At 67.0% G+C, this 56657-nt stretch carries 52 protein-coding genes (2 of these 52 cut by a window edge); 26 read left to right on the forward strand and 26 right to left on the reverse strand.

All coding sequences use genetic code 11. The features are described from left to right. The 4 genes in view from AC5RTS_RS08655 to AC5RTS_RS08670 are tightly spaced (each overlapping or abutting the next) and all read left to right on the forward strand, a layout consistent with a single transcriptional unit that may run on beyond the window. Positions 1-166: the end of a class I SAM-dependent methyltransferase gene (locus AC5RTS_RS08655; protein WP_493991665.1), read on the forward strand. 455 nt of this gene lie to the left of the window's left edge; 166 of the gene's 621 nt are visible here — the last part of the coding sequence; its start codon lies off the left edge, out of view; it ends in the stop codon at positions 164-166. Beyond that, positions 163-1206 (forward strand): acyl-CoA dehydrogenase, encoded by a 1044-nt coding sequence (locus AC5RTS_RS08660; RefSeq protein ID WP_493991666.1) that lies wholly within the window; start codon positions 163-165, stop codon positions 1204-1206. Before AC5RTS_RS08655 ends, AC5RTS_RS08660 begins: the two co-directional genes overlap by 4 nt. Further along, positions 1203-2549: a PIG-L family deacetylase gene (locus AC5RTS_RS08665; protein WP_493991667.1), complete on the forward strand. Its 1347-nt coding sequence runs from the start codon at positions 1203-1205 to the stop codon at positions 2547-2549. The genes AC5RTS_RS08660 and AC5RTS_RS08665 overlap by 4 nt, the downstream gene beginning before the upstream one ends. Further along, positions 2546-3238, forward strand: coding sequence for a glycosyltransferase family 2 protein (locus AC5RTS_RS08670; RefSeq protein ID WP_493991668.1), 693 nt, complete (start codon positions 2546-2548; stop codon positions 3236-3238). Before AC5RTS_RS08665 ends, AC5RTS_RS08670 begins: the two co-directional genes overlap by 4 nt. Positions 3239-3338: 100 nt before the next feature. Here AC5RTS_RS08670 and AC5RTS_RS08675 read toward each other — a convergent pair whose 3' ends face one another. Further along, a complete protein-coding gene (locus AC5RTS_RS08675; protein WP_493991669.1) occupies positions 3339-4370 on the reverse strand; it encodes an isopenicillin N synthase family dioxygenase in 1032 nt (343 codons plus the stop codon). Positions 4371-4519: 149 nt separating this feature from the next. Between AC5RTS_RS08675 and AC5RTS_RS08680 the strand changes: the two genes are divergently transcribed. Then, on the forward strand, positions 4520-5032 hold the full coding sequence (locus AC5RTS_RS08680) for a glutathione peroxidase (RefSeq protein WP_493991670.1): 513 nt from the start codon (positions 4520-4522) through the stop codon (positions 5030-5032). 6 nt (positions 5033-5038) lie between these two features. On the opposite strand, the gene AC5RTS_RS08685 is transcribed toward AC5RTS_RS08680, so the two are convergent. Next, positions 5039-5938 (reverse strand): hypothetical protein, encoded by a 900-nt coding sequence (locus AC5RTS_RS08685; protein WP_493991671.1) that lies wholly within the window; start codon positions 5936-5938, stop codon positions 5039-5041. Positions 5939-6084: 146 nt separating this feature from the next. Here AC5RTS_RS08685 and AC5RTS_RS08690 point away from each other — a divergent pair, with 146 nt between their 5' ends. Both AC5RTS_RS08690 and AC5RTS_RS08695 read left to right on the forward strand, forming a co-directional pair. Further along, a complete protein-coding gene (locus tag AC5RTS_RS08690; RefSeq protein WP_227904874.1) occupies positions 6085-6384 on the forward strand; it encodes a type II toxin-antitoxin system VapB family antitoxin in 300 nt (99 codons plus the stop codon). Continuing rightward, positions 6377-7045 carry a LytR C-terminal domain-containing protein gene (locus AC5RTS_RS08695; protein ID WP_493991672.1) on the forward strand — a complete coding sequence of 223 codons (669 nt, stop codon included), beginning with the start codon at positions 6377-6379 and terminating at the stop codon, positions 7043-7045. Before AC5RTS_RS08690 ends, AC5RTS_RS08695 begins: the two co-directional genes overlap by 8 nt. A 26-nt stretch (positions 7046-7071) precedes the next feature. On the opposite strand, the gene AC5RTS_RS08700 is transcribed toward AC5RTS_RS08695, so the two are convergent. The 3 genes from AC5RTS_RS08700 to aceA form a co-directional block, all read right to left on the reverse strand. Continuing rightward, on the reverse strand, positions 7072-7788 hold the full coding sequence (locus tag AC5RTS_RS08700; protein WP_493991673.1) for a DsbA family oxidoreductase: 717 nt from the start codon (positions 7786-7788) through the stop codon (positions 7072-7074). Between the two features lie 120 nt (positions 7789-7908). Beyond that, entirely contained in the window at positions 7909-9540 is a 1632-nt protein-coding gene (gene aceB, locus AC5RTS_RS08705) for a malate synthase A (RefSeq protein WP_493991674.1), read from the reverse strand. 99 nt (positions 9541-9639) lie between these two features. Next, a complete protein-coding gene (aceA, locus tag AC5RTS_RS08710; protein WP_493991675.1) occupies positions 9640-10938 on the reverse strand; it encodes an isocitrate lyase in 1299 nt (432 codons plus the stop codon). 147 nt (positions 10939-11085) lie between these two features. On the opposite strand from aceA, the gene AC5RTS_RS08715 reads away from it, so the two are divergent. Further along, positions 11086-12597: a helix-turn-helix domain-containing protein gene (locus tag AC5RTS_RS08715; protein ID WP_493991676.1), complete on the forward strand. Its 1512-nt coding sequence runs from the start codon at positions 11086-11088 to the stop codon at positions 12595-12597. A gap of 32 nt (positions 12598-12629) precedes the next feature. Continuing rightward, positions 12630-13514 (forward strand): Fpg/Nei family DNA glycosylase, encoded by an 885-nt coding sequence (locus AC5RTS_RS08720; RefSeq protein WP_493991677.1) that lies wholly within the window; start codon positions 12630-12632, stop codon positions 13512-13514. 213 nt (positions 13515-13727) lie between these two features. Here the strand turns inward: AC5RTS_RS08720 and AC5RTS_RS08725 are convergent, their stop codons facing one another. Next, positions 13728-17423 carry a S8 family serine peptidase gene (locus AC5RTS_RS08725; RefSeq protein ID WP_493991678.1) on the reverse strand — a complete coding sequence of 1232 codons (3696 nt, stop codon included), beginning with the start codon at positions 17421-17423 and terminating at the stop codon, positions 13728-13730. Positions 17424-17755: 332 nt separating this feature from the next. Between AC5RTS_RS08725 and AC5RTS_RS08730 the strand changes: the two genes are divergently transcribed. Then, a complete protein-coding gene (locus AC5RTS_RS08730) occupies positions 17756-18517 on the forward strand; it encodes an Ltp family lipoprotein (RefSeq protein ID WP_493991679.1) in 762 nt (253 codons plus the stop codon). A gap of 83 nt (positions 18518-18600) precedes the next feature. Here the strand turns inward: AC5RTS_RS08730 and thiD are convergent, their stop codons facing one another. Next, positions 18601-19446, reverse strand: a complete 846-nt coding sequence (thiD, locus tag AC5RTS_RS08735) for a bifunctional hydroxymethylpyrimidine kinase/phosphomethylpyrimidine kinase (RefSeq protein WP_493991680.1) — start codon at positions 19444-19446, stop codon at positions 18601-18603. Between the two features lie 118 nt (positions 19447-19564). Continuing rightward, positions 19565-20218, reverse strand: coding sequence for a TetR/AcrR family transcriptional regulator (locus AC5RTS_RS08740; protein WP_493991681.1), 654 nt, complete (start codon positions 20216-20218; stop codon positions 19565-19567). Between the two features lie 212 nt (positions 20219-20430). Here AC5RTS_RS08740 and AC5RTS_RS08745 point away from each other — a divergent pair, with 212 nt between their 5' ends. The 3 genes from AC5RTS_RS08745 to AC5RTS_RS08755 all read left to right on the forward strand — a co-directional run bounded on the left by AC5RTS_RS08745 (position 20431) and on the right by AC5RTS_RS08755 (position 21738). After that, entirely contained in the window at positions 20431-21168 is a 738-nt protein-coding gene (locus tag AC5RTS_RS08745; protein WP_493991682.1) for a queuosine precursor transporter, read from the forward strand. 85 nt (positions 21169-21253) lie between these two features. Then, positions 21254-21460: a hypothetical protein gene (locus AC5RTS_RS08750; protein WP_493991683.1), complete on the forward strand. Its 207-nt coding sequence runs from the start codon at positions 21254-21256 to the stop codon at positions 21458-21460. 44 nt (positions 21461-21504) lie between these two features. Then, positions 21505-21738: a hypothetical protein gene (locus AC5RTS_RS08755; protein ID WP_493991684.1), complete on the forward strand. Its 234-nt coding sequence runs from the start codon at positions 21505-21507 to the stop codon at positions 21736-21738. A gap of 43 nt (positions 21739-21781) precedes the next feature. Here AC5RTS_RS08755 and tgt read toward each other — a convergent pair whose 3' ends face one another. Next, on the reverse strand, positions 21782-23101 hold the full coding sequence (gene tgt, locus AC5RTS_RS08760; protein ID WP_493991806.1) for a tRNA guanosine(34) transglycosylase Tgt: 1320 nt from the start codon (positions 23099-23101) through the stop codon (positions 21782-21784). Positions 23102-23295: 194 nt separating this feature from the next. On the opposite strand from tgt, the gene AC5RTS_RS08765 reads away from it, so the two are divergent. Next, positions 23296-24339, forward strand: a complete 1044-nt coding sequence (locus AC5RTS_RS08765) for an FUSC family protein (RefSeq protein WP_493991685.1) — start codon at positions 23296-23298, stop codon at positions 24337-24339. Position 24340: 1 nt separating this feature from the next. On the opposite strand, the gene AC5RTS_RS08770 is transcribed toward AC5RTS_RS08765, so the two are convergent. Together AC5RTS_RS08770 and AC5RTS_RS08775 are read right to left on the reverse strand one after the other, a co-directional pair. Continuing rightward, positions 24341-25207, reverse strand: a complete 867-nt coding sequence (locus AC5RTS_RS08770) for a DUF6707 family protein (protein WP_493991686.1) — start codon at positions 25205-25207, stop codon at positions 24341-24343. 68 nt (positions 25208-25275) lie between these two features. Next, complete coding sequence (locus AC5RTS_RS08775; RefSeq protein ID WP_493991687.1) at positions 25276-25815, reverse strand: NUDIX hydrolase family protein; 540 nt, start codon at positions 25813-25815, stop codon at positions 25276-25278. Between the two features lie 126 nt (positions 25816-25941). Here AC5RTS_RS08775 and AC5RTS_RS08780 point away from each other — a divergent pair, with 126 nt between their 5' ends. Then, positions 25942-26568: a YdeI/OmpD-associated family protein gene (locus AC5RTS_RS08780; RefSeq protein ID WP_493991688.1), complete on the forward strand. Its 627-nt coding sequence runs from the start codon at positions 25942-25944 to the stop codon at positions 26566-26568. 21 nt (positions 26569-26589) lie between these two features. Then, on the forward strand, positions 26590-27462 hold the full coding sequence (locus AC5RTS_RS08785; RefSeq protein ID WP_493991689.1) for a class II glutamine amidotransferase: 873 nt from the start codon (positions 26590-26592) through the stop codon (positions 27460-27462). Between the two features lie 40 nt (positions 27463-27502). On the opposite strand, the gene AC5RTS_RS08790 is transcribed toward AC5RTS_RS08785, so the two are convergent. Then, positions 27503-28633 carry a glycoside hydrolase family 76 protein gene (locus tag AC5RTS_RS08790; RefSeq protein ID WP_493991690.1) on the reverse strand — a complete coding sequence of 377 codons (1131 nt, stop codon included), beginning with the start codon at positions 28631-28633 and terminating at the stop codon, positions 27503-27505. A gap of 142 nt (positions 28634-28775) precedes the next feature. Between AC5RTS_RS08790 and AC5RTS_RS08795 the strand changes: the two genes are divergently transcribed. Together AC5RTS_RS08795 and AC5RTS_RS08800 are read left to right on the forward strand one after the other, a co-directional pair. Beyond that, entirely contained in the window at positions 28776-29549 is a 774-nt protein-coding gene (locus AC5RTS_RS08795) for an SDR family NAD(P)-dependent oxidoreductase (protein WP_493991691.1), read from the forward strand. Positions 29550-29554: 5 nt separating this feature from the next. Beyond that, positions 29555-30751 carry an acyl-CoA dehydrogenase family protein gene (locus AC5RTS_RS08800; protein ID WP_493991692.1) on the forward strand — a complete coding sequence of 399 codons (1197 nt, stop codon included), beginning with the start codon at positions 29555-29557 and terminating at the stop codon, positions 30749-30751. Positions 30752-31037: 286 nt separating this feature from the next. Here AC5RTS_RS08800 and AC5RTS_RS08805 read toward each other — a convergent pair whose 3' ends face one another. The 4 genes from AC5RTS_RS08805 to AC5RTS_RS08820 are packed head-to-tail and all read right to left on the reverse strand — an operon-like array spanning position 31038 to position 36380. Next, a complete protein-coding gene (locus AC5RTS_RS08805; protein WP_493991693.1) occupies positions 31038-32933 on the reverse strand; it encodes an IucA/IucC family protein in 1896 nt (631 codons plus the stop codon). Next, positions 32930-33466: a GNAT family N-acetyltransferase gene (locus tag AC5RTS_RS08810; RefSeq protein WP_493991694.1), complete on the reverse strand. Its 537-nt coding sequence runs from the start codon at positions 33464-33466 to the stop codon at positions 32930-32932. Before AC5RTS_RS08810 ends, AC5RTS_RS08805 begins: the two co-directional genes overlap by 4 nt. Next, a complete protein-coding gene (locus AC5RTS_RS08815; protein ID WP_493991695.1) occupies positions 33463-34839 on the reverse strand; it encodes a lysine N(6)-hydroxylase/L-ornithine N(5)-oxygenase family protein in 1377 nt (458 codons plus the stop codon). The genes AC5RTS_RS08810 and AC5RTS_RS08815 overlap by 4 nt, the downstream gene beginning before the upstream one ends. Beyond that, positions 34836-36380, reverse strand: a complete 1545-nt coding sequence (locus AC5RTS_RS08820; RefSeq protein WP_493991807.1) for a pyridoxal phosphate-dependent decarboxylase family protein — start codon at positions 36378-36380, stop codon at positions 34836-34838. Before AC5RTS_RS08820 ends, AC5RTS_RS08815 begins: the two co-directional genes overlap by 4 nt. A gap of 324 nt (positions 36381-36704) precedes the next feature. Here AC5RTS_RS08820 and AC5RTS_RS08825 point away from each other — a divergent pair, with 324 nt between their 5' ends. Next, on the forward strand, positions 36705-37175 hold the full coding sequence (locus tag AC5RTS_RS08825) for a hypothetical protein (protein WP_227904931.1): 471 nt from the start codon (positions 36705-36707) through the stop codon (positions 37173-37175). A gap of 43 nt (positions 37176-37218) precedes the next feature. Next, entirely contained in the window at positions 37219-37524 is a 306-nt protein-coding gene (locus tag AC5RTS_RS08830; RefSeq protein WP_493991696.1) for a hypothetical protein, read from the forward strand. Between the two features lie 21 nt (positions 37525-37545). Here AC5RTS_RS08830 and AC5RTS_RS08835 read toward each other — a convergent pair whose 3' ends face one another. Continuing rightward, the gene (locus tag AC5RTS_RS08835; protein ID WP_493991808.1) at positions 37546-38448 is read right to left on the reverse strand and encodes an RluA family pseudouridine synthase; all 903 of its coding nucleotides are present in this window, start codon (positions 38446-38448) and stop codon (positions 37546-37548) included. Between the two features lie 80 nt (positions 38449-38528). Between AC5RTS_RS08835 and AC5RTS_RS08840 the strand changes: the two genes are divergently transcribed. Then, positions 38529-40055 (forward strand): SulP family inorganic anion transporter, encoded by a 1527-nt coding sequence (locus AC5RTS_RS08840; RefSeq protein ID WP_493991697.1) that lies wholly within the window; start codon positions 38529-38531, stop codon positions 40053-40055. 27 nt (positions 40056-40082) lie between these two features. On the opposite strand, the gene AC5RTS_RS08845 is transcribed toward AC5RTS_RS08840, so the two are convergent. Continuing rightward, positions 40083-41009 carry a serine/threonine-protein kinase gene (locus tag AC5RTS_RS08845; protein WP_493991698.1) on the reverse strand — a complete coding sequence of 309 codons (927 nt, stop codon included), beginning with the start codon at positions 41007-41009 and terminating at the stop codon, positions 40083-40085. A 163-nt stretch (positions 41010-41172) separates the two neighbouring features. Next, complete coding sequence (locus AC5RTS_RS08850; protein WP_493991699.1) at positions 41173-41679, reverse strand: MarR family winged helix-turn-helix transcriptional regulator; 507 nt, start codon at positions 41677-41679, stop codon at positions 41173-41175. 163 nt (positions 41680-41842) lie between these two features. On the opposite strand from AC5RTS_RS08850, the gene AC5RTS_RS08855 reads away from it, so the two are divergent. From AC5RTS_RS08855 to AC5RTS_RS08870, 4 genes are read left to right on the forward strand one after another with little or no spacing between them, the layout of a single operon-like run. Continuing rightward, a complete protein-coding gene (locus AC5RTS_RS08855; protein ID WP_493991700.1) occupies positions 41843-42997 on the forward strand; it encodes an ABC transporter substrate-binding protein in 1155 nt (384 codons plus the stop codon). Then, on the forward strand, positions 42972-44114 hold the full coding sequence (locus tag AC5RTS_RS08860; protein WP_493991701.1) for a FecCD family ABC transporter permease: 1143 nt from the start codon (positions 42972-42974) through the stop codon (positions 44112-44114). Before AC5RTS_RS08855 ends, AC5RTS_RS08860 begins: the two co-directional genes overlap by 26 nt. After that, positions 44111-44992, forward strand: a complete 882-nt coding sequence (locus tag AC5RTS_RS08865) for an ABC transporter ATP-binding protein (RefSeq protein WP_290245864.1) — start codon at positions 44111-44113, stop codon at positions 44990-44992. Before AC5RTS_RS08860 ends, AC5RTS_RS08865 begins: the two co-directional genes overlap by 4 nt. Then, positions 44989-46473: a hypothetical protein gene (locus tag AC5RTS_RS08870; protein ID WP_493991702.1), complete on the forward strand. Its 1485-nt coding sequence runs from the start codon at positions 44989-44991 to the stop codon at positions 46471-46473. The genes AC5RTS_RS08865 and AC5RTS_RS08870 overlap by 4 nt, the downstream gene beginning before the upstream one ends. Before the next feature lie 8 nt (positions 46474-46481). On the opposite strand, the gene AC5RTS_RS08875 is transcribed toward AC5RTS_RS08870, so the two are convergent. Together AC5RTS_RS08875 and AC5RTS_RS08880 are read right to left on the reverse strand one after the other, a co-directional pair. After that, entirely contained in the window at positions 46482-46931 is a 450-nt protein-coding gene (locus tag AC5RTS_RS08875) for a GNAT family N-acetyltransferase (protein ID WP_493991703.1), read from the reverse strand. A 180-nt stretch (positions 46932-47111) separates the two neighbouring features. Further along, entirely contained in the window at positions 47112-47708 is a 597-nt protein-coding gene (locus tag AC5RTS_RS08880) for a LysE/ArgO family amino acid transporter (protein ID WP_493991704.1), read from the reverse strand. 69 nt (positions 47709-47777) lie between these two features. On the opposite strand from AC5RTS_RS08880, the gene AC5RTS_RS08885 reads away from it, so the two are divergent. After that, positions 47778-48644 (forward strand): LysR family transcriptional regulator ArgP, encoded by an 867-nt coding sequence (locus tag AC5RTS_RS08885; protein WP_493991705.1) that lies wholly within the window; start codon positions 47778-47780, stop codon positions 48642-48644. A gap of 75 nt (positions 48645-48719) precedes the next feature. Here the strand turns inward: AC5RTS_RS08885 and AC5RTS_RS08890 are convergent, their stop codons facing one another. From AC5RTS_RS08890 to AC5RTS_RS08910, 5 genes are all read right to left on the reverse strand, one after another. Further along, a complete protein-coding gene (locus AC5RTS_RS08890; RefSeq protein WP_493991706.1) occupies positions 48720-49115 on the reverse strand; it encodes a VOC family protein in 396 nt (131 codons plus the stop codon). 446 nt (positions 49116-49561) lie between these two features. After that, positions 49562-50359, reverse strand: coding sequence for an Fpg/Nei family DNA glycosylase (locus AC5RTS_RS08895; RefSeq protein WP_493991707.1), 798 nt, complete (start codon positions 50357-50359; stop codon positions 49562-49564). A gap of 32 nt (positions 50360-50391) precedes the next feature. Next, a complete protein-coding gene (locus AC5RTS_RS08900) occupies positions 50392-55278 on the reverse strand; it encodes an ATP-dependent helicase (RefSeq protein WP_493991708.1) in 4887 nt (1628 codons plus the stop codon). 69 nt (positions 55279-55347) lie between these two features. Beyond that, the gene (locus AC5RTS_RS08905) at positions 55348-56007 is read right to left on the reverse strand and encodes a DUF4232 domain-containing protein (RefSeq protein ID WP_493991709.1); all 660 of its coding nucleotides are present in this window, start codon (positions 56005-56007) and stop codon (positions 55348-55350) included. Positions 56008-56117: 110 nt separating this feature from the next. Then, positions 56118-56657, reverse strand: the 3' portion of a protein-coding gene (locus AC5RTS_RS08910) for a TetR/AcrR family transcriptional regulator (protein ID WP_493991710.1). Its footprint extends 33 nt past the window's final position; 540 of the gene's 573 nt are visible here — the last part of the coding sequence; its start codon lies beyond the right edge, outside the window; its stop codon occupies positions 56118-56120.

The raw sequence follows: 56657 nt of genomic DNA on the forward strand, positions 1-56657 counted from the left end.
CTTCGGCGCCGGCCGCGGCTATGACTTCGGGCAGTTCTTCGCCGACGCTGAGGCAGCCGGGCTGAGCGTGGACCTGAAGCTGTCCACCTGGGACCTGCGCCCACTGACCCCGGACGCCGGGTTCGTGGTGGCGGTACTTTCCGCCGCGCCCGGCGCCGGGGCGTGAGCCGTCCGGTCCTGCTGGACACCGGCGCCCCGGCTGCGGCGCGGCAGGCAGCACTTGCCGACCTGGCCCAGCGGGCCGCAGCATCGGGAGGATCGGTTGACGCCGCCCTGAGCCTGCTTGCACAGGCCGAGGCGCTGGCGCCGCTGCCCGGCACCGGCGCCACCGTCCGGCTCTGGGAACTGCTGGCCACCCTGGGAGCGGCGGACCTCACCGTGGCCCGGGTGGTGGAGCCCTACCTCGATGCCGTTGCCATCCTGGCCCAGGCCGGAATGGACAGTGCTTCCGCCGGTGCATCGTGGGGCGTGTACGCCGCCGAGGCCCCCGGGCTGCGGCTGGACGCCCGGCAGGAAGGCAGCGGTTGGCGACTAACCGGCACCAAACCGTGGTGCTCCCTGGCCGCGCAGCTGGACCGTGCCGTGGTCACCGCCCACACCGGGCCCGGCACCCGCCGTGCCTTCTCCGTGGACCTGAGGCATGCCGGCGTTCGCCCGGGCAGGGGGACCTGGATCAGCCGCGGGCTGGCCGCCGTGGACAGCACCCCGGTCGATTTCTCCGATGTGCCGGCCGTGCCCGTGGGCGGGGACAACTGGTACCTCGAACGGAGCGGCTTCGCCTGGGGCGGCATTGGCGTTGCCGCGGTCTGGTTCGGCGGGGCCATGGGTGTCGCCCGCCGGCTGGCCGCCGCCGGCCGGAGCCGGGAACCGGACCAGATTGCCCTCATGCTGCTGGGCCGGACGGACACTGCCCTGCATGCCGCCCGCCGCGTCCTGGCCGCCGCAGCGGCCGACGTCGACGCCGGCCGTGCCAACGGGCCCGACGGCGCCCTGCTCGCCGGGCAGGTCCGGGCCGTGGTGGCGGACGCCGCCGAGGAGGTCCTCCGGCTGGCCGGCCACGGGCTGGGTCCCGCACCGCTGACCGGCGAGGAGTGTCACGCCCGGCGCGTCGCGGACCTGCAGGTCTATCTGCGCCAGCACCATGCCGAACGGGACTCGGCAGCCCTCGGCCGTGCCCTGCTCACCGGCGGAGGCGAGCCATGGTGAGCTTCACCCATCGGGACCCGACGCCGGGTGAAGAGAGCTGGCTGCCGGCACTGGCCGGGCTGCCCGGGCTGGCGGATGTCCTGCCGGAGCCGCCCCGCAGGCTGGTGGTCCTTGCCGCGCACCCGGACGATGAATCCCTTGGCGTCGGCGGCCTGATCACGGCGCTCGCGGCCGCCGGCACCGCCGTCGACATAGTGGTGGCGACCGCCGGGGAAGCCTCCCACCCCGAGTCCCCGACCCACACCCCGCAGACCCTCACCGTGCTGCGGGAAGCGGAGCTGCGCGCCGCCGTCGGCCGCCTCGCTCCGGACGCCCGGGTCCACCTGTTGGGGCTGCCGGACGGGCAGCTGGCTCCCCACCGGGAGGAGCTGGACACGTTCCTTGCCGGGCTGGTCGGCACCGACACGGACGGACTCTGGCTGGCTGCCCCCTGGCGCCGGGACGGGCATACCGACCACGACGCCGCCGGAGCGGCCGCGGCTAGACTGGCCGACAAGGCCAGGGTGCCGCTGCTGGAATACCCGATCTGGCTCTGGCACTGGGGCACCGCCAAGGACCTGCCCGAGGACGTGCACACGCTCGCCCTGACACAGGACGCCGCCACTGCCAAGGCCGCGGCGATGGACGCCCACCACAGCCAGGTGGCCCCCCTCTCGGACCTGCCGGGGGACGAGGCACTCCTGGCGCCGGAGGTCCTGGCCCACTTTGAGCGGCCCTTCGAGACGTTCATCGTGACCGTGCCGCGGACCGGCAAACAGGTTTTCGAAGACCTCTATGCCTCCTCACCGGACCCCTGGAACTTCGGGGACAGCTTCTATGAACGGCGCAAACGGGAACTGACCCTGGCCCTGCTGCCGCGTGAACGGTTCGGCCGCGTCTTTGAACCCGGCTGCTCCATCGGAGTGCTCACCGAAGAGCTGGCCCGCCGTGCGGACAGCGTCACCGCCATGGATATTTCAGAGCGCGCCCTGGAACTGGCCCGGCAGCGGATCGGCGCGGCCCAGCGGATCCGTCTCCGCCAGGGCTCCATCCCGGAAGACTGGCCGGAGGGCAGCTTCGATCTGGTGATCCTCTCCGAGATCGGCTATTTCCTCACCCGGGAACAGCTCCGCGGTACGGTCCTCCGGGCTGCGGAAGCCCTGGATCGCGACGGTGTGCTGCTGCTGTGCCACTGGCGGCATCCGATCCGGGACTGGCCGATGGACGGGGACGAGGTGCATGAGGTGTTCCGGGCGGACAGCGGACTGGAGCTGCTGGCTGAACACTGCGAGGCCGATTTCCGTATTGATGTGCTGGTGCATCCGCCGGCCCGGTCCGTGGCTGACCGGGAAGGGCTGCTGTGACCCGGCCGCACGTCGGCGTCGTCATTCCTGCCCGCAACGAGGAACAGCTCCTGCCCCGCTGCCTCGCCGCGGTGTCCGCCGCCGTAGCGGCGCTGCGGGAACAGGATGCCGCCGCGGAGGTGAGCGTGGCGGTGGTGCTCGACTCCTGCACCGACGGCTCCGCCCTGGCCGCCGAACAGGCCGGCCTGCAGCTGGGGCTGGACCTGCACCTGCTGCAGACGCAGTCAGGGCCGGTGGGGGCGGCCCGGGCGGCCGGCACCGCGGCCATGCTCGGGCTGGGCGCGCAGTGGATTGCCGCTACCGACGCGGACACCGTGGTGCCGGGCAGTTGGCTGACCGTCCAGCGGGGCTTCGCCGACGCCGGTTATGAGCTGGTCCTTGGCACGGTGGTGCCTGACGCGGCGGACCTCAGTTCGGCACACCTGAGCCGCTGGCATGCCGAACATGAGCTGACCGAGGGCCATCCCTACATCCATGGGGCGAACATGGCCTTCTCCTCGCGTGCCTACGCCGCCGCTGGCGGGTTCGAAGCCCTGCACGTCCACGAAGATATCCAGTTGGTCGCGCGGATCCGGGCCGCAGGGGCGCGCTGGATCGCCACGGACGATATGCGCGCCGTCACCTCCGGGCGGCTGGACGGGAGGACTCCGGCCGGTTTTTCCGGCTATCTCCGCCGGCTTGGCGCCTGAGCTTCGCACAGACAGGGGAATGCCCAGGGAAACGCCGACGGCGCCGCCCGGTGAGGTGGCCGGGCGGCGCCGTCGCGCGGTGATCCTTGGATCCGGGTAGCTACTTGCCGGCCACCAGCTCCGGGTGGTGCAGCTTGGCGACCTGCGGGTGGGCACGCAGCCAGCCCTTGAGCACGTTGGCCCCATAGGACGCGAGCATCGGGTTCTCCGGATCATCGGAGATGCCCCGGGACTGCCCGGCCAGGGCCTGCGGCAGCTGCACCGGGTCAATCACCGCATCCAGCCGCGGGGACCAGAAGAACGGAATGGCGTACCGGTCCACCCCGGGTGCCGGGGCGAGCACCCGGTGGATGGTGGCCGAGAGGTAACCTTGGGTGGCCACCTCGAGCATTTCGCCCAGGTTCACCACCAGGGCGCCGGGGATGGGTTCGACCGGAAGCCAGGTGTCGGACTCGTGCGGCTTCACTTCCAGCCCGCCCACCGAATCCTGCAGCAGCAGGGTGACGAAGCCGTAGTCGGCGTGCGAGCCAACTCCCTGGGTGCCGGCTTCCTTCACCACCCCGCCCACGTAGTGGATGAGCTTGGCCATCCAGGCCGGGGTGCCCTCAAACGGTTCGGTGAAGTGGTCCTCGGGCAGCTCCAGGGACACAGCGATGGCAGCGAGCAGTTCCGCACCCACCTCGGACATCCGCTCGGCCCAGGCCATGGAGGTGCTGCGCAGCTCGGGCAGCACCTCGTCCGGGAACAGGTTCGGGCCCTGCACCAGCCAGTACGGCTGGTCTGCGGGATAGTCCGTGGCGGGTTCGCGTTCCGGCCCGAAGTCCACCTGTTCGCGCGAATCCGGGCGGCCGCGGGTGATCTCGGTGCCGAGCCGGGTGTAACCGCGGAAGTGCGGGGACTTGCGGTTGTCCAGAGCCAGACGGTCCTCCAGCGGGAGATCAAAGAACCGTTTGGTCACGCTGAACAGGTCCTCCACCATGGCTTCGCCGGCGCCGTAGCCGACGAGCTGGAAGAAGCCGATCCGGTGCGTCGCGTCGCGCAGCTGATCGATGAATTCGGAGTTGAAGGAGCCGTCGGCATTGCGTGCCGTGCTCAGGTCAAGAACGGGGATTGACTCGGGAATCGCACTCATTCCGGCAACGTATCACCGGGCCGAGTCAACTCTGTACCGAATGTTACGAAGTGCTATCCGCCACCTCTAAACCCGCTGCGGAAAACCGGAATTGGGTGTCCGGTCAGCGGATGCGATGAAATGGGAACACGTCAACGGAAAGGCACACAGTGCAGAACAGCACCGAGAACAGCACTCTTTACGGGATTCCCCTGACTCTCCTGGACGGCACCGAAACCACGTTCGGGGACCTTTTCCGCGGCAAGGCCGTGCTGGTGGTCAACGTGGCTTCGCGCTGCGGATACACGCGGCAGTATGAAGGGCTGCAGGCCCTCTACGAGACCTACCAGCACCGGAACTTCGCCATCCTCGGTGTGCCCAGCAACCAGTTCGCCGGGCAGGAACCGGGCACTGCAGAGGAGATCGCCGAGTTCTGCTCACGCAACTACGGCGTGAGCTTCCCGCTGGCCGCAAAGACCGACGTCAACGGACCAGGCCGGCACCCGCTCTACACCGAGCTGACCAAGTTCCGCGACGGTGAACTGGGCGAAGACATCGGCTGGAACTTCGAGAAATTCCTGGTTACCGACAGCGGTGAAGTGGTGGGCCGCTTCGCCTCCGCCGTCGCCCCCGGCGCACCGGAAATTCAGGAGTCCGTGGAGGCCGTGCTGCGCCTGGAGTAGCCAGGCTCAGAGCACGACGGCGTCGTCCGCGGCCTCGCCCGCGGACATCGCCGCCCAGCGTTCAAAGTACAGCGCGCCGGCGTCGTCGTGGATCAGGGACCCTGCCGTCAGGACCGGATACTCCGTCTCCGGTACGCCGTCCGCCGGCCGCACGTCCACATGCGCCACGTCAAAGCCCAGTCGGGACAGCTCATCGGCCATGGCGTAGTCGGTGCGGGAATCACCCACTGTGCGCCAGCTGCGCGGAACGGCTGTGCCCGCCGCCTCCAGCATCGCCAGTGCCCGCCGTGCGCCCAGGTCCTTGCCCACGCCCACGGCTTCAATGTCGGTGGAGATGATGGTCGGGTCAATCCGGAAGGACACCTTCCCGGCGGCGTCGGGAATGGTGCGGTCCAGGCGCTGCCCGCCCAGGCCGGCCAGCCCCAGCTGCTCCAGCGCATCGGCGTCGAAGAGCGCCTGCTCGGAGAGATAGTCGGCATTGTCCACGTGCACGTGCTGTTCCACGGAAAGCATGGCCAGCTTGGTCTCGTCGAAGAACATGGTCCGCGAGTACTTCTCATTCACCAGATTGCGGATTGTTTCGGCATAGTCGCCCGGGACCTTCAGCTCCGGATCCACCTGCGGCTGCTCCGGTCCGGTTCCGTCGAAGGAGAACCAGACTGCCCCCTTCTCGCAGACGGCATGCACCCGCACGCCCTCGGGCAGGCCGGCGGCGATCATGGGCTGCATCACCTGCTGCCGGATGAAGTCATCGGAGCGGCCGGTATTGAAGATGACGGGCCAGCCGGCCACGGCCAGGGCGACCAGGTCGCGGATGATGGCCGGACGGACGGTCCGGGAGACCGGGCTGGCAACGGGACCGTCGACGTCGAGCAGGAGACCAAGGCGGGAAGCGGAGAAGTTCACCCCTCCAGTATCCCGTCTCCGCACAGTGGCCGGTGCACGCCGGCACGGCACGCGGAGGGGTAACAGAGTGCCAATCTGGCATTCCCGCAGGCTCGCGCCCGAGCGTCGCTGTTTCTTTGGGTGCCGTTGTTCTTTACTCTGTACTAGTGATCTTCAAAGCTGTTGGCGACGTACGCCCCTACCCTGACCATGGATACGTAACACCGAAGGACTGGGCGGCCGTACCTCCCCGGCAGGTTCGGCTGGATGAGCTGGTAACTACGAAGGCCACGCTGGACCTCGGTGCACTGCTGGCCGAGGACTCCACCTTTTTCGGAGACCTGTTCCCGCACGTCGTCCAATGGAAGGGCACCATGTATCTCGAAGACGGACTGCACCGGGCCGTACGGACGGCCCTTCACCAGCGGACTATCCTGCACGCACGCGTGCTGGTCCTCGATGACTAACCAGCCTCCCGACGGTACCCCCGTTGAGGATGATTCGAGGGAATGGCACGGCCACCGGATCATTACCGGCGGCGAACTCGACGAGGTGTTTGCACCTTCCGACGAGCCGGACCTGATCCAGCGGTCAGCACGGCGACGGCGGCTGCATACCGCGGTGCTTGGCTTCCTGGCTTTCCTGCTGCTGCTGGCGGTGGTGCTGGTACAGGGGCTGGTGTCGGGTTGGGTGCGGCTGCCGGCAGCAGAGCCCACCGCCCAGGCAGGCCCGGCGGACGAATGTCCTGCCGGGCCTTTTCCGTATCTGGATCCGGCCGCGGTCAGCGTCAACATCTATAACTCGACGGCAGCGCCGGGCCTGGCCGGTACCGTGGCCACTGAGCTGGGGGCGCGGGGCTTCCAGATCGGCACGGTGGGCAACTCCAGCGTGAACCGGGCCGGCATGACGGCCCTGGTGCTGTCCGGGACCTCCGGTTTCGCCGCCGCCTACACACTCCAGCAGCACGTTCCCGACACCCAGTACGTGCACGATGACAGGACGGATGCCTCCGTGGACCTGGTGATCGGCTCCGGCTATGAGAATCTGCTGCCGGCCGAACAGGCAGTGGCGGCCGGGCCCGGGGCGCTCAGCTGTCCCGGCGCCGAGACCTCACCCGCCGCGGGGTAAGCCGGCCCGGCGCCCCGGCGGCTGTTCTAGTTGCAGCCGTCCGGTCCGCAGACAGCACCGTCGGCAGAGCCGGACGCCGGCGTCAGGTTCACCAGCGGATGTGACTCCTGCCAGGCCTGTTCCAGTGCCGAGGAGAACACCTCCGCAGGCTGCGCGCCCGAGATGCCGTACTTCTCGTCCAGCACAAAGAACGGCACGCCGCTGATCCCCAGGGCCCGTGCCTGGGCAATGTCCGCGTTTACGGCGTCGGTGTATTCGTCCGAGGCAAGCATGGCCTGCACCCGGCCGGCGTCCAGGTCCAGGCCGGTGCCGATCTCCGCGAGGGTTTCCGCCGAACCAATGTCGCGGCCCTTCTCGAAGTGGGCCGAGAGCAGCGCTTCCTTGGCGGCGTCGGCGGCTGCGTTGCCGCCTTCGGCGCGGGCGAGATGGATCAGCCGGTGCGCGGAGAAGCTGTTGGCGACCACCAGGGAGTCATAGTCATAGGACAGCCCCTCGCCGGCGGCCTGGACAGTGACCTGTTCGAGCATGCCGGCCAGCTGTGCGGGGTCAATGCCCTTGCGCTCACTGAGATACTGCACCTCGGTGCCCTCATAGTGCTCGGGCAGGGTCGGGTCGAGCTGGAAGCTGTGCCACTGCACCTCTACCTCGTCCCGGTGCGGGAAACCAGCCAGTGCGGCTTCGAAGCGGCGCTTGCCGATGTAGCACCACGGGCAGGCAATGTCGGACCAGATATCAATCTTCATACCCCCTGCAACGCGGAAAGGACCGGGTACCATTCCCGCACGGACGAACGCTGTGCGGAAAAGGTCCCGGTCCTGACCGGTGCGGATACTGAAGCGGTATCCGCACCACGCCCCCAGGGGCTACGCCACCGCCAGCTCCTGCGCTTCGTGCAGGAAGCGGGCGTAGGCGGGCACGGTGAGGAAGGTGGGGAAATGCTCCCCGCACGCTACTTCCTCAAACAGTTCACGGGCGTCCTCGAAGCGGTCACCCTCGAAACGCTGCAGGTTGGCGAACTCCTCGTCCAGCAGTTCCTCCACCCACTGATGCGTCACGATTTCACCCTCGTCGGTCACGGCGGAGGTGTGGATCCACTGCCAGATCTGCGAACGGGAGATTTCCGCGGTGGCCGCGTCCTCCATCAGGTTGTTGATGGCTGCAGCGCCGTTGCCGCGCAGCCAGGACTCGATGTAGCGGATGCCCACCTCGATGTTGCTGCGGATGCCGGCCTCCGTGATGACCCCGGGCGTGGAGGCGACGTCCAGCAGCGCCTTGTCATTGGGCACCACGTCCTCGCGGGTCCGCTCCAGCTGGTTGGGACGTTCGCCGAGAACGCCGTCGAACACCTCCATGGCCACCGGCACCAGGTCCGGGTGGGCCACCCAGGACCCGTCGAAGCCGTCGCCGGCCTCGCGGGTCTTGTCGGCGCGCACCTTCTCCATGGCAACGTCGTTCGCGGCTGCATCCTTGCGGTTCGGGATGAAGGCCGCCATGCCGCCGATGGCGTGGGCGCCGCGGCGGTGGCAGGCACGCACCAGCTGTTCGGTGTACGCCCGCATGAACGGGGCGGTCATGGTCACCATGTTGCGGTCCGGCAGGACAAACCGGGGTCCGCGGGTGCGGAAGTTCTTGATCACCGAGAAGATGTAGTCCCAGCGGCCGGCGTTCAGGCCGGCGGCGTGGTCCCGCAGCTCGTAGAGGATTTCCTCCATCTCGAAGGCGGCCGTGATGGTTTCGATCAGCACCGTGGCGCGGATGGTGCCCTGCGGGATGCCCAGCAGGTCCTGCGCCAGGACAAAGATGTCATTCCACAGGCGGGCTTCGAGGTGGTTCTCGATCTTCGGCAGGTAGAAGTAGGGGCCGCGGCCCTGGGAGATCAGCCGCTGGGCGTTGTGGAAGAAGTACAGGCCGAAGTCCACAATGCCGCCGGCAATGGGGGTGTTGTCGATCAGCATGTGCTTTTCCGGCAGGTGCCAGCCGCGGGGGCGGACCACAATGGTGGGCAGGTCCGTGAGGGACGTGCCCTGCACCCGGTATTCCTTGCCCTCCGGGGAGGTGAAGTCGATCCGGCGGTCCAGGGCATCGCGCAGGTTCAGCTGGCCGTTGACCACGTTGGACCAGGACGGGGTGGAGGAATCCTCCATGTCCGCCAGCCATACCTTGGCGCCGGAGTTCAGGGCGTTGATGGTCATCTTGCGGTCCACCGGGCCGGTGATTTCCACGCGGCGGTCCTCCAGGCCGGGGGCGGTGGGGGCCACGCGCCAGGACTCGTCCTCGCGGATGTGCCGGGTTTCGGCCAGGAAGGCCGGGTCCGCGCCGTTGGAGATCTGCTGGCGGCGGGCCTGGCGCTGCTGAAGGAGTTCCTGCCGACGGGTGGCCGTGGCCCGGTGCAGTGCCTTGACGAAGTCCAGTGCCTGCGGAGTCAGAATTTCCTCCTGCCGCCGCACTGCGGGGGCGGTGAGGGAAATGCCGTTCAGGGTGATGGGGTCATTCATGGCGTTCTCCTTGGGGTGATTCAAAGCTGTGGGGTGATGCGGCGGGGCCGGCAGCCGGTTCGGGCGCCAACCCCGCCGCATCTGGCTGAAGAGCCGGGGTTAGTGGAACTGGCTGGACTCCGTGGAACCGGCCAGGGCCAGGGTGCTGCCTTCGGGGTTCAGGGCGGTGGCAATGGCGTCGAAGTAACCGGTGCCGACCTCGCGCTGGTGCTTCGTGGCGGTGTAGCCGCGGGACTCGGAACCGAATTCCTTTTCCTGCAGTTCCACGTAGGCGCTCATGCCGCTGCGGGCGTAGCCGTGGGCCAGGTCAAACATGGAGTAGTTCAGTGCGTGGAAGCCGGCCAGGGTGATGAACTGGAACTTGAAGCCCATGGCACCGAGTTCGCGCTGGAACTTGGCGATGGTGTCATCGTCCAGGTGCTTCTTCCAGTTGAAGGACGGCGAGCAGTTGTAGGCCAGCATCTGGTCCGGGAACTCGGAGCGGACGGCTTCGGCGAACTTGCGGGCCATTTCCAGGTCCGGGGTGCCGGTTTCCATCCAGATCAGGTCCGAGTACGGTGCGTAGGCCTTTGCCCGGGCGATGCAGGGCTCAATGCCGTTGCGGACCTTGTAGAAGCCTTCCGCCGTGCGCTCGCCGGTGATGAATTCGGCGTCACGCTCGTCGACGTCGGAGGTGATCAGGGTGGCGGCCTCGGCATCGGTGCGGGCGATGACCACGGTGGGGGTGCCGGCGACGTCGGCCGCGAGGCGGGCGGCGTTCAGGGTGCGGATGTGCTGGCCGGTGGGGATCAGGACCTTGCCGCCCAGGTGGCCGCACTTCTTCTCCGAAGCGAGCTGGTCTTCCCAGTGCACGCCCGAGGCGCCGGAGGTGATCATGGCCTTCATCAGCTCGTAGGCGTTCAGCGGGCCGCCGAAGCCGGCCTCGGCGTCGGCCACGATGGGCACCAGGTAGTCATCCACGCTCTGGATGCCTTCGGCGAATTCAATCTGGTCGGCACGCAGCAGGGCGTTGTTGATACGGCGGACAACGGTGGGTACCGAGTTGGCCGGGTAGAGGGACTGGTCCGGGTAGGTGTGGCCGGAGTTGTTCGCATCGGCCGCCACCTGCCAGCCGGAGAGGTAGATGGCCTTCAGGCCGGCCTTGACCTGCTGCACAGCCTGGTTGCCGGTCAGGGCACCCAGCGCGTTGGTGTAGCCTTCATCGCCGGCGTTGCGGAGCTGGTCCCAGAGCTTCTCGGCACCGCGGCGTGCCAGCGTGTGCTCTTCCTGGACGCGGCCGCGCAGCTTGACGACGTCCTCAGCCGTGTAATCTCGGGTGATGCCTTCCCACCGGGGATCGGTGGCCCATTCCTGGGTGAGCTGTTCTGCCGTGGGGGCGATGTTCTGGTCCTGGCTCATTGCTTAGTCTCCTTGAATATTCCTCATTCGTTCCGGTCCGCTTCAAACCGGAATTTCCTGCTGTGAACTAAGCCTGTGCCAACAACAACCCCTCTTCTAGGGTTTTCCTCTGGAAAGAAATGCATTTCTTCGCGTATTGTGAAAAACGTGACGAGTACAACATGGAACCGCCCCAACCCTGCGCCCCGCAAGCCCGGATCCGGGGGCGCAAAGCAGGCAGACAGCGAACGCACCCTGGACGTGATCAGCCTCGGCCGGCGTGTGCGCCACCTGCGCAAGGCCAAGGGCATGACGCTCGATGACCTGGGCGCCGCCGTCGGCACCGTCGCCTCCCAGCTCTCCCTGATCGAGAACGGCAAGCGCGAACCCAAGCTGGGCATGATGCAGGCACTGGCCGCAGCACTGGACGTCAGCATCGATTCGCTGCTGGGCGCCGAACCGCCCAGCCGGCGCGCCGCCCTGGAAATCGAACTGGAACGCGCCCAGCGCGGCCCGCTCTATGCCTCCCTGGGGCTACCCAAGGTCCGCATCGGCTCACGGCTGCCCCTCGACGTCCTCGAATCCCTCGTCGGGCTGCAGGCCGAGCTGGAACGCCGGCTCAATGAGCAGGTGGCCACTCCCGAGGAGGCGCGCCGGGCCAACGGTGAGCTGCGGGCCATGATGCGCGAGCGGAACAACTACTTTCCCGAATACGAGGCCGAGGCGCAGAAGGTGCTCGATTCGGTGGGGCACACCTCCGGCCCGCTGTCCCAGCACGTGATTGCGGACATTGCCGCGCACCTGGGCTTCAGCCTGCACCACGTGAACGACCTGCCGCATTCCACCCGGTCCGTGACGGACCTGAAGAACCGGCGCATCTACCTCACCCAGTCCCAGCGCTCCGAGCATGATCCGCGCTCGGTGCTGCTGCAGGCGCTGGGCCATTTTGTGCTCCAGCACCAGACCCCCAGCAGCTACGGGGAGTTCCTCAGCCAGCGGGTGGCCACCAACTACTTTGCCGCGGCGCTGCTGCTGCCGGAGAAGGCCACGGTGGAGTTCCTCCAGCGGGCCAAGGCGGCCAAGGAAATAGCGGTGGAGGATATCCGGGACGCCTTCGCCGTGTCCTACGAAACCGCGGCACACCGGTTCACCAACCTCGCCACCGAGCATCTGGGCATTCCCACCCACTTCCAGAAGGTGCACGAGAGCGGGATTGTCTACAAGGCCTATGAGAACGACGGCGTGACGTTCCCCGCGGACCACACCGGCGCCATTGAGGGCCAGCCGATCTGCCGGTACTGGACCTCGCGGGAAGTCTTTTCCGTGCCCGACCAATTCAGTGCGTTCAACCAGTACACGGACACCCCGGCGGGCACGTATTGGTGCACGGCGCGGGTGGAACGGGGTTCGGCGGGGAAGTTCTCCGTGAGCATCGGGCTGCCGTACCAGCATGTGAAATGGTTCCGCGGCAGGGATACCCCGGAGCGGTCCAAATCCCGCTGCCCGGATCCGGACTGCTGCCGCACGCCGCCGGGGGAGCTGGCCTCGGAATGGTCCGGTTTCGCCTGGCCCAGCGCCCGGGCGCACTCGCATCTGCTGGCGGCGCTGCCACCCGGTGCGTTCCCGGGCGTGGATGAGACCGAGGTGTACTCCTTCCTGCAGTCCCACGCCGAGCAGTGACGGAGGCTTCAGCAACGGATTAGGGTAGGGCCATGCCCGAGATGCCCGAGGTGCAGGGACTCGTTGATTTCCTGCGGACCAAGCTGCTTCCCGCCGATGCGCCCCCGGCCGTCGTTGCCGACGTGGAGGTGCTCTCCTTCTCGGTGCTGAAAACCGCCGGGGTGCCGCTGGAAGAACTGCGCGGACAGCCGGTAACGGATGTGGAGCGGCAGGGGAAGTTCATCATCCTCTCGGCCGGCGGGGTGCATCTGGTGATGCACCTGGCCAAGGCGGGCTGGCTCCGCTGGTCCGATGCCCTCAAGCCGGGCCGGCTGCGGCCCGGGAAGGGGGCCATGGCGCTGCGGGTGCGGTTTGCGGCCGACGACGCCGGGAAGGAACCCGGGTTCGATCTCACCGAGGCGGGCACCCGGAAATCCCTGGCGGTGTACCTGGTGCGGAATCCGGAGGAAGTGCCCGGCATTGCACGGCTGGGACCGGAAGCGCTCGACGTCGGCTTTGATGACTTTGCCGCACTGCTCGCCGGTCACTCCGGCCAGATCAAGGGGCTGCTGCGGGACCAGTCGGTGATTGCCGGGATCGGCAATGCCTACAGCGATGAGATCCTGCATGCGGCGCGCCTGTCACCGTTTGCCAATGCCGCGAAGCTGGACGCCGACGACGCCGGGCGGCTGTTCGTGGCCATGCGCACCACCCTGGAGGAAGCGATCGCCACGGCCTCCGGACGCCCTGCGTCGGCCCTGAAGGACTCCAAGCGCGAGGCGCTGCGGGTCCATGCCCGCACCGGCGAACCCTGCCCGGTCTGCGGGGATACGGTGCGGGAAGTGTCCTTCGCGGACTCGTCCCTGCAGTACTGCCCCACTTGCCAGACCGGCGGCAAGATCCTGGCGGACCGGCGGATGTCCAAGCTGCAGAAGTAGCGGTGAACGGAGGGCGCTTACGGGGCCTGGATCGGCGGCAACGAAATTCCGTGCTCGCAGAGCTCGCGGGAATATTAAAGCCGCCTTCCTCCAGGCCCCGTCCGGCGTTGAGGGGTTTCCACGCAAGACAGCGGGCCCCGGATTGCTCCGGGGCCCGCTGTCTTGATGCCGCGATGGATCGGGTCGGGGTTATCCCCGCCCCGGCATCAGTGCCTAGCCGCGGCCGTGACCGCCGCCGTGGCCACCGCCGTGGCCGTGGCCATGGCCGCCCTTGCACTTCTGGGCGTCGTACTTGGCCTTGTAGCTGGCCTTTTCAGCCTTGCCCTTGCCGGTGAAGGTGTAGTTCACCGTGACTTCTCCGGCCTTGACGGAGGACTGCTTGGTCTTGATGGTCACGGACTTGCTCTTGCCCGGGGCCAGATTGTTGACCGTCACCGTGCCGTAGCTGGACTTGGCCTGCACATTGGCCTGGCGGGTGCCGGTGTTCTTGACCGTCACCACAATCTCGATACCCGAGCCGGAGCACTTGCTGACCGCGCTGACCGGGCTCGCCGGCGTCACCGGCGGAACCACCTTGGCCGGAACTTTGATGGGCAGGACTTCCGCCCGGTTCCCGTCACCGTTGGCGCCGCTAAGGTCGCCGGTGGCGTTGTGCAGGTGCAGGAACAGCGCCTTGGCATCGGTGGAGCCGGCGGCGCGGGTCACGTCGATCTTGCCGCCGTTGACGTCCGCAAACAGGGCGCTCGGCGTGGCACCGGTGAAGGTCAGCGCCGGGTTGGCGGCGTCGAACTCGATGTACTCGGTGGCATCAACGGGGACACTGTTGCCCTTCTCATCCACGTTGTACGGGCTCCACGTGGTGACGCGGTACCGGAGCGGCGCCGATGCGGCGTTCACATCCAGTCCCAGGGCCGCTGCAGAAACCGGCAGGGTGGCAACGTTGGAGTCGAACGTATTGGTATCCGTGTTTCCCTGGACACCGTTGGCGCCGGTCTGGTCCACCTGCTCGGCCGTACCGTCCGCGTTCAGGCGGTAGGTGGAGATGAGCGACAGGTCCAGATCAGCGGCACGCGAGGTGAAGGTGACAAAGTCCGGGACGGAGTCGCCGTTGGTGTCAATCTCCACATCGATCTCGTTGGAGCCGCCCAGGATGGGCCAGTTGGCCCAAGTGCTGACACCGAAGTTGACCACCGATTTCTGCACGTCCCCGCCTGCCGCCTTGATGGCCGGAAGGGTGGAGGAGGCTCCGACGGACTGCACGTCCATGGCGTACATGGAATCCATCTTTACCGACTCCAGGCGCGGGCTCTGCGCTCCGAGTACCAGGGGCGAAACCAGCGAGAGGTAGCGCGATGCCCCGGTTCCCTGGTTCAGGTCGCGTCCCTGCAGGGTGACGGTGCTCTTGAGTGCCTCGGAATCGGCGAACGCGATCTCCGCGCCCGCGCTCATATCCGACGTCGGCTTGGGTGCCGAATAGACCGGCACCCGAAGGGTGGGCGTGCCGGTTCCGGCAAACTGCACCCGACCGGAGACGTCCGCAAGGAACTGCCGGTTCATGCCCAGCTGCGTGGCATCCGCGGCCGGGTCAATGGTCTTGGCCAGTGCCGCGGGATCAGAGATGCTCAGCGTGACGTCCACGCTGGCCTTGCCGTTGGCGGGAACGCTGACCGAGGGGGTGGTGCTCACTGCAACACCGGGCATGGTGGAGGCCTGCAGGTAACTGACGTTGTAGGACACCGGCCTGTCCGACTTGTTCTCCACCGTGACCTGCTTGGTCAGTACCAGGGCTTCCTTGCCCAGTTCCAGCACACCGAAGTTCACGCTGGTCAGGGCGGGATCCTCGGTTGCGTAGGCCAGGACCTTGTTGTTCAGGGCATCCAGGGCGTCCACCCGGCCGGAGCCGACACGGTTGGGTCCGTGAACCGCGCCGCCCGCAGCGAGCAGGTCATGCGTGGCGGTGTTCATGATGGCGGTCTTGACCTCGTAGGGATTCAGATCCGTAGCGGCGTAGACCAGGGCGGCAATACCGGCCACATGCGGGGTGGCCATGGAGGTGCCGCTGCTGACGGAGGCTCCGTCGCCGGAGCCCACCGAAACTGAACCGATGGAGGAGCCGGGGGCTGCGACGTCGGGCTTCACCACGCCGTTGGAACCGTGCAGTCCGCGGGAGGAGAAGGAGCTGACGGTATCGCCGGCGCCGGAGGGACCGGACGTGGTGGCCTGGTAGGCCGGGGACAGGCGCAGCGTCAGGGTGCCTGCCGCGGCGGCCGGACGCAGCCGGTCAGAGGATGCGGCGTTCAGCTGGATGCCGGGGATGGTGGCGTTGCCGCCGATGCCGGCGTCAAAGACGGAGCGCGGGGAATCCAGGACCACACCGGTTGCACCGGCGGCCTGGGCATTGTTGAAGCGGACGCCGGAACCGCAGGGGAACGCGCCGTTTTCTTCCCACTGGATCCACACCCACTTGCCGGTCAGGGAGCCGGCCGGGAACGGGTTGCAGCCGAAGGCGTTGTCCGCCGGAGCCATCACCACGGTTCCGGTCAGCCGCTCTTGCGTCACGGCGGGATCGGAGTAATTGAAGTTGGAGGAGTACTGCCCGGCGGCGGTGCCGGCCAGATCCGCCGGAGCGAGGACGTCGGCGCGGTCCAGGGTGACCTGGGAACCGATGGTGCTGGCCACGGTCAGTGCGGACTTCGCATTGCCCGGGGAACCGCCAACGTCATAGACATCTCCGGCGTTGCCGGAGGCGACCACCGAAAGGATGCCCTGTTCGGTGAGCTTGTTGACAATGTCGTTTTCCGGATCATCCACCGGGGCGTAGTCAGACCCGAGGGACATGTTCACAACCTGTGCGCGGTCCGAGAAATCGCCGTCGCCGTTGGGATCCAGCACGTAGTCAAGTGCCTGGCCGACCACTTCGGAGGACCCGGAGCAGCCGAAGACGCGGATGCCCACCAACTGGGCCTTCGGTGCCGAACCGGGACCGATCCGCATGGAGTTGACCTGCTCCGTGGTCAGTTTGCTGTAGTCGCCGCGGAACGTGGTGCCGTCATTATTGGTACCGTAACCTGCCGCGGTGCCGGAGACGTGGCTGCCGTGGCCGCCGCAGTCCAGCGGGTTAAGGTCCGGCTTCGGGACCGGCTGGTAGGTGGGGGAATCGGGATCGGCGTCGTAGTCGTCGCCCACCAGGTCATAGCCGCCGATGAACTTCGCGGCATCGATCAAGCCGCTGTCCGCAGCGGGAATGGTGGGGGAGGCCTGCGCTGCCTGGTACGCCTCCACGGTGCCCGGGCCGCCGAAATCACTGTGCGTGTAGTCCACGCCGGTGTCCAGGACGGCAATGGTGATGCCTTCACCGGTCTGCTTGCGCTCCACCCAGGTGTTCAGCGCACGGGTGTCGATGTCGGCGCCCTTGTTGTCCACGGACTTGGGCACAATCTTGGTGATGCGGGCGACGTCGTCGCGGGCGGCGAGGGCACGGATGGCCTCGGCATCACCCACAATCGCGGTGCCCGGCAGGGTGTTGGTGGTGGTGTACAGCGTGCTGGCGTCGGCCTCGGCGGCTACGGATTCAGCCTGGGAGGCGATGTTGCTGCGGATTTCCTCGACCAGCGGTTTATTGACCACCGGATCGGCCTTGCCCTCCTTGACCTCTTCGGGCTGCGTCTGTTCAAAGGCGCCTTCGCCGGTGAACTGAACATAGACCGAGACCTGGCCGGAGGCATCCCGCAAGCTGGGGGACACCTTCTGGGCGGGGAACCTCTCCACCGAAATGCCTGAGGCAAGTCCGTCGCCGTTGGCAGTGGCCTCGGTGGCCTGGGCGGGTAGGCCCAGGGCCGCCGTGAGTGCGAATCCGGCGACTGCGGCAGTGAGAACCGCGCCGGGTTTGTGATGAATGGACAATCTCATTGCGCTCCTTGAACATTCCGCCGAGCGCTACCGGGCACGTCCAAGGACTGTGTTTCCGGCTGCTGACACACTGCGGCAGGTTTTCCGTTGTGCCCCCAACCCCCGTCGAGGAGTGTCAGCGTGCACGTGACGGCCCCCAAAACCAAGCCGTAGGGACACAATAGAGGAGCATTCCAATGCTGCAAAGGTTCGTATTAACCGGTGTGAATTAGTTGTGCGGCCCTTGTTTTCAAGAGGACGAAGCTGTATTTTTCCGCCCTTTCCATGAGTGTGGGGCATTATGGTCTTCACCGGCGAAATGCCATCCCTTTATGAAAGGCAAACACCCCGTTATGAGCACCACCGCCCCGACCGACTATAAGAGTGCGACAACCACGGGAAAGTCCTTTGTTGTCACCTGGCTGCTGGCGCTTTTCCTGGGTGGTTTGGGCATTGACCGTTTCTACCTGGGCAAGATCGGCACCGGCATCCTGAAGCTCCTGACGGGTGGCGGCTTCGGCATCTGGACACTGGTTGACCTGATCATCACCCTGACCGGTAACCAGAAGGACAAGCAGGGCCGGCCACTGGACGGCTACAACCAGAACAGGAAGACGGCGTGGATCGTTACCGCCGTTGTCTGGGTTCTCAACGTGATTATCTCGGTGGTGATGGTTTCCACCCTGACGGCGGTCATCGGAAATGCCATTGAGGAAAGCGAAGCGGCAGCCGAAGCCAACACCACGATGCCGGCCCCGACGTACTCCGCACCGGCCCAGGGTGCCCCCGCTGCTCCTGCCGTCCCGAAGAGTGATGACAAGGCCCAGGCCCTGAGCAGTGCCCAGTTCTTCAGCGACGACATGCACATGAGCAAGGCCGCCATTTATGACCAGCTTGGCTCGGAGTACGGCAAGTACACCCCGGAGACGGCGCAGTACGCCGTCGACAACATCACCGCGGACTACAAGACCAACGCCCTGGAATACGCGAAGATCCTCCAGGAAGAACTCTCCCTGCCCACCGAGGAACTGAGGGAACAGCTGGCGTCCACCTCCCAGTACGGTGCCAAGTTCACCCCCGAGGAAGCCGACTACGCCATTGAGAACCTGAAGTAGCCAGCCAACAGGCCGTATACGCAAAAGGGACCTCCTCTAACCGGGAGGTCCCTTTTGCGTATACGCGGGGTGAAGGCCCGGAGCTAGAGCGCGGGGCCCTGCCCGGCATTGCCCTGCCACAGGGCATCAAACGGAGCATTCGAGGACACCCGGTTGCGGATACCCTCGGTCACGAAGGCCTTGGCGGTCTTCGCTGCCTCCAGCGGTGTGGCGCCCTTGCCGAGTTCGGCGGTAATGGCGGCGGCCAGGGTGCAGCCGGCGCCGCTGACAGCGACATCGCCTACCTTGGGCGCGCGCAGCACCTCCATGGTTTCACCGTCGTAGAAGACGTCGACGGCGTCGTCGCCTTCCATCCGGACACCGCCCTTGGCCAGCACCACTGCACCGCTGGCCTCGTGGATGCGCCGGGCTGCTTCCTGCAGGTCCTCAACGGTCTCGATGGAATCCATGCCGGAAAGGGACATGGATTCGAAGTGGTTGGGGGTCACGAAGGTTGCCAGCGGAAGGATCTGGGCCTTGAGTGCCTTGTCCGTGTCCAGGGCTGCTCCGGGTTCCTGGCCCTTGCAGATGAGGACCGGATCCAGCACAAGGTTTTTCCAGTCCTGGGCCTGCAGCGCCTTGGCAACGACGTCGATGGTCGCCGGGGTGCCGAGCATGCCGATTTTGACGGTATCCAGGTCATAGGCCGTAGTAATGGCCTCAAGCTGGTCCGCGATGACCTGCGGATCCACCGGCACGAAGCGGTGGTTCCAGGAATCCTTCGGATCGAAGGACACAATGCAGGTCAAAGCCGTGATCCCGTAAACGCCCAGTTCCTGGAACGTCTTCAGATCGGCCTGGGCACCGGCGCCGCCGGTGGCCTCGGAACCGGCGATGGTCAGTGTGACGGCCGGAGCTGTGGCCGCGGAAGAGTGTGTGTTTGCAGACATGGGTCCATCTTCCACCCAAAACGGGAGAAGCTGCCACCCATCCGCTACGCGCTGTGACGCCGGGCCTGCCGCCACACGCCGTGACGGCGAGCAGCCTGCCGCCGCCGTCGTCGTCCGGTTAGGAATCCCGGCGGATGCCGCGCAGCAGCGAGACCACGTCCTCCACGATATTCCGGACCACCGGGAGCCGGGACAGGATGACGAGTTTGGCTATCAGCGGGGCCAGGCTCGCGGCGAGCCGGTGGGAACGGCGCTGTCCGGGGGTGTGGTCGTAGACCCAGAACAGGCTGATGCCCATGTGTACGAGCCAGAGCAGTTCAGGCAGGTCGTTGCGGATGGCCAGGGGCGGCTGAGGCCGGGCGCCGGTCACCGCCTGGCGGAACAGCGCAATGGACTTGCCGCGTCCCACGGCGGCATCGCCCTGGCGGTTGGGCGCCATGGCATCGCGCAGGAAGTGTGCACCGAAGGCGTGGTAGGGCTCCAGCGTGGTCAGCCAGGTGCTCAGGATGACGGCCAGGTTCTCGCCGAGGTTCTGCCCCTCCCGGATCAGCGGCAGCGCCAGCGAGCGGTGCTCGTCCTGCAGAGAGCGGTACAGCTCGTGGATGAGGTCATCCTTGGACCGGAAATAGTAGTAGGCGTTGCCTACGGAGACCCCCGCCTCCAGCGCGATGCTGCGCATGGTGGTCTTTTCGTAGCCCTGGCGGGTGAACAGGTGCAGCGCGGTGTCGATAAGGAGCCGGCGCGTCTGTTCGCTCTTGACGGTGACGGCCAAATGATGCTCCCTTATGCAGTATTTCCAGCGTTCAGTAGACCACAGTTTTGAACGTGTTCAAAAAGGGCTGCGGCTCTGTCGCTTCGCAACGGCGCGGACGCGATGCCGGACGTGGCAGAATGGATGCGGCCCTGCGGGGCTGCCCGGGGCAGCGGGCACAGTGCTAATACAGCCGGCGGAAGCCAGGCGAACCACTACCGAAACGGAATGCCATGAGTGCACAGCCACGGGCAGCTGCGAAAACCGCTGCTATTTACGCCTCCCGCGGGAGCTCCCAATATGACCTGATCCTCACGCTGATGTGCGTGGTGATTGTCATTTCCAATATCGGCGCCAGCAAGGGCGTGCACTTTGATCTTCCCGGCGGTTTGGAGATAGTCACCGACGGCGGTTTCTTCCTCTTTCCGCTCGCGTACATCCTCGGCGACGTGGTGTCCGAGGTCTACGGTTTCAAGGCCGCCCGCCGTGCGATTTTTACCGGGTTTGGCATGGCGCTGCTCGCCGTGGTCAGCTTCGCAGTCATCATTGCCCTGCCCGGTTTCGACGATGCCTACGGGCAGGAAAAGCAGGCCGCGCTGGAAGTGGCCCTGGGCCCGGTCTGGCAGATAGTGCTGGCCAGCCTGCTCGGGTTCCTCGCGGGACAGCTGCTGAACTCGCTGGTGCTGGTGCGGATGAAGGAACGGTTCCGGGAGAAAGCCCTGGCCGGGCGGCTGATGGCCTCCACCGGTGTGGGGGAGTTTGCGGACACCCTGATTTTCTGCGCCGTCGCGGCCCCGGTAATCGGGATTACCGACGCCGCCGGGTTCCTGAACTACGTCATCTTCGGTTTCCTTTACAAAACGCTGGTTGAGTTCCTGTTTGTGCCGGTCACCACCGCCGTCATCAAGGTCATCAAGCGGCGCGAACCCACCTATGCCGAGCCCGGACTGGAGCCGGCGGCCGGGCGGTAGGGCTCAGGGAGATATCCGGCCCGGGATGTGCAAGGGTGGGGGAACGCACGCGTTTAACTTCACCGATACGGCAGGAGCACAAAGCATGAGCACTGAAGAACCGGTTGCAAACCCCGGCGCCAAGGCAGCGGATGAAAACCTGGCCGGTACCCGGGATGAATTCAACGACGAGGTCACCAAGGCGTTGATCGAGGAGTCCCGCGAGGATTCCAGTCCCGGCGATACCGAGCGGGATTCCCAGTCCGCCCTCGAAGAGGACGAAAACACCCCGGCCAAGCCGGACAATTCATAACCGCCGGACCCCCGGTTTTTTCGAATAATCCATAGGAGGACGCAGTGCCCCAGGACAAAGATTTCGAACACAATGAGGCCAAGGCTGAGGAACAGCTGCAGATAGTCGATCCGCCGGTTCCCGGGCAGGACGAGGACGCAGAAGCCGGCCAGCAGCAGGCAGGCAATGCTGACGGTTCCCCGACGGGCGGCGAGGAAGACCCGGGCGCTGAACAGCAGAACCCGACGGATGAGCCCGACCAGCAGGAGAACGAGCCGCTGCCGCGGACCTGGAACTAGCCGCCGGAGTGAACCGGCGCCGGGTGCTGCAGCGGCAGGGGACCTACTTGCCGCTGTAGTACTTGCCCAGGACGTCGGCCTTGAAGTCGAAGAACGTGCCGTCCTCAATGGACAGCCGGGCATCATCCACAAGCTTCACCGTGAAGCGCTCATTGTGGATGGAAATCAGCGTGTGGGAGACCATCTCGTTGGCCTTGAACAGGTGCTGGATGTACGCCCGGGTGTAGTGGGTGCAGGTGTAGCAGTCGCAGCCGTCCACCAGCGGACCGAAGTCCTTCTTGTACTTGGCGTTGGAGAGGTTCTTGCGCCCGTAGGGGGTGTAGAACGCAGAGTTGCGGGCCACCCGGGTGGGCGAAACGCAGTCGAAGGTATCGGCGCCGTTCTCGATGGCCGTGAAGATGTCATCGGGTTCGGAAATACCGAGCAGGTGCCGGGGCTTGTTCTCCGGCAGCTCCTCGGTGCACCAGCGGACAATGGTGCCGAGGTTTTCCTTCTCGAAGGCGCCCCCGAGGCCGAAGCCGTCAAAGTCCATGGCGCCCAGATCCCGGGCAGCCTTGCGCCGCAGATCCGCGTACTGGGCGCCCTGCAGCACCCCGAACAGCGCCTGGTAGGGCTTCCCGACGCGTTCCTCGGTGAGCCGGGCGTGTTCAGCCAGGCAGCGCAGCGCCCACAGCCGCGTCCGTTCCAGGGACATTTCCTGGTAGCCGCGCGAGTTCATCAGAGTGGTCAGCTCATCAAAGGCGAACATGATGTCCGCACCGATCTTGTGCTGGACCTGCATCGAAATCTCGGGGCTGAAGCGGTGCCGATCACCGTTCAGGTGGGATTTGAACCAGACGCCGTCGTCGTCAATGTGGGCGAGGCGTTCCTTGCCGGGGGCGACGGCGTCGTCCGCACCGGTGGCATGGGTGGTGCCGTCGGCGTTCATGTTGATGACCTTCTTGAACCCCGCGCCCAGGCTCATGACCTGGAACCCGCCCGAATCGGTGAAGGTGGGTCCGGACCAGTTCATGAACTTGCCCAGCCCGCCGGCCTCGTCCAGGATGTCCGGACCCGGCTGCAGGTACAGGTGGTAGGCGTTGGCCAGCACGGCCTGGGCGCCCAGGTCCGCCACGGACTCCGGCAGCACGGCCTTCACAGTGGCCTTGGTTCCCACTGCGATAAACGCCGGTGTCTTGATCTCGCCGTGCGGGGTGGAGATGGTGCCGGTCCGGCCCTGGAAACCGCCTCCGTTCGCCTCTACGCGGGCATCGGCCGCTGCCGGGGCGGTTTCGCGCAGGCGCTTACCGAGGGTGAAGGAGAAGGCTGAGGAAGACACCCTTCCATTTTGCCCTACCCGCGGGGGCGCAGGTTCCGGTGGCAGGACGACGGCGGCGCGGCGCCCCCGGTGTCCAGCATGGCGGCACCGGTGTGCAGGTTGCGAGGTTGCCCACATTTATTCAGGCCGCCCCGGCTCCGGGGATAGGTTGGACAGGCGGATTTGAACGCCCGGGCGGCACCCGGAACGTCGGACCGCGACCGCACCCTCCGCCCGGTAAGAAAGGCCGTGTCTGCCCCTTGACGCATCTGCAGGAGATGTTCCGGATTGCTCCGGCCAACAATGATCACCACGCGGCGATCCGCTGCGCCGTCGGCATTGGCCTGCCGCTTCTCCTGGTGCTGTTCCTCGGACGCATCGACCTGGCCATCTTTGCAAGCTTCGGTGCCTTCACCGGGATCTACGGGCGGAACGAACCGCACCGCCAGCGCCTGGGCCATCAGGGCCGGGCCGGTGCCCTGATGCTGGTGGTGATCCTGGCGGCCGCACTGAGCGCCCGGCTGGACCTGGATGCCTGGGGCACCGTGGTGGGAACTACCCTCGTCGCCGGGCTGGGAACCGTGGTGACTGGATTCTGGCGGCTGCGGCCGGTGGGATCGCTGTTCCACATTTTCGCCTTTGCGGCCATTTCCTCCGTGCCCCACCAGCCGCCGGTCTGGCAGGGCATGCTCACCGCAGTGCTGACTGTGTCCTTCTCAATCCTGATCGGCCTGTCCGGGATGCTCGTGAAGAAGTACCGGACCGCCTGGGACAAGCCCCCACGGCAGCGGTTTTCCGCTGCCCAGCGGCGGAGCATCTATTTGGACGGACTGCAGTACACGGTGGCCGCTGCGCTGGCCGGCTCCGCTGCCACGCTGCTGGGGATCGGCCACAACTACTGGGCCATGGTCGCGGCCACCGTCCCGCTGGTGGGGCAGAGCGTCCGGCACCGGGTCTACCGCGGCCTGCAGCGCATCCTGGGCACGTTCGGCGGCCTGCTGCTGACGGCCCTGATCCTGCTGCCAGGGCTGGAACCCTGGCAGATGGTCCTGGTCATCGCGGCGTGCCAGTTCGGGGCGGAAATGTTCATCGCCCGCCAGTACGCCCTGGCCCAGGTGGTCGTGACGCCGCTGGCCCTGGTCAGCACCGAACTGGCCCATCCGAGCAACCCGGTGCAGCTGCTGCAGGACCGCGGCATCGAAACGGTGATCGGCGCCGCCGTCGGCATGGCCGTAGTGCTGACGATGCACCTGCGGCGGAAACAGTTGCACGCGAAGCAGCTGCCCGCGAAGCAGGCCGGCTGAACTAGCCCCGCACGGCAATCAGCTCGGTGCGGATCCGGCGCTCAAGCTCGGCGTCGGAAAGCGTCTGCGAACCGCCGTGGGCACGCAGGTACAACAGCGAGTTCAGGCGCAGGATGCGCCATTCGCGCTCACTGTCCGCGTTTCCTGCCTCGGCCGCCCGGTGGATCTCCCGGTCATACAGGTTCGGCTCGTTCAGCTGGCGCTGCAGCAGCTCGGCGGCCAGCTTGGCCTTCAGCGGATCCGTTTCTGAGGCGTCCGCCGCGCGGACCGCCTGGCTGTACGCGGCGGCACTCTCGTCGTCGCCGGCCTCATGGGTGATGTGCGCGGCCAGCGCCAGAGTGCCCTGGATCCAGTTCCAGCGCCCGAAGTTCCCGTCGAAGGGGAGCCCGGTAATGATGTTGCAGACCTTCAGGGCATTGTCCGCGTCGCCAAGGTCCACAAACAGGAGATGGGCAAGATCCCGCACGTCCTGCAGGTTGCTGCCGGACTTGACGTTCAGTCCCCGCTCCAGCCGGGAGGTAATCTCCTGGACGGCCGCATTCTCCGGATGGGCGGCCGCGGCGGCGGACAGGATCTCCGCCGCGTTGTCCTCTTCCGAGGGAATCTGTCGGACGGCGTCCGATGGCGAGCCCTCCGGTGCCGGAGCCAATACCCGCACCGACGAGGCATAGGCCAGGCGCACGGTTTCCCCGTCCTCAAGCTTCACGATCACCAGTGCCGGCGTGCCGAAGTCATCGTCTTCCAGGCTGGTTCCCGCCACGGGAGCCAGCGGTGCGGCGGCGCCGTCGCCCGGGACCAGCTTCTGCCCGGGGGAAAGCAGCTCCGCATTGACCCGGAATGTATACGATTCCGGCTGGCTCTCAGACATGGCGATTCCTTCGTGGTTGGACCTCGGCTCCCCAAAGCCACCATTATATAAAGCTTTGATTACGCCGCTCAGCGGCCCCATCCGGCCGAGGCGAGGGCCTGACGGAGCAGGTCGCCGCGGCCGCCGGAGAACTCGGCGTAGATTTCCGGGCTCAGGGCTTCCTCCGGGGTAAGCCATGAGAGTTCCAGGGCATCCTGGCGCGGGCTGCATTCACCGGTCACGGGAATCAGGTAGGCCAGGGCGACGGCGTGCTGGCGTTCGTCCGTCAGCCCGCTCTGCGAGGGGGAGGGGAAGAACTCGGCGACGGCGAACGGCACCAGGCCGGGCGGCAGCTGCGGCAGTGCAAGCGGCCCAAGGTCCTTTTCGAGGTGGCGCAGCAGGGCGCCCCGGATGGTCTCGCGGTACATCACCCGCCCGGACACGAAGGAACGCACCATCCGGCCCTCGGGCGTGGCCTGCAGCAGCAGGCCGACCTCCGTGACATAGCCCAGCGGGTCGCAGCGGACCGGCACTGCTTCCACGTAAACCATGGGGAGCCGCTGCCTGGCTTCATAGAGGTCTTCCTCGGAAAGCCAGCCTGGATAGGGATCAGGAGTACGAACGTTCATAGGAGTGTTCTACCCCAAAGCCCCCGCACCCGTCATACGGCACGCTGGGCTTCGGCCCTCGGCTGAACAGTTTAGGAACCGCTGCGAACGCTTCCCGCCCCCTCCTCCGGTGCCTAGACTGGGGCCATGACACGGGAGTTCCCGGAGCTCCTCCTGCCGGACGCGGGGGCATGGCGGCAGTGGCTGGAGCACAGCTATGCGCAGTCTTCCGGGGTGCGTCTGGTCCTGGGGCGCAAGGGCGGCAGCGTCACCAATCTGACCTACCGCACCGCCTTGGATGAGGCCCTGTGCTTTGGCTGGATTGACGGCCAGGCAAACAAGCGTGACGAGGATAGCTACCTGCAGCGCTTCCAACCCCGCGGTCCGCGCAGCATCTGGTCGCTGCGCAACGTTGGGCATATCGCCCGGCTCGAAGCCGAGGGCCGGATGCATCAGGCCGGCCGGGACGCAGTGCTCAGCGCCAAAGTGGACGGCCGCTGGGACGCGGCGTACGCCGGGTCTGCGTCGGCCGAAATCCCCGAGGACCTGCGCGCGGCCATTGCCCAGGTCCCCGAGGCGCAGGCCATGTACGACGTCCTGACGGCGCAGAACCGGTACGCCCTGTACTTCCGGCTGAAAACCCTCAAAACGCCCGCCGCCCGTGAACGCCGGATTGCCGCCTTTGTTCAGATGCTGAGTGAACAGCGTGCCCCCTATCCGCAGAAACGGATGCCCGAACCCTTGCCATCCGCTGACGGCCCGCGGGACGCTTAGGGTCCGACCAGGAGGTCCACTATGTGCCGGCTCTTTGGTATGCACGCAGGGAAAAGCCCCGTCCACGCGACGTTCTGGCTGCTGACGGCGCCGGATAGCCTGGCCCGGCAAAGCCGCAAGGAAGCGGACGGATTCGGGATCGGCACCTTTGCCCCGGATGGAACACCGCACATCGACAAAGCGCCGGTCGCCGCGTATGAGGACATGGAATACGCGCAGGAAGCACGTGAGCTGGAAAGCACCACTTTCCTTGCCCACGTCCGCTATGCCAGCACCGGGGGCAACACCGCGGCGAACACCCATCCGTTTGTGCAGGACAACAGGCTGCTGGCGCACAACGGGGTGGTGGAAGACCTGGACGTGCTGGATGACCGGCTGCGCCAGCTGGATGAGTATGACCTGGTCCGCGGCGACACTGACAGCGAACGCGTGTTTGCCCTCATCACGGCCGAGGCGCGGAACAACGGCGGAAACGTAGGGGCAGCCATCGGCACGGCTCTGACCTGGGTGGCGCAGAACCTGCGGCTGTATGCCGTCAACATCATCCTCACCACACCCACCGATGTCTGGGCCGTCCGCTACCCGGACACGCATCCGCTGTACGTCCTGCAGGAGGCGCCGGAAGGGCCCCACACTGACAAGCGCAGCGAGAGAATCTCCCTCCGCAGCGAGCAGATGGGTCAGGAGCGGCGGCCCGCGGTACTGCTGGCGACGGAAAAAATGGACGCGAATCCCAACTGGCGCCTGCTGGACGCAGGGGAACTGCTGCATGTGGACAGCAGCCTGCAGGTGGACCGGACGTTCCCGCTGCCGGACCATCCGCAGCACCTCATTACGCTGGCGGACCTGGACCCGGCGGCGGCCGCGTCACAGCATCCGCTGAAGGTCAGCTGAGCCGAAGGTCAGCTGAGCCGGGGCGGACGTTCCAGCCGGGCTAGTTGGCGTCCGTGCCCGCGCGGTGCACGCGCGCCGCGGCTTCCAGGATCATCCAGGCCTGCAACTGGGTGGAGAGCCCGACGGCGGATCCGCCCGGATAGGCAACCGCCGCCGGTTCCAGCGGCCGGATGCCGAACACCAGCCAGTCACCGCGTTTGCTCCGCCCCTCCCACAACGCCTGCGCGGTGGCATCCACCAACGCAGCTGCCGTCCGGCGGTCCGCTTCCGGCAGTGCGGGCGACACCGCTGCCTGTGCCAGATACCGCGCCAGAATTCCGGTGAAGAGCCCGCCGTCGCCGGTGCCGTGGGTCCGCATGACCCGCACGCCGCCGTCGTTATCGGTCAGGTGAGCCGCCACGCCGTTCACCAGCTGGGTTGCCCGGGACAGGTTGGCGCTGCCGCCAAGTTCCAGCAGGGCACCCAACACCGGGCCCTGGTTGTAGCTGAATACCCGGGATTCCAATTGCGGATGCCCGCCCACCATCTTCACCCCGTCCATGTACAGGCCGGTCTGGGGATCCATCAGGGTGGCGTTGAGCCAGTCCACCAGTTCCTGTGCGCGGTCCCGGGAGCCGTTCCGGACAAAGTGCAGGGCCGCCGGGCCGGTGGCCGGGGTGTTCTTGAAGGTGCGGTCCCGGTTCCAGTACAGCCCGCCGCCCAGTTCCGGCGTGTGTGCGGAGACCAGGGCGGCGTTCAGCGACTGCAGGATTTTCCGGTAGGAACGCTGCCGGTCCCGGAACCCGGAAAGCAGATTCAGCCGCCCCACCGCAAGGGCCAGCCACGCCATGTCGTCGTAGAAGCGGTTGGTATAACGCATCCGGTTGCGCAACCCGATGGTCCGGACCAGGGTGGCCGCCAGATCCGCGGCGGAAGGGACGCCGAGACCGCGGAAAGGTGTGCCGGTCCGGCGCTCGCGGAGGGCGGCGTCCAGGAGGGCGTCCACATAGTGCGCCTGCCACCAGTAATGCCAGGGCTGGCGCAGCTGCTGCAGGCGGGACGCCGGCCAGCTGGTGGCGGCGAGATGGGTTCCCGGCAGGCCGGCAAGCTGACGGCCAAATGCGGCGCTAACGGCAGCGCCGGCCGCCTCGGCACGGGCGTCGGCATCCATGTCCGGATCCTCGAAGAGCATGCGCCCACCCTAGTCCAGCCGCCGAGGATGCGGCACCGGCCCGCGCACAGTAGGCTCGAAACCTGCCGGTGTGATCTGCGCGACAGTTCCCCGGCGCCGGGGTAGGTGCCCCGTTCGGAATTCAGTACTTCAGGAGGAATGCATGGACATCGCAGGTGCGTCGGCAATAGTGACCGGGGGAGCGTCCGGGCTCGGCCGGGCTACGGCACGGAAACTTTACGACGCCGGCGCCTCCGTGGTGGTGGTTGACCTGCCCCAGTCCGGCGGCCTCGCCTACACGGAAGAACTGGGCGACAACGCGCACTTCGTTCCCGGCGACGTCACCGACCAGGACCAGATGCAGGCCGCCGTGGAGGCCGCCATGGCCGCAGGCCCGCTCCGGGCCGCCGTGAACTGCGCCGGCATCGCCACCCCCGGCAAGGTCCTGGGCCGCGACGGCGTGCTGCCCCTGGAGGACTTCGCCCGGGTCATCAGCGTGAACCTGATCGGCACGTTCAATGTCTCCCGGCTGGCGGCAGCAGCGATGGCCGAAACGGAACCGGTGACGGCCAACGGCACCGAGGAGCGCGGCATCATCATCAACACTGCGTCCGTGGCGGCCTTTGACGGCCAGATTGGCCAGCCCGCCTACGCGGCGTCCAAGGGCGGCGTTGCCGCGATGACCCTGCCCATGGCCCGGGAACTTGCCCGGCACCTGATCCGGGTGGTCACCATTGCGCCGGGAATCTTCGAGACACCCATGATGGCCGGACTGCCGCAGGCCGCCCAGGACTCGCTGGCTGCCCAGGTGCCGCACCCCTCCCGGCTCGGCCGGGCAACGGAGTACGCCTCCCTGGCCGCGCACATCATCGAGAACCAGATGCTCAACGGAGAAACCATCCGGCTGGACGGCGCCATCCGGATGGGACCGCGCTGAACCCGATGACGCATGCCCCGCAATTGAACCTGCCCGACGCTGATTTCTACGGTTTCGAAGCGCTGCTGAGCGAGACGGAACAGGAGAAACTGGCGCAACTGCGGCGGTTCCTCGCCGACGAAGTGCTGCCGTACGCGGATACCTGGTGGAACGAGGCCCGTTTCCCGGCGGAACTGCTGCCGAAACTGGCGGACCTGGGCCTGTCCACCCCCGTGCAGCAGGGCTACTCGCCGCTGTTCGCGGGGCTGGTGATCGCGGAGATCACCCGGGCGGACACTTCGATCGCCACGTTCTTTATGGTCCACCACGATCTGTTTGTGGAAGCCCTGCACGCCTTCGGCTCCGCGGAACAGAAAGCCAGGCTGCTCGACGACGCCCGCGCGCTGCGTATCACCGGCGCCTTCGCGCTGACCGAACCGGAGCACGGCTCGGACGTGGCAGGCGGGATGGCCACCACCGCCGTCCGCGACGGGGACAGCTGGATCCTCAACGGCACCAAACGCTGGATCGGCAACGGGACCTTCTGTGACTACATGGTGCTGTGGGCGAAGGAACCCGGAACCGGCCGGACCCGCGGGTTCCTGCTGGATGCCACCCTGCCCGGCGTCACCCGGACCCGGATCGAAAACAAGACCGCCCTGCGCACCGTGCAGAACGCGGACATTGTCCTCACGGATGTCCGCGTGCCCGAAGCGGACCTGCTCGCCGGGGTGGAAAGCTTCGATGACACCAAGCAGCTGTTGCGCGGTTCACGGATCATGGTGGGCTGGCAGGCCGTGGGCGCACAGATGGCGGCGTTCGACGTCGCCCGGGACTACGCCGTCGGGCGCCTGCAGTTCGGCCGTCCGCTCGCCTCCTTCCAGCTCATCCAGCAGCAGCTGGTCCAGATGCTGGGCAATACGGTGGCCAGCACCGGAATGCTGGCGCGCGTCACGGAACTGGAACACGGCGGCTACGCCGCACGCGGCGGTTCCCCCGGCGAGATGGCCCGGGCGGCACTGGCCAAGTCCTACGCCAGTGCCAGGATGCGGGAAACCGTGGCGATCGGCCGCAGCCTGCTGGGCGGAAACGGCATCGTCACCGACTACCGGATGGCCCGCATCTTCGCTGACGCGGAGGCGATCTATACCTACGAGGGCACCTATGAGATCAACAGCCTGATTGTCGGGCGGGACATTACCGGGGTTTCCGCGCTGCGGTAGTGCTGCTGCGCCTGGCGCCTGCGGGGGCTTGGACGCTTGCGGAGGCCTGGCGCCTGCGGGGGCCTGGAACGGCGGCAACGAAATTCCGCGCTCGCAGAGCTCGCGGGAATATTAAAGCCGCCTTCCTCCATGCCCCCTCCGGTGCCCACGGGCCGCACCTGTCCAGCCCCCGGAACCTGCCTCCGCGGCACCCTCCGAAATGCTCCGCTTTGGGGGAAATCGACCGGTTTGGGAAATCCCTGCCACTTCGCAGCGGAGGGATGTCCCAAACCGGCAGGAGATTCCCCTAGTGCCGGCGGGCCGAACGGAACCTGGCCAGCGGGTTGGTGATCCTTCCGGAGAACTGCAAGCCGCCGGAAGGGTCGCTGAGGTCCAGCATCTGCTGGTTGTTGCGCAGTTGCAGGCGGTTCAGGCAGGAGAGGACGAAATCCCCGGCAAAAAGATCCGACGCCGCAAAATCGTCGGCAAGCTCGGGATGGGCGTCCTGGTACTGCGCCACGGTGTCCGCGACTTCGGCCCAGAAGTCCGTCTGGTCGAGGATGCCGTCCTCATGCAGGAGGGCGGACAGGAAGCGGAAGAAGCAGTCGAAGACATCAGTGAAGAGGGAGAGGACCTTTTCCTCCGCCGGGATCTGCACGCGGACACGGGATACCTCTTCGGGCAGTTCCACTTTCTCGCCCATCACCACAATCTCTTCGGCAATGTCCTTCATAAAGACCCGCTGCGGCAGGCCGCCGCGCAGCACCAGGATCAGGTTTTCTCCGTGCGGCATAAAGGCCAGGTCATAGGCGTAAAAGCAGTGCAGCAGCGGCACCAGATAGGCCTCCAGGTACCGGCGGAGCCACTGCCGGGCGGGCAGACCGGACCGGCTGATGAGCGCCGAGGCAAACGGCGTCCCGGCCGCGTCCGTGTGCAGCAGGGAGGCCATGGTGGCCAGCTGCTCGCCGTCGTCGAGCTGGTCCAGCGGGCTTTCCCGCCATAGCGCCGCCAGCATTTTCCGGTACGGGGAGCCCTTGGGCGCCGCGGCGTCGTAGTAGCGGTTGGTGTATCCGATGGCGGCCACCTCGCGCAGGATCCGGAAGTCCGCCGCCTGCAGGGCGGGATCCGCAGAGACCAGGCCGTGCAGCCAGTCATTGATCGCCGGGGTAGCCACCATGTACTCGGGGGAGAGGCCGCGCATAAAGCCCATGTTCACCACGGACAGTGCGGTCTTTATGTAGCAGCGGGACGGCTTGGACCGGTTGAAGAAGGTACGGATGGACTGCTGGGCCTGATAGGTGTCCTCGCCGGTGCCCAGATGGACAATGTGCCGGTTGGCGACGTCGGCGGCGAAGGTGACGCTGAGCTTGTTCCGCCACTGCCAGGGGTGGACGGGCAGATAGTAGTAGCCGGCCGGGTCCAGGCCGGCGGCGGCGAGGGCCGACTCAAAGGCCGCGAGTGTGGCGGCGCCGAGTTCCTTGTGCAGATGCCGCCGGTAATCCATCCCGGCCACCGCAGTGAACCGGGTCCGGTCCGCCCGTACCGCGATCCACTCCAGCCGGATAGGCGCGCCCGCTTCCGGGGCGTAGGCCAGGTAATCACCGGATCCGAACCCCAGCCGCCCGTTGTTGGCCACAAAGCAGGGATGCCCCTCGGTCATGGAACGCTCCACGGCCTGGAAATCCGCTGCCGGATCCGCGCCGCCGGTAAGACCGGCTGCCAGCAGCCCGGAGTCCGGAGCATCGGGGGCATCCTTGAACGCGGCGGAGGCGAGCGTGGAGGAAATCTCCTCCAGGTACACGGGCAGCATCTGCTCATTGATGCCCAGCGTGCCGGCGAATTCGGTGATGAAATCCAAGGCGTCCAGGGCAGCGCCGGCCCCGTCCAGGGTGCGTTCGATGCTCTCGGCGGCGACATTCCAGTGCTGCAGCGCAAGCACGGTGGCCCGGAACCGGTATACGGCACGGCCGTCATCCGACGTCAACCGGAACATGCCGTCCCGGCCGGTTTCTTCCAACGGCTGCAGGATGCGCTCGTGGGAGAACTCGGCAATCGCCTTGCGAACCAGATGCCGGTTGGCGCGGTTCCAACGCTCGGGCGTGAGGTGTGCGGTGGTGCCGGGTGAGGTGGTTTCCGGGGCAGGGGTTTCCGGGCCAGGGGCCGGGGCAACGGGTGTGGCAGCGGGGGCGGCTGTGCGTGTCACGGGGTAACTCCTTTGAGCGCAGCGGCGAAGCCGGCGCGGGTGCAGAAACTGAGGCTGGCGGTTTTGTCCGGCAGTTCGATGAGCCGGTCCGGGACAAATCCGAAGCGGGCATTCAGGGCGGCGATCTTGGTGTTGCGGACATCCGGCTCCACGACAATCCGGTCCACGGCGGGATCGCCGAAGAGGAACTCCAGCACGGCGCGGAACACAGCGGATGTGAAGCCCGGCTGCGGCGCGTCCGGCGGTGCCACCAGCAGATGCATTCCCAGATCGCCCTTCTCCACCGGATAGGTTCCGGCCAGCGTGGAATGCCCCGGGGCGTAGCTTTCCGCCAGGAACGCCGGGGTGCCGTCCTCCCCGCGGCCCAGCCAGGCATGGTGGTGCGGGTTGGCGGCAATGCCGGTGTATTCGCGTTCGACGTCGGTCACAGAGGCATTGAGCATGCCCCAGAACCTTGCGTAGTCCCGGGTCATCCAGCTGTGCAGTAGCGGGGCGTCGGCGGCGGGGTTCACGGGAGTGAAGCTGAAGTTCATGCGCGGGCCTCCGACTGCTCGGCAGGTTCGTCTTGGACCGGCACCGCGGTGTTTTGTGGGGCGCCGAACTCCTGGAAGGTGATGGAGGTTTCCACGGGGTAGACCTCCCGGCCCAGCACGGCGCGGATAATCGCGGAGTTGCGGTAGGCGGCCATCCCCAGGTCCGGGGTGACAAAACCGTGGGTGTGCAGTTCGGCGTTCTGCACGAAAATTTCGCCCGGTTCGGTGCCGATTCCGTACCAGCGGTCGACGTCGAAGCGTCCCGCGGCGTCACGGCGGATCCGCTGTGCGATGCCTGTCAGGAACTCCGGTTCCCGGTAGGTGTAGCCGGTGGCCAGGACCACGGCGTCACTTTGCAGGCTGAACGGGCGGTCCTGCTCGGTGTGGTGCAGCTCCAGCGTGGATGCTCCCGTCGCGGGGTTGACTGTTGCCCCGCGCAGCTCCATGTGGGTGAGCAGCCGGGTCCGGGGTTCCGCGCGCAGGCTCTTGGCATACAGGGTGTCGTAAATGGTGTTGATCAGATCGGAATCGATGCCCTTGTACAGGTTCTTCTGCTGCGCGATGAGCCGGTCGCGGGACGCCCCGGGCAGGGCATGGAAGTAGTCGACATAGTCCGGCGAAGTCATTTCCAAGGTGAGCTTGGTGTACTCCAGCGGGAAGAACCGGCCGGACCGGGTGACCCAGTTCAGCTCATACCCGTGGCCGTCCATCTCCTCCAGCAGGTCCAGGTACAGCTCGGCGGCGCTTTGGCCGGACCCGACAATGGTGATGGATCGCTTCTGCTGCAGCTCCTGTTTGCGTGCCAGGTAGTCACTGTTGTGCAGCACGGTGGCGCCGGTCTGCCGCAGGGATTGCGCGGCGGGCGGCAGGTAGGGCCGGGTCCCGGTGCCCAGCACCAGCCGCCGGGTCCGGTACCTCCGGATGCCTGCCGCGCTCTGTGCGGTCACCTCGTACACGGATTCGCCGCCGTCGGACAGGTGCACGATGCCGGTGACCCGGTGCCCGAACCGGACGCCGGGGAGCTGATCGGCTACCCAGCGGCAGTACGCGTTGAACTCAGCCCGCAGCGGATAGAAGTTCTCCCGGATGTAGAACCGGTACAGCCGGTTGGTCTGCTTGAGGAAGTTCAGGAAGGAATAGCGCGAGCACGGATCGGCCAGCGTCACCAGATCGGCCATAAACGGCACCTGCAGGTGCGCGGACTCGAGCATCATGCCCGGGTGCCAGTCAAAGCCGCTGCTGCTGTCCAGGAACAGGGTGTTCAGTTCCGGCAGGGGATCAGTGAGTGCGGCCAGACCCAGGTTGAAGGGCCCGACGCCGATGCCCAGCAGGTCATAGAGCGGTTCGGTTGCAGCGGCTTCCGCGGCGCTCATGCTGCGGCTCCGGCGAGGTAGTCGGCTCCGGCACGGCGAATGAGCGCGAGGATCTGGCGCACGTCCTCCAGCGTGGTGTCCGCGTTGAGCAGGGTGAACTTCAGGAAGTGCCGTCCGGCCACAGTGGTGCCGGCCACGAGCGCCTTGCCCGAAGCGGAGAGGGCCCGCCGGATGTGCAGGTTCAGCGCGTCGGACGTCTCCTCATCGACCTTCCGCCCGTCCGGGCCGGCCGGCCGGTACCGGAAGACCAGTGTGCTCAGCTGGACAGGTGCTGCGGTGTCGAAGTCCGGGTCAGCTTCCACCAGCTCCCCGGTGGCGGCTGCCAGATCGATGGCCGCGTCGAGAAGTGCGCCCACGCCGTCGGCCCCCATGATCCGCAGGGTGAGCCAGAGCTTCAGTGCATCAAACCGGCGGGTGGTCTGGATGCTCTTGTCCACCTGGTTGGGGATGGCGTCCCGGGCGGCGCTTTCGGGATTGAGGTAGTCGGCGTAGTAGGTCACGTGCCCGAGCATCGCGGCGTCGCGGACCAGCAGGGCGCTGGAGCTGACCGGCTGGAAAAACGTCTTGTGGTAATCCACCGTGACTGAGTCTGCGGCGCCGATGCCGTCGAGCAGGTGGCGGTGCCGCCGGGAGGTGATCAGCCCGCCGCCGTAGGCTGCGTCCACGTGCAGCCATGCGCCGTGCTCCTCGGCCAGCCGGGATGTCTGAAGCAGGGGATCGATGCTGCCGAAATCCGTGGTCCCGGCGGTGGCGACCACCGCCATGGCGCGTTCGCCCCGTGCAGCGCTCGCGGACATGGCTGCCTCGAGGGCCTGCATGTCCATGCGGCGGTTGGCGTCGCACGGAACCGGAATGACGGCGTCGTACCCCAGGCCCAGCATCGATGCGGATTTGCGGATGCTGAAGTGGCTGGCTTCCGAGGCGAAGATACGCAGCCCGCCAAGCAGCTCGGGCAGCCGCCGTCCTTTATGGCCGGGCTCCGTGCGCAGCGCTGCCACCGCGCGGTTCCGTGCGATTAGCAGTGCCTGCTGGTTAGAGGCGCTGCCCCCGCTGGTGAACACGCCGTCGGCCTGCGGTCCGAGTCCGAGCCGGTCTGCGGTCCAGCGGATCAGCCGCTGTTCAATCAGGGTTGCGCCGGCGCTCTGGTCCCAGGTGTCCATGGAGGAGTTCACCGCTGAAAGGATCGCCTCGCCCACCAGGGCAGGGATAACCACGGGGCAGTTCAGGTGCGCGGCATATTTGGGGTGGTGGAAGTACACGGCATCGCGCAGGTACACCGATTCCAGCTCGGCGAGGGCCGCGGCGGTGTCCGGCAGCGGGGTGTCCAGATCCACGCCGGCCACGGCCGGGGCCAGATCTGCCGGCGCAATGCCGCTGAACGGGCCGGCAGCGGTTTCGACTTTTGCCGCGACTGCATCGATGGCCAGACGTATACCGGCGGCATAGCGGGCACTGTTGCCGGCATTGAACAAATGCCCGCCTGCGAAGGCCTCGTCAACGTGGAAACGGATGTCGCCGGACGGGCCGGCGTGATGCAGCAAGGACACTGCGGACTCCCTTGAAAGTGCATTTCGGAAAGGTAACGAAGAAACAGTGGACCACTCGGGCGAATTACGTCAATATTTCATGACGTAATTCAGAAGAGCCCGGGAATCCGGGGCGGAATGGAGGTCATAGTTGTCCCAATCCCGGGTTGCACGGGCATAATGACGCGCGCGGAACCGGCCTGCAGATGCAGTGAACAGCAGGGTGTACCCGGCGGTTCGCATCCCCTGCGGGTGGCACCGGCCCGGATGAATCAGTAGGCTTACTAAATGGGCCGCACGGGTTGCGGTCCGGTTTCCCGGACGTGAAAGGCAAGGTTTATGAGCGAGCAGAGCATTCCTGATCCCGAACTCGGCGACGATCCGGTTCTGGCCGACGACGTCGCAGCGGTTGCCACCCCGGACGAACTGACGGTGGTCTCCGAAGACGAGCTGCTGGAGCAGGACCAGCTGACGGACGCCGAAGACCTCACCTATCCCGGCGCGGCCGAAGACAACCCCGACAACTGGCAGGCAGACCCGCTGATCCGCGGCGAAGCTCCGCTGGATGAGCCCGGCGCCCTCTCCGACCAGGCCCTGCGCGAGGAGACGGCTGAGGAACGCTTCCTCGACGGCGAGAGCCAGATTCCACCGGAGGAACCCACCATCGGCGAAGCGGCGTCCGACGTTGATTTCGGTGATCCGACCGTGGGTGACGAGGAAGACGCCAGCGACGACCCGGCGCACCTTGGCGGCAACCCCCTGGCCGACTTTGATCCCGAAGACGAGCCGGATCCCGACGCAGAGCGCTAATTCCTGCCCGGGGTCAGTCCCGGGGCGGCACTAGGCTGGTTCCATGCCTTCTTTCCGCGTGCAGTTGAACATCCTCGGTCTGAAGCCGGGCAACCCGCCCGAGGCAGTAATGGAAACAGCCGTGGCCGCCCTGGGATCGGCCCACCACGTTGAGGCCAACCAGCTGGACATCGTCTCCGGGGTGCCGCGGATCACGCTGCGGTTCACCGTGCCGGATGACGAATTCTCCGTGGAAAACTCCCGCGCCCGCCGTGCGGCCATCAACATGCGCGCCGCCGTCGAGGAAGTAGCCAACGGTCAGGACCTTCGGGTGCTCCGCCGGATGCGCGGACGCTGGACGGTGCTGTAGGCACCGGATGGTCCAGAAGAATCAGCCGGGAAAAGCGTTCAGGGAAAGCCGGCTGCGGTACTCCACCGGCTCACGGGTCAGCGGATCCGTAAAGCGCACCGACCGGGCCAGCAGTTGCAGCGGCCTGGCATAGTCATCCGGTGCCTGCGGCAGCAGTTCCGGGTAGAAGGAATCGTTGAGGATCCCGATGCCCTGGGACGCCATATGCACCCTGAGCTGGTGGGTTTTGCCGGTGTGCGGGGACAGCCGGTACCGGCCCAGTCCGTCCCGGCTTTCCATCAGCTCAATCAGGGTTTCCGCATTCGGCTCGCCTTCCACTTCCTGGGCCAGCAGGTAGGTGCGGGACTTGATCATGCGGCTGCGGACGGTCAGCGGCAGCGCCAGGTCCTCGCGGACGGGGGCCACGGCCTCGTACTCCTTGCTGATCCGCCGTTTCTCGAACAGGATCTGGTACTTGCCCCGGGTCTCGGGGTTGGTGGAAAACAGCAGCACGCCGGCCGTCATCCGGTCCAGCCGGTGCATCGGAATCAGGTCCGGGATTCCCAGCTGCACCCGCAGCCGCACCAGGGCCGACTCGGCCACATACATCCCGCCCGGCGTCGTCGGCAGGAAATGCGGCTTGTCCACCACCAGCAAGTTCTCGTCCTGGTGCAGGATGCCGATGTCCACGGGTATCCGCTCTTCCGGCGGGAGCTCACGGTAGTACCAGATGAAAGTGTGCTCGTTCAGGGGCGTGGCTGCGGTCAGCGGAACACCGCCCAGGCCTACCACCTCGCCGCGCTCAAAACGGTTCACAATCCCGTCCGGATCCACATGGCCAAAACGCTCCAGCACATAGTCCATGGCGGTCTTCCACGGCCCCTCTGAGGGCAGGCGCAGGCGGGTGGCATTGACTCCGTTGCGCACGGGAAGCGGGGATTGCATCACGGTTTCAGGATATCGGGTGCCCGGGCTTAAATTTGGGCTGGGCCTTTCTGCCCGCGAACCCTGCGAAACGGAGCCCGGTGGCCACCAAACCAGTTATTCCTCCTGCTGAGCCGAGCACGACGACGGCGCTGACGCCCGAAGAGCGCCAGTCCGTCCTGCGCACCCTGCGGTCACCAAAACTGCTCAAAACCGAGGTCCTGGCCGGGCTCGTCGTGGCCCTGGCACTGATCCCCGAGGCGCTGGCATTCTCCGTGATTGCCGGGGTGGATCCGCGCATCGGCCTGTTCTCCGCCTTCACCATGGCCGTGACCATTTCCTTCCTCGGCGGCCGCCCGGCAATGATCTCCGCGGCCACCGGCGCCGTGGCCCTGGTCATCGCACCGCTGGTGGCATCCCATGGCGTGAACTACATGATTGCCGCCGTGCTGCTGGCCGGCGTCGTCCAGGTGCTGCTGGCCGTGCTGGGCGTGGCGAAACTCATGCGCTTCATTCCCCGCCAGGTCATGGTGGGCTTCGTCAACGCGCTGGCCATCCTGATCCTCGTTGCACAGGTGCCCGAGCTGCTGGGCGTCCCGCGGCTGGTCTACCCGCTGGTGGCGCTGGGGCTGCTGATTGTCTTCGGCCTTCCCCGGCTCACCACAGCGGTACCGGCATCCCTGGTGGCCATTGTGGTGCTCACCGCGATTACCGTCGGAGCGTCCCTGACCGTGCCGACCGTCGGGGACAAGGGCGAACTGCCGGAAAGCCTGCCCTCCCTGCTGCTGCCTGACGTCCCGTTTAGCCTGGACACCCTGCAGGTGATTTTCCCCTACGCGCTGGCCGTGGCGTTTGTCGGACTGCTGGAATCCCTCATGACGGCCAAGCTGGTGGATGACGTCACTGACACCCGCTCCAATAAGACCCGGGAAGCCTGGGGCCAGGGCGCGGCCAACATCGTGACCGGATTCTTCGGCGGGATGGGCGGCTGCGCGATGATCGGGCAGACCATGATCAACGTAAAGGCCTCGGGTGCGCGCACCCGGATTTCCACGTTCCTTGCCGGCGTGTTCCTGCTGGTACTGGTGGTGGTGTTCGGCGACATTGTGGCGGTCATTCCCATGGCCGCCCTGGTGGCCGTGATGATCTTCGTGGCGGTGGCCAGCTTCGACTGGCACAGCATCCGCCCGTCCACACTGAAGATGATGCCGAAGAGTGAGACCGCCGTTATGCTCGCCACCGTGGCCGTCACGGTCTGGAGCCACAACCTGGCCATCGGCGTCGGCGTCGGCGTGCTCGTGGCCATGGTGCTCTTCGCCCGGCGGGTGGCCCACTTCGTCACCGTGGACCGCACGGTTGACGACGACGGCGCCGTGGCCACCTACACGGTCAACGGCGAGTTGTTCTTCGCCTCCTCGAATGATCTCTACTCCCAGTTTGAGTATGTCCGCGATCCCGCCCGTGTGGTCATTGACCTCAGCGGTTCCCATGTCTGGGATGCCTCCACAGTGGCAGCACTGGATGCGGTCACGGCCAAGTACCGCCGGCACGGAACCGAGGTGCAGATTGCCGGGCTCAATGACGCGAGCGTGCAGATGCGGAACCGGATGGCCGGGAAGCTGGGCTGACGCGGAGCGCTCACCGGGCGGCCGTGGTCAGGCGGCGCGCAGCGCCGGCGAGTCCCCAAGGAGGGCCGTGAACGCCGTCCGGCATTCCTCCGCCGTCGGGCGGTCCCGGAAGGAAAGCGAGGTCATCGCCGTCAGCAGGGACGTCCAGCCGGCCGGCAGCGCGGCCGGAATCTCCGGGCCGCGGACCGTGCGGACCACCATGGACTCGACCCGCGGCAGGTCGAAGGCGCGGACACCCGTGATGGACTCCAGCAGGACGAGTCCCAGGGAGTACACGTCGGTGGCGCCGGTCAGGTCTGTTCCGTGGACCTGTTCCGGACTCATATACGGCAGGCTCCCGTAGGACTGCTGCTCCCCGCCGCCCTGGGCGTCCACGGCTGTTCCCAGATCGGCAATCTTCGCGGTCCCCGCCCCCGGGTCGAGCAGGATGTTCGAGGGTTTGATGTCCCGATGGATATATCCGGCCGCATGTATGGCGGAGAGTCCGGCCGCCACGTCCTTGCCGAGACGTGCCGCGGCGGCAGGCTGCATGGCGCCGTGGCTGGCAATGTCCTGGCGCAGGTTGGGTCCGGGCACCATCTCCAGCACCAGATAGGGGGCCTGAGCACCTGTGTCGGGGTGGCTGATGGCGCCGTGGGACAACAGCCCCACCACATGCGGATGGGGTATCGCTGCCAGCACGGCGGCCTCGCGTGAGGCTTCGTGGCCCTGGGGTGCGTGCCCCAGGGGAGCGGAGAAGATTTTCACGGCCACCTTCTCCAGCGAGGCAAGGTCGGTGGCCCGCCAGACATACGCGGCGGCGCCGCGTCCGATGGGTTCATCCAGGCAGTACCGTCCGTCGAGGAGAACGTGGGCACTGAAACCGGACGAGTCCGGGCGGCCGGACGGGACGGAACGGGGCTGTCCGGCCACCGGCCGGGAATGCCGAATAGCCGCTGGCGCCGAGCCGCTCATTGTCCGCTCCCCCATGGATAGTTAGCTTGTCTAGTTATTAGAAAAGCTAAAATACCTGCGGCGGGATCGGAAAGTCCAGTACGGGTGCGGCGCGGCCGGTGGCGCCGGCAGAAATGAGGCGGCGGGAAGTGTGTGGCCGGAATGGGGTGGGTTGCGGCCGGGGCTAGCCGGCGGGCGGTTCAGGCAGCGCGTCCCGCAGCCGGTTCATAAAGCGGATGACGACGTCGGCCTCGGCGGGGGAGAGTTCGGCGGCCGCCTGCATCATGCGCCGGTGCATGTCCCCAACGGTCTCCCGGACTTCCTCATCGGACGTTTCGGTGGGGACAATCTCCCAGGCCCGCCGGTCATTCGGGCGTGCGCGCCGCTGGACATAGCCACCGCGTTCCAGGCGGTCAATCAGCGCCGTGGTGGAGGCAGTGGAAATACCCAGCAGCCGGCTAAGATCCTTGGGCCCCAGGCTTCCGCCCACCTGGCGTGCCTGCATGAGGTAGCGCATGGCAAGCAGGTCATTCTCATTCATGCCCATGGAGTCCTGGGTGCGCCGGCGGATCTGTGTTTCGGTGGCACGGTAGCTCCGCACGGCGTCGAGTACGTCGCGGGCCCGAGGGTGCTCCGGGTCCGGGGTGTACCAGTACCCGCCCTGATCGCCGGGCTGCTGGGGGATGTCCATTCGCCCAATCCTAGTCCTCCTGAAGGCTAGCCCGGCTAGGGAACGGTGCGACACAATTCACACTGTAATTAGGACATAAAAGTATGAGCTAATGCGTTCGGGTGTGGTCTGATGTTGTTTGTCCGATTTAGGACAGCCTTACTTCAGAGTGATAGGAACACCCTTGCCCGCACCCAGCGTCCCGCCGTCCATGTCCTCCATCGGGCCTTCGCGCCGAACCGTCCTTGGCGGAGCCGGTCTGGGCTTCCTTGCCCTGGCGCTTGGCGCCTGCTCATCCCGGGAGACCGTGGGTGCGGGCAACCCGGCAGCCTCCGCCGGGTCCGGAAGCTTCACCGTGACGGACATGCGCGGCGTGCAGGTGTCCTTTGACGCTCCGGTGCAGCGAATCGCCACCACCGTGATCCCCTCCCCGTCCATGCTGGCTGCCGTGGACGGCGGCTACGGCCGGATTGTGGGCATCAATGAGTCAACCCTGCAGGCCAACCAGCAGGGCCTGTTCGGCGAGATGTTCCCGGAATCAAAAAAGACCACCACCATCTCCCCGTCCAGCTTCACGCCGAACATTGAAACCATCACCGACTTGGAACCCGACGTTGTTTTCCAGTGGGCGGACCAGGGCGACGGCCTCGTGGAGCCGCTCGAAAATGCCGGGTTCAAGACCGTCTGCCTGCTCTACGGCACACAGGAGTACCTGGAAACCTGGGTGTCCCTGTTCTCCACCATTCTCGGCAAGCCAGGGCGCGGCACCGAAATTGTCGATTGGATGCACGCCGAAATCTCGCGGCTGCAGGAGGAACTTTCCGGCGTCACAACGCCCGTTCGGGTGGTGCACCTGGGCCAGTCCGGTGACGGCTATTCGGCCTCGAACAAAACCTCCTACATGCACTATTGGATGGAACTGGCCGGCGGGCAGAACATGGCCGCAGACAACATCTCCGCCGAGAACGTGGTGAGCGCCGAACAGCTGATCGAATGGGATCCGGAGGTCATCACGCTGGGCGGCTTCGACGCCCGCACTCCTGCAGAGGTCTATGCGGACAAGTCCCTCGCCTCGGTGTCCGCCGTGAAGAACCGCCGGGTCTACAAGGCCCCACTGGGCGGTTACCGCTGGGAGGTGCCCTGCGCCGAGTCGCCGCTGATGTGGCAGTGGGCGGCGGAAATCTACCACCCCGACCGGACCGGCCACACACTGCGTGCCGCCATGAAGGAAAAGATCAGCTACCTCTACGGATACGACGTCTCCGAAGCGCAGATCGACGCCGCCCTGCGGCTGGACATGAACGGTGCCAGTGTTGGCTACGACGTCTTCCGCCGCTGAGATGGGCACGGCACCCGCCGCCGATCCCGCGCGGAAAGCCCCCGCACCACCAACGGGAGCACGCCGCGGAACCCCCACAGCTGCACGCCGCCGGCTGATTCTGCTGCTGTGCTTCCTGATCCTCTGCGCGGTGGCCCTGGTGTCCATGGCCGTCGGCCGCTACTGGGTTCCCCCGAACGAGATCCTGCGCATCCTCGCCAATGAGGCCACCACCGTCTTTGGCGGGGAGGGAATGCTTCGGCGGACCTGGACTGACCAGGAAGCCACCGTGGTCCTGGACGTGCGGCTTCCGCGCGTGCTGCTGGCCTTCCTGGTGGGCGGGGCACTTTCGCTGGGAGGTGCCTGCCTGCAGGCACTGTTCCGCAACCCGCTGGTCAGCCCGGACATCATCGGCGTCACGGCCGGGGCATCCTTTGGCGGCGTGCTGGTACTGACCCTTGGCCTCTCCGGCGGCTGGATGGTGGGCGGAGCCTTCGGGTTCGGCCTCGCCGCCCTGGCCGGCGTGCTGCTGCTGGGCCGGCTGGGCGGACGGGACAACGCGATGCTGATGATTGTGCTCGGCGGAATTGTGGTGGCAGCCTTCTTCAACGCCCTGGTCTCCTTTATGACCTACATAGCGGACCCGTACTCCGAACTGCCCTCGATTGTGCACTGGCTGCTGGGCTCCATTGCCGCAGCGAGCTATGACAAGGTGCTCACCGCCCTGGTCCCGGTGGCGTTGGGCGCCGCCGTAGTGCTCGCCCTGCGCTGGCGGCTGAACGTGCTCTCGCTGGGCGACGACGACGCCGCCGCGCTGGGCGTGAACCCGCAGCGTTCGCGCGTGCTGCTGTTGTGCGCCGTCGCCCTGATGACCGCCGGGACAGTGGCCGTGGCCGGCGCCGTCGGCTGGGTGGGTCTGGTGGTCCCGCATCTGGCCCGGCTCTGGGTGGGACCGGATCACCGGGTGCTGCTGCCGGCGTCGCTGCTGCTGGGCGGCACGTACCTGATGCTCATCGACACCCTCAGCCGCTCCATCACCAGCAGCGAACTGCCGCTGGGCATCCTCACCGCCATTATCGGCGCGCCGGTTTTCGTGGCGCTGCTGGCCCGATCACAGAAGAAAGGCCGGGTCTCATGACCGTGCTTTCCATGCCGCGCCCCGCGTCCGGAAACCAGGGGCAGGACCCGCTGATGCAGGTGGCGGACCTGGGGTTCCGCTACTCACGGCTGCGGCCCTGGCTGTTCCGCAACCTGGGCTTCACACTGCAGCCCGGCGAAATCCTCTCCATCCTGGGGCCCAACGCCCGGGGCAAGACCACGCTGCTCAAATGCCTGGCCGGCCTGCTGGCCCCGCGCGAAGGATCCGTGTCCTGCGCCCCGGGAATCGGCTACGTGCCGCAGGACCACGGCGCCGGCCCTTCCTTCAGCGTCGCCGAAATGGTGCTGATGGGCCGCACCCGGCACCTGCGGGCCTACCAAACTCCGCGGCGCGAGGACCATGACGCCGCCGAGGCCGCCATGGAGCGGGTGGGCGTGGCCGCCTGGGCGGCACGGGACTACTCCGAGCTGTCCGGCGGGCAGCGGCAGCTGGTACTTATTGCCCGGGCGGTGGCCTCCGGCTGCGAGCTGCTGATCCTGGACGAGCCGGCCTCCGCCCTGGACCTGAACAACCAGTCCCGCGTGCTGGCGGTACTGTCCGGCCTGGCCTCCGACGGTATGGGCGTCATCATGACCACCCACCACCCGGACCACGCCCTGCACGTGTCCAAAAATGCGCTGCTGTTTGTCGGCAGCCATGACGTCCGCTGGGGTCCCACCGATGAACTGCTTACCGGCCCCGCCCTCTCCGAGGTGTACGGCCTGCCCATCTGCACCCCCACCGTGGGAACCGTCTCGGGCGAACGCGTGATCGCGGTCCCGGACTTCGGCCCGTCCTGCCGTGCCTGCCCGGTGCCCGAAGCCGTCGGGGCACCATTGATTGACCTTCCCCTGCCTATCCGAAAGGACCTTCCGTGATTATCCGACTGATCGGCGGCACGCCCATGCGCGGTCAGGCCGACCCGTCCTGGCGCGGTGCCATCTCCGACGCCGATGCCTACGACCTGACCAACGACGCCGCCCGCGCCCGCATCCTCTCCGCCAACGGTCTGGTGATCAGCGGCGGGGCGGACCACCTGCTGCTGGGCCGCTACCGGGAGGAGCTGACCGGTTTTGTCCGCGCCGGCGGCCGGGTGCTGGTCAACGGCCAGGTGGTGAAGCCGTTCATCGACGGGTTGGCCGTGTGGCGGAAGCTGGAATTCCGCGGGGCGCAGGATGTCCGCCCGCACGCGGTCACCGCTCATCCGGTGTGGGCCGGCATTGACTACCGGGACCTGCACTACCGCACCGGTGTGCCCGGGATCCACAGCTATGCGCAGCTGGAGGAGATCGGCGTGGCCGGGTTCTACGGCCGCGGCTATCATCTGGATCTGCCCGACGGGGCCGAAGTCATCACCGGGATCGGGCAGTACCGGCTGCCGCTGGACTACTCCTACCGGCTGGGTGCCGGAGAAGTGCTGGTGCACGGCGGCAATGACCTGGAGAGCTTCAGCGACGACGGCTACAGCACCAGTGTGCTGGGCCCCAACCTGGTGGCCTGGCTCGACGCTGGGCGGAACGGCGGATCCGGTGCGCATGACGGCGGGGTCGGTGAGGCCACAGCGGCGAATGCCGCCGTCGTCCGTAACGCCCCCGCAGCTGCGGATGCCGCCGTCGTCCGTAGCGCCCCTGCAGCTGCGGATGCCGCCGTCGTCCGTAGCGCCCCTGCAGCTGCGGATGCCGCCGTCGTCCGCAACGCCCCTGTCCCCGGGGCAGCGCCGCGGATCGGGCTGCTGCACTGCGGCGCGTTCCAGCCGCTGCGCACCCTGGCCGATCCGGCGCTCGCGCCCTACCGGCTGGAATCCGTCTACCTGCCGGACGCCGACCCGGCCGTCCTCGCGGACCTGGACGTGGTGATTGTCAGCGACCGGCTGCACCCGCGACAGCTGGAGCGTTTTGTGCCGGCACTGCTTGCGGCGCTGGAGGATCCGGGGAAAACGGTGATCGTGCTGGGCGAAAACAAGGTGGAAAACTGGCTGCCCGGCGTCGGCTATACCTTCCGCCCCACGGTGTTCTGGAAATGGCGCACCGGCGAGGACAACGGCACCCGGCTGCGGCTGCCTGAGGACCCGTTGTGGGAGTTCTTCACTCCGTGGTCGGTGTCCTGGCATCACCACGGGCTGCTGCACCCTCGCCCCGGCGCCCGGTCACTGGTGGTCATGGAAGAGGAGGGTGCCGAGGTGGGCGCCCTGATGTACGTCGATGAGGTGAACCAGCCTGCCCGCCTGCTGGTGACCACCATGGACCCGGTGTACCACCACGGCTCCGGCTTTATGCCTGGTGCCTCGCAGCTGCTGTATTCACTGCTGCGGTGGGTGACCGCCACGCACGTGCCCGCCGGGAAGCGCGCCCTGGCCTGACCTGCTGCCTACAGGGTCAGTGCCATGCCCAGGGAGTCCGGCGCGGTTTCGCGGAAACCGTGCCGGGCATACAGGCGCCGGCCGGGCGGATCGGCCATCAGCGTGACCCAGGCTCCGGCCGGGGCTTCGGCCCGGATCCGTGCCAGCAGTTCAGTGAGCACACGGTCGCCCAGCCCCTGCCGCTGGTGGCCGGGCAGCACGGCCATATCCGCAATATGGAAATACCAGCCGCCGTCACCGATCACGCGGCCCATGGCGACCGGGGTCCCGGTTGCCGCTTCCACGACGTGGACGGCCAGCCAGCTTCCGGCCAGGGCCGCTTCGGCCTGGTCCGGCCGTTTGGGTGTCAGGCCCGAGTCCGCCGGCATCCGGAGGTAGGCCTCCACGGGAGGAGCGGTATTGAGCAGTCGGTACGGTTCGGCTCTGTCGAGTTCGGAGCGGTGGGGTTCGGAAGTCACAGGTGAATGCTTCCACGCCAGGCGGCGGGGCGGTGTGTGTTACGGCCCCGGCGCGGGCCACAACGACGGCGCGAACCCAGCAACGGTGCGAATCCAACGACGGTGCGAATCTGACGGCGCGGCGAACCCAACGACGGGTGCAAATCTGACGGCGCGGCGAACAACAGCAGCGCCCGGGCATCAGCGCAGCAGCAGGGCCACGGCCAACGCCAGCATCACCACGCCGATGCCCACATCCAGGATCCGCCAGGTCCGGGGACTGTTCAGCGGTTTTGCCAGTGCGCGCGCACCGTAACCCAGGGCGGAGAACCACAGGATGCTGCCGGCCACCGCGCCGGCGGCGAAAACCCACCGGCCACCGGTGCCGTACTGGTTGGCGAGGCTGCCCAGGAACACCACCGTATCGAGATAGACATGCGGATTCAGGTAGGTCAGCGCCAGGGTGGTTCTGACCACGGATCCGCGGGAGCGTGGTGCCTGTGCGCCGAGGGCAGAAGGCTTCAGGGCCGACCGGATGGACCGGATGCCGAACCAGGCCAGATAGGCGGCGCCGCCCCAGCGCAGCAGGTCCAGTGCCTGGGGGAACCTAGAGACCAACGCACCGATTCCTGCCGTGCCGGCCAGGATCAGCACGGCATCACTAAACGCGCAGAGCAGCACCACGGTGCCGATATGTTCCCGCCGGATGCCCTGGCGCAGCACAAAGGCGTTCTGCGCGCCGATGGCCACAATCAATGCCAGACCGGTGACCATGCCGGTTGCCGCTATGCTCCACATGCTTCCACGGTAGCCAGCTGACCGTCTTCAGGCCAACGAATGTTTTGCAGCATGCATTAGATTTGCTTCATGAACCTTGAACACCTCCGGGCGTTGGCCGCCGTCGTCGACGAGGGAACCTTCGAGGCCGCCGCAGACCTGCTGCACATCAGTCCGTCGGCGGTCAGCCAGCGGATCAAGGCGTTGGAAAACTCCGAGGGGCAGATCATGGTCCGCAGGGCCTCTCCATGCACGCCCACGGACGCCGGTGCAGTCCTGCTGCGGATGGCACGGCAGATACAGCTGCTCGAGTCCGAGGCTCGGCACGCCCTCGCCAGCGCGCCGTCGTCCCGCACGACGACGCCGGTGGCCGTGAACGCGGATTCCCTCGCCACGTGGTTTGTCCCGGTTCTTGCCGAAACGGCCGCGTGGACGGACAGCACCCTGGACCTGCAGGTGGAAGACCAGGACCACAGTGCACGGCTGCTGCGCAGGGGAGACGTTATTGCCGCCGTCACCGCAGACCCCAACCCCGTCAACGGGTGCCGGACCGAGCCCTTGGGCGCCATGCGCTACCTTCCCGTGGCCACGCCGGAACTGCAGAGGCGCTTTACCGGGCAGGCAGGGATCAACTGGGAGGCCATGCCGGTGGTCCGCTTCAACTCCAAAGACGATCTGCAGCGCCGCTTCCTGGCGGCACGCGGCGTCGCAGTGGATCCGCCCAGGCACACCATCCCCTCCTCCGAGGCGTTTCTGGCCGCCGTCCGCGCCGGACTGGGGTGGGGCATGCTGCCGGAACTCCAGCTGGGCACGGACCTCGACGACGGGAGGTTGGTGCTCCTGGATGCACACGGACACGAGGACGTCCAATTGTACTGGCAGGCGTGGAAGCTGGACTCGGACCGCCTGCGTCGCATGACCGACGCCATTCGAAGGGCCGGCCGGCAGCTGAGGTAGCGGCGGGCACGAAAGCGCGGTGAGGAAAAGGCCGGTGCACGAAACCCCAATGCAGGAAAGCCCGGTGCAGGATGCTCAGTGCACGAAAAGGCAGAAAGGGTGCCCGTCCGGGTCAAGGAACACCCTTACGTCCTCCTGCGGCTGGTACTCCGCAGCCACGGCACCGCATGCCCGGGCATGTGCGGACGCCCGGTCCAGATCGTCGATCAAAATGTCCAGATGCATCATCATCTGCTGGTTTCCCGGCTCGGAGGGCCACACCGGGCGTACGTAATGTTCGTCGATGTGAAAGGACAAACCTGGCCCGCCTGCCGGGTTTTTCAGCACCACCCAATCCGGCTCCGACTGCACCGTCTCCCATTCCAAAAGCCGCGCATAGAAGGCGGCGAGGGTCCGAGGCTCCGGGGAGCTGATGGTCGTCGCAGACAGCTGAAAACCGCGGGCAGCGTTGGACTTCTGTCCAGGTGTCATACGGAGGATTGTGCCATTCACCGGGACGGGATGGAGGACGTCGCCGAAGCCTGAGCCCTGAACCCCGGCCCTGAGCTCGAGGCCCGACCGCCTGTCCTTAGCCCCGGGCCCGAGGCCGAGGCCCGGCAGCCTGTCCTTCTAGCCCCGGGCCCGAGGCCCGGCGACCTCTCCCGCTAGGGCTCGAGCCCGGAACCCGAGCCCCGGCCACCGCCCCTGTCCTTCTAGCCAGCGGGCAAGGCTGCGTCAGACAAGGGCCGAAACGTCCGTTTTGGGTTTTTACGACCACTTTGCGTTTTTCCGGCGGGTTTAAACCGGTCGAAAACGCTGGAACCGGTCGAAAACGCTGGAACCGGTCGAAAACGCTGGAACCGGTCGGAAAACTGGAAACGGCCGGAAACTCAGGAACTGGTCGGGAAAACTGGAACCGGTCGGGAAAACTGGGGAAGCTAACCCCGCAACGGCTGGCAGTGAGGGCAGTAATACAGGTCCCGCAGCTCCAGTTCGTTATCCCCGAACAGCTCATGGGCCACCTTGGTGCCGCAGCGCAGGCAGCCGCGTTTTTCCCGGTTGTAGACCCAGAGCTGGTCCCGGCCGACAGCGCCGGTGGTGATCCGGCGGGACCGGTTTTTGTTGGCTTCCAGCAGCCGTTTGGACAGGTCCACCATCCGCGGCAGGTCCGGCACCTGGGACACCGGGGTTTTCGGGTGCACACCTGAAAGGAAGCACAGCTCGCACCGGTACACGTTGCCCACCCCGGCCATGATCCGCTGGTCCAGCAGGGCCAGTCCGATGGGTCGTTCCGGCTCGGCCCGCAGCCGGCGCAACGCCTCTTCCGCGTCCCAGTCCGGTCCCAGCAGGTCCGGGCCCAGGTAGCCCACGGCGTCGTCCTCCTCCTTGCGTGGAAGTACGCGCAGGAAGCCCAGGTCGAAGCCCACCACCTGATGCGTGGCCGTCTCCAGCACGGCGCGGGCCTTGAACGCCGGACGGCGCCACTTTTCCCCGCGGGCGTACACGTGCCAGAGGCCCTCCATTTTCAGATGCGAATGCAGGATCCAGCCCTCCACGGGATCCCCGCCCCGGATCAGCAGGTGTTTGCCGCGGGCGACGACGTCCTGCACCGGGTCGCCGGTGAAGTCCACGGAGGCGAACTTGGGGACCCGGAGATCGCACCGGGTAAGCTCCTGACCGGCCAGTGCGGCGTTGAGATCGCGGGCGGCCCGCCAGACGGTATCGCCTTCAGGCACGCCGCCTCCTTTCCGGATTCCGCAGGGAAGTCTCAGACACGGTACCGCAGCCCCTTGGGAGTGGTGTAGAAACCGGCGGCGGTCAATGCCCGAGCTGCCTCAGTGTCCAAGATATCCGCACCGTTGACCTTCTCGATGGCCATTTTCTCCGCCGCACCGCGCCGAATGATCTGGACCAGGGCGGCGGCGGAGAGCTGCAGCAGCTCCGGATCCTCCGTGAAAGTCAGCAGGGTTTTCCCGCCGCGTTCGGCATAGAGGGCCAGGTTGCCGTCCACCAGGACCACCAGCGCGCCGGCCTTGCGGCCGGGCCGGTGCCCGCCGTCCAGCGACGGCCAGGGCAGGGCGGCGCCGAACGGGTTGGCCGGGTCCGTGGCAGCGAGGGCGACGGCGGCGGGTTCGGGGGCTTTGAGCTGGGCGTCTTCGGAGAAGGACCGCAGCCGGTCCACCGTAGCGGGAACGGCAAACTGGGCCGCACCGAGCTGTTCAATGAAGTAGCCGCGCCGGCACCTGCCCATTTCCTCCAGCCGGGCGAGGACCCGGTAGAGCAGGGCGAAGCCGCCCATGGTTCCCTCGCTGGCCACCGAGCCGCGCGTGACCACACCGTAGCGGTCCAGCATCAGCTCGGCGGTGGCGTGCGCATGCAGGGTGGCGTCGGCCTCCACCGGCGGCAGCAGGCTCCAGCGTCCGGCAACCAGCGGCGGGGCATTCCGCAGTGCCGCCGCGGCCGTGCCTCCGGCGGCAAGACGCATTGAACTGCCGGTGAGTGAAGCACCGGGCGCCCGGCCCAGCCGTCCCATGCGCGCGGTGCGTGCCCGCGGGGTGGCAGCCCGCTGTTTATGCGCTGTTTTCCCGCCCGAGAGCAGGGAACGCACCGGCGTGAATGTGTCATTGCTGATCTGTCCCGCCCAGGTGAGTTCCCACAGGGCGGAGACAATATTGGCATCGGTTTCGGCGGGCCCTACCGCTGCGAGGGTATCGCTAAGCTGGCGGAAGAAGTACGCGCCGCCGTTGCCCAGGATTTCCAGCAGCCGCTGGTGCAGGGCACCCGGCTCGAAGTCCGGAGACGGGTTCAGGGTCAGCGGGGCGTTCTCCGCCAGGTGCAAGGCTATCCAGCCGTCGTTGCCGGGCAGGGACCCGTGGCCGGACCAGAGGACCTCGCCGGTGGCGGTCAGCTCATCCAGCATGGCCGGAGCATAGTCCCGCACCCGGGACCCGAGGATCAGCGGCTCCCAGGCCGATGCCGGAATGGGCACGCCGGAGAGCTGGTCAATTACGGTGGCCACGCCGTCGAGCCCGCGCAGCCCGGTTCCCACGTTCTGCCACACGGGAAGGAACCGGCCGTAGGTGGCGGGGTCCACCGGTTCCACCTCGGAACGCAGTGCCGCCAGCGAGCTGCGCCGCAGCCGCCGCAGCACCTCCACGTCACACCATTCGGTGCCGCCCGGGGTGCCCGGGACGGTGACGGTGGCGGCGGGAGTGGAATCCACGCCGTCGTTGGCGTCCAGCAGCAGGGTTTCCGCCGGCCGGAATTCGCCTTCGGCCACCCGGCCTTCGCCCGCCAGCCGCTGCAGGGTGCCGGTCACCACCGCAACACCCAGGCCCAGCCGCGCCGCAGCCTCGGCCGCGGTGAAGGGGCCGTGCGTGCGCGCGTAGCGGCCCACCAGGTCCCCCAGCGGATCCGCCACCGGCTCAATGAAGGCGAACGGAACACCCATGGGCAGCGGAACACCCAGGGCATCGCGCAGCCGGGCGGCGTCTTCAATGGCGGCGTACCGGGTGGTACCGGCCATGCCGATCTTCAGGGCACGATTGGCGCGGACCAGTGCCTCCAGCAGCTCCTCGGCGTAGTCCTGGGATGCCGGTTCGGGGGTGCTGCCTTCCGGGCCGGGTTCCGCAGGCTGCAGCCGGGCAGCCACCTCGGGAACGGACAGCGGACCGAGCAGGCGCAGCAGGTCGGCCACGCCTTCCAATCCGCGGACCTTGCGGTCCGGAGCCAGGCGCTGCAGCTCCTGCTCGATCCGGTGAATGATCCGTGCGTCCAGCAGTTCGCGCAGCTCGGCCCGGCCCAGCAGCTCATTGAGCAGCGTCGGGTCCAGGGACAGGGCGGCGGCCCGGCGTTCGGCCAGCGGGGAGTCACCCTCGTAGAGGAAGGCGCCAACATAGCCGAAGAGCAGGGACCGGGCGAAAGGGGACGGCGAGGGGGTGGTGGTTTCCACCAGCCGGATCTCACGCCGCTCGATCCCGGCCGCAATGTCTTTCAAAGCCGGCAGATCGTAGACGTCCTGCAGGCATTCGCGCACGGTTTCAAGCACGATGGGAAAAGTCGGGTACTTCTTGGCGACATCCAGCAGCTGGGCGGAACGCTGCCGCTGCTGCCAGAGCGGGGTCCGCTTGGACGGGTTCTGCCGCGGCAGCAGCAGGGCGCGCGCCGCGCATTCGCGGAAACGCGAGGCGAACAGGGCGGACCCGCCCACCTCGGCGGTGACAATGGAGTCGAGTTCCTCGGGATCGAAAAGGAACAGCTCGGCGCCGGGCGGTTCATCCTCCATCAGCGGTACCCGCAGCACAATGCCGTCATCGGAGGCCATCGCCGAGCCGTCCAGCCCGTACTTCGCATGCAGCCGGGCCCCCACTGCCAGTGCCCAGGGCGCGTGGACCGGCATGCCATACGGGCTGTGCAGGACCACCCGCCAGTCGCCGAGCTCATCGTGGAAGCGTTCCACCACCAGGGATTTATCGTTGGGCACCACGTCCGTGGCCTGCTGCTGTTCGCGCAGGTAGGTGATCAGGTTTCCTGCGGCCCACTCGTCCAGCCCGACGGCGGCCAGCCGTTCGCCGGCAGCGGCGTCCTCCGAGCCGGCCATTTCCCGAACAAAGGCGCCCAGGGCACGGCCGAGTTCCACCGGCCGGCCCAGGGAGTCCCCGCGCCAGAACGGCAGCTTGCCGGGCTGGCCGAACGCGGGGGAGACCAGCACCCGGTCATGGGTGATGTCCTCTATCCGCCAGCTGGTGGCACCAAGCGCGAAAACGTCTCCCACCCGGGACTCATAGACCATCTCCTCATCGAGTTCCCCGACCCGGCGGCTGTTTTTGCCTTCGGAATCACCCACCAGATAGACGCCGAAGAGCCCGCGGTCCGGGATGGTGCCGCCGGAAGTCACCGCCAGCCGCTGGGCACCGGGCCGGCCGGTGATGGTCCCTTCGGTGCGGTCCCACACAATCCGCGGGCGCAGCTCGGCGAACTCGTCCGAGGGATAACGGCCGGAGAGCAGATCCAGGGTGGCGTCGAACGCGGAGCGCGGAAGGCCGGCGAACGGAGCGGACCGGCGGACGACGTCGAACCATTCCTCCACATCAATGGAACCCAGGGCGCAGGCCGCCACGGTCTGCTGCGCCAGGATATCCAGCGGGTTGGCCGGGATGGCCAGCGGCTCGATCTGGCCGGCCAGCATCCGCTCGGCGGTGACGGCGGAATTCAGCAGGTCCCCGCGGTGCTTGGGGAACATCACGCCCTGCGAGATTTCCCCGACCTGGTGTCCGGCCCGGCCCACGCGCTGCAGTCCGCTGGCCACGGACGGCGGGGATTCCACCTGTACCACCAGGTCCACAGCGCCCATATCGATGCCCAGTTCCAGCGAGCTGGTGGCCACCACACAGCGCAGCCGCCCGGATTTCAGGTCATCCTCGATCAGGGCACGCTGGTCCTTGGACACCGAGCCGTGGTGGGCGCGGGCGAGGAGGGGTCCGTCGTCGTCGACCGCCAGGTCCTCGCGGCGCAGGACCGAGACCCCGGCCTGGGCCATGATCTGGGCCGGCGGACGGGAGGTTCCTGTACTCGGAGCGGGCGCGGCGTCGTCGGTCCCGGTGGCCGCGGCGGCTGCCTCCAGCCGGTAGGCGTGGATCTCGTTCAGGCGTGCGGTCAGCCGTTCGGCAAGCCTGCGGGAATTGGCAAACACAATGGTGGAGCGGTTGGCTTCAATGAGGTCGACAATCTTCTCCTCCACATGCGGCCAGATGCTCGCCTGCGGAGCGTAGCCGCCCTCCACGGTGTCCTCGACCGCCGGAGCGCCGCCCAGGTCCGACATATCCTCCACCGGAACCGTGACCGTGAGGTTCCAGTTCTTCTTCGACTCCGGCGCCACGATCCGCACCGGCGCATTGCCGCCCAGGAAGCGGGCCACGGTTTCATGCGGTTCCACGGTGGCGGAGAGCCCGATCCGCTGCACCGGCTTCTCCAGCATCGCGTCCAGCCGGGCCAGAGTCACAGCCAGGTGTGCGCCGCGCTTGGTGCCGGCCACTGCGTGGACCTCATCCACAATGACGGTTTCCACCTCGGCGAGGGTTTCCCTGGCCTGCGAGGTCAGCATCAGGAACAGGGACTCCGGCGTGGTGATCAGGATGTCCGGCGGCCGGGTCAGCAGGGCGCGGCGCTCATTCTGCGGGGTATCGCCGGAGCGTACGCCCACGGTGATGGACGGCGCCGGCAGGCCGAGCCGTTTGGCGGTCTGCGTAATGCCGATCAGCGGGGCCCGCAGGTTGCGCTCCACGTCCACGCCCAGGGCCTTCAGCGGCGAAATGTACAGCACCTTGGTTTTGCGTTTGGGTTCCTTGGCGCGCCGGGACCCGGAGACCTTGGTCTCGGCAGGCAGGGAAATGTCCAGGGTGGGATCTGTGTCCTGCGCCGCGGCGGCAATGAAGCTGTCCAGCGCCCAGAGGAACGCGGCCAGGGTTTTGCCGGATCCGGTAGGGGCAACCACCAGGGCGTTGGCCCCTTCGGACACGGCGTCCCACGCGCCCAGCTGTGCCGGGGTGGGCGCGGCGAAGGCACCCTCGAACCACTCCCGGGTGGCTGGGGTGAACTTGCCGAGTACGGACCGGGCCTGCCGGGATAGGGCCGGCACCGGGGACGCCGATGTCATGCCACCATTCTTCCCCACCGCGCCGACAGTTTCCCTGCCGCTGCCGCGGGTTTGGCTGCAGGCCGAATATCAGCGGGCCTGCAGTGCCCCTACCAGCAGCAGTTCAATGTCCTCGTTCAGGCACCCGGTGGAGGGGTAGGCGACGGTCAGGGACGTAGTGTCCTCCGGCGGGTAGACCAGCAGGGAGGCTGTGTCCTGCACCTGGCAGTCGCCGTATTTCTGGGCCACGGTTTCACGCAGTTCCCCAGTGGCGGACTGGCCGGGCTGCAGTGTCACGGGGACCGCAACACCGTCGATCCGACCGGCCGCAGCCCCGACCTGCTGGCCCGCAGCATCAAGGTAGGAGACGCCGGGGTAGCCCGTCATGGTGCAGGCGCCCCCGCCGGACGTATTGGTCAGCACCAGGGCACGGGACACCCCGCCGGCCGACGCGCCGCCGGGAATGTCTTCCACCCTTCCGCTGAGCATGTCAGCGGTGCACAGCGCCGGTCCGGCGGCCGCCGCGCTCGTGCTTGCTTCGGCGGCAGGGGCAGTCGGGGACGCGGAGGTGGAGGGTGCCGCTGAGGAGGCGGTGGCAGCGGCCGACGGCGTGGAGGAGCCGGCGTCCTCATCGTCCCGGGCACCGCAGCCGGCCAGGGCCGATCCGGAAAGGGTGAGGAGGACCAGCAGGGCAAGGGTCCTGCGTGCGGGGGTTGCTGCGGTGCGTGAGACGGCGGTTCGGGTGTTCATGGTCTCACCCTGTCCCGGCGTCGGGGGCGCGTCAATCCGCCCCGCTGGGCGGGGCAGAAAGACACACAACCGTTACGGGCATGCGAGGCCGTCGGGCGGTCTGCTGACAATTACGGAACGCCCAGGCCGGACTCCACCGCGGCGGCCAGCGCTGCCCGGCGCCTCTGATGGACATGGGCGGGATCCCCGCCGTCGGCGACAGCGGTGATTGACGCCTGGGCCCAAGTGGAGGCCATTGAAATCAGGAGCGACCAGACATCCGCCGCCTCGAGATCCGAACGGATCCTCCCCGTTTGCTGCTCCTGCTCGATCTCGCGCAGATGTGCCGCATCATTCTCCTGCAGTCCGGGGTATAGATAGCCCGCGGATTCACGTTCAAGGCGCTTCCAGGCAATCAGCCGGACGAGCGCCGGATCCGCGACATAGTCGTCATACAGGCGCACCGCATAACCGGCAAGGTCATGCGCAGTGAACGGAACCCGGTTGCTGTTGGCTAGCACGTGCGAGGTGAATACTGCCTCGAACAGTTGCTCCTTGGAGCCGAAATAGGCGTACAGCATGGGCTTGCTGGCCCCGGACGCGGCGGCGATCCGGTCTACCCGGGCTCCGGCGATGCCCCGGACCGCAAATTCCTCGGTGGCTGCATGGAG

The sequence above is a fragment of the Arthrobacter sp. MDT1-49-2 genome, assembly GCF_059090185.1.

Coding starts and splice junctions, on each gene's coding strand:
- AC5RTS_RS08675 (WP_493991669.1), bottom strand. CDS start 4,370: ATGAGTGCGATTCCCGAGTCAATCCCCGTTCTTGACCTGAGCACGGCA.
- AC5RTS_RS08695 (WP_493991672.1), top strand. CDS start 6,377: ATGACTAACCAGCCTCCCGACGGTACCCCCGTTGAGGATGATTCGAGG.
- AC5RTS_RS08700 (WP_493991673.1), bottom strand. CDS start 7,788: ATGAAGATTGATATCTGGTCCGACATTGCCTGCCCGTGGTGCTACATC.
- aceB (WP_493991674.1), bottom strand. CDS start 9,540: ATGAATGACCCCATCACCCTGAACGGCATTTCCCTCACCGCCCCCGCA.
- aceA (WP_493991675.1), bottom strand. CDS start 10,938: ATGAGCCAGGACCAGAACATCGCCCCCACGGCAGAACAGCTCACCCAG.
- AC5RTS_RS08720 (WP_493991677.1), top strand. CDS start 12,630: ATGCCCGAGATGCCCGAGGTGCAGGGACTCGTTGATTTCCTGCGGACC.
- AC5RTS_RS08725 (WP_493991678.1), bottom strand. CDS start 17,423: ATGAGATTGTCCATTCATCACAAACCCGGCGCGGTTCTCACTGCCGCA.
- AC5RTS_RS08730 (WP_493991679.1), top strand. CDS start 17,756: ATGAGCACCACCGCCCCGACCGACTATAAGAGTGCGACAACCACGGGA.
- thiD (WP_493991680.1), bottom strand. CDS start 19,446: ATGTCTGCAAACACACACTCTTCCGCGGCCACAGCTCCGGCCGTCACA.
- AC5RTS_RS08745 (WP_493991682.1), top strand. CDS start 20,431: ATGAGTGCACAGCCACGGGCAGCTGCGAAAACCGCTGCTATTTACGCC.
- AC5RTS_RS08750 (WP_493991683.1), top strand. CDS start 21,254: ATGAGCACTGAAGAACCGGTTGCAAACCCCGGCGCCAAGGCAGCGGAT.
- AC5RTS_RS08770 (WP_493991686.1), bottom strand. CDS start 25,207: ATGTCTGAGAGCCAGCCGGAATCGTATACATTCCGGGTCAATGCGGAG.
- AC5RTS_RS08775 (WP_493991687.1), bottom strand. CDS start 25,815: ATGAACGTTCGTACTCCTGATCCCTATCCAGGCTGGCTTTCCGAGGAA.
- AC5RTS_RS08780 (WP_493991688.1), top strand. CDS start 25,942: ATGACACGGGAGTTCCCGGAGCTCCTCCTGCCGGACGCGGGGGCATGG.
- AC5RTS_RS08785 (WP_493991689.1), top strand. CDS start 26,590: ATGTGCCGGCTCTTTGGTATGCACGCAGGGAAAAGCCCCGTCCACGCG.
- AC5RTS_RS08790 (WP_493991690.1), bottom strand. CDS start 28,633: ATGCTCTTCGAGGATCCGGACATGGATGCCGACGCCCGTGCCGAGGCG.
- AC5RTS_RS08795 (WP_493991691.1), top strand. CDS start 28,776: ATGGACATCGCAGGTGCGTCGGCAATAGTGACCGGGGGAGCGTCCGGG.
- AC5RTS_RS08800 (WP_493991692.1), top strand. CDS start 29,555: ATGACGCATGCCCCGCAATTGAACCTGCCCGACGCTGATTTCTACGGT.
- AC5RTS_RS08810 (WP_493991694.1), bottom strand. CDS start 33,466: ATGAACTTCAGCTTCACTCCCGTGAACCCCGCCGCCGACGCCCCGCTA.
- AC5RTS_RS08815 (WP_493991695.1), bottom strand. CDS start 34,839: ATGAGCGCCGCGGAAGCCGCTGCAACCGAACCGCTCTATGACCTGCTG.
- AC5RTS_RS08825 (WP_227904931.1), top strand. CDS start 36,705: ATGAGCGAGCAGAGCATTCCTGATCCCGAACTCGGCGACGATCCGGTT.
- AC5RTS_RS08830 (WP_493991696.1), top strand. CDS start 37,219: ATGCCTTCTTTCCGCGTGCAGTTGAACATCCTCGGTCTGAAGCCGGGC.
- AC5RTS_RS08835 (WP_493991808.1), bottom strand. CDS start 38,448: ATGCAATCCCCGCTTCCCGTGCGCAACGGAGTCAATGCCACCCGCCTG.
- AC5RTS_RS08845 (WP_493991698.1), bottom strand. CDS start 41,009: ATGAGCGGCTCGGCGCCAGCGGCTATTCGGCATTCCCGGCCGGTGGCC.
- AC5RTS_RS08850 (WP_493991699.1), bottom strand. CDS start 41,679: ATGGACATCCCCCAGCAGCCCGGCGATCAGGGCGGGTACTGGTACACC.
- AC5RTS_RS08865 (WP_290245864.1), top strand. CDS start 44,111: ATGACCGTGCTTTCCATGCCGCGCCCCGCGTCCGGAAACCAGGGGCAG.
- AC5RTS_RS08880 (WP_493991704.1), bottom strand. CDS start 47,708: ATGTGGAGCATAGCGGCAACCGGCATGGTCACCGGTCTGGCATTGATT.
- AC5RTS_RS08885 (WP_493991705.1), top strand. CDS start 47,778: ATGAACCTTGAACACCTCCGGGCGTTGGCCGCCGTCGTCGACGAGGGA.
- AC5RTS_RS08890 (WP_493991706.1), bottom strand. CDS start 49,115: ATGACACCTGGACAGAAGTCCAACGCTGCCCGCGGTTTTCAGCTGTCT.
- AC5RTS_RS08900 (WP_493991708.1), bottom strand. CDS start 55,278: ATGACATCGGCGTCCCCGGTGCCGGCCCTATCCCGGCAGGCCCGGTCC.
- AC5RTS_RS08905 (WP_493991709.1), bottom strand. CDS start 56,007: ATGAACACCCGAACCGCCGTCTCACGCACCGCAGCAACCCCCGCACGC.